Origin of the sequence: Arthrobacter sp. NPDC058288 (genome assembly GCF_042880995.1) — a bacterium.
Lineage (GTDB): Bacteria > Actinomycetota > Actinomycetes > Actinomycetales > Micrococcaceae > Arthrobacter.
In genome coordinates, this window is sequence record NZ_JBHVYH010000009.1 from 108,878 (window position 1) to 164,361 (window position 55,484).

Here is a 55,484-nt window from a genome sequence, read left to right on the forward strand (position 1 = left end):
TATCCTGAGCACGCCCTCACCGAACAGGGACGCTACGTACACGTCGCCATCGTCGTCCAGCGCCAGTCCGGTGGGGGACAAGACCTCATCGGCGAAGAGCCGGACCCGGCCGTTGTCGGGGTTGACCCGGTATACAGCTCCGCGGGCACCCAGTGCGGGGTTCTCCGGTCCGCCCGGGAGCACTGACACGTACAGCCAGCCGTCCGGTCCGACTGCCACGTCGGTGGGAACGGGTTCAAAGTTATAAGTGAGGCCCACAACGCAGCCCGGGAGATTTAGCGTCGAAGCCACGTCGGCAGTGATGACGAAGGGGCGCGGCGGCAGGACAGCCAGTGTTTCAGTGTCTCCGGAGTAGGCGTCGACGGTCACGATGCTGTTGGCTCCGGCGTCGGCCACATAGACGGTGTTACCGGAAAGGGCGATGCCGTACGGGTGGGAGTCAACAGCCCCGGTGTACGAAGCGGGTACGTCAGGCGGAAGCTGCGCCGCGCACCCGTCCGGCAGGTCCTCAAACCCGTACGTGACATGGCCGTCGGCGTTCTTTTCGTTCTCCAAGGCTGCCAAATCGCCGAACGTCTTCTGGGTTCCGTCGGCAGCGATGGTCCGGACGTGACCGGCCAGCTGGCGGGGATCCATGGGGCCGGCTCCCTGGCTCTCGACGAAGTAGATGGTGCCCCGTCGCTGCGCGCTGCCGGCGACGTCCCATTCCGCATCGGAATACAGGACGGTCTTGGTGCCGTCGGAAGCCACCCGGGTCAGGCGGCTGGCGAATTCCTCGCTCACAATCACCGAGCCGTCACGGCCCGCGCTGACGTGCAGCGGGCCTACGAGCCCGCCGGCAACGGTGACGGGCTCGGTCGTCGGCGGCGGGGCGGCGACCGCAGGGCCGGATGACAGGACGACTGCGGCGGTGACAGCAGCAGCGGCAAGCGAAACGTGCTTTCTCATGGTGGTCTCCAAATGCCCAAAGATGATTACCAGGATTCATTGAGACCACTGATTCGGCTGGCGGGAAACACCGCCGCCCCCACTGCGCACATTCTATTTCTTCGCCTTCGGCAACGTCGATGTCTTCCGCAAACCACGGCGACGCAGTTCCCGGGGAAGCCGGGTGTACTGGCTATGATCGGAGCATGGATGCCGCACCCTCAGCCGCTGAAATCCAGGAGTTCCTGGGCCAGGCCATCAACCTCGCCGTTCAGAATGTGGCCGACGGCGGTGGCCCCTTCGGGGCGCTGGTGGTCACCGCGGACGGGGCACGCCATTTCGGCGTCAACAGGGTAACGCGGGACAACGACCCCACCGCGCATGCGGAGGTTGTGGCCATCCGGACGGCGGCGGCGGGATCCGCCAATTTCGATCTCAGCGGTTCCGTGCTCTATGCAAGCTGTGAGCCGTGTCCTTTGTGCCTGGCCGCCGCGTTGTGGGCGCGGATCGACCGCGTGTACTTTGCCGCAGACAGGCACGGTGCTGCGGCCGCCGGGTTCGACGACGCCCTGTTCTACGAATATTTTGAGGGAACCCGGCCGGAACTCATGCCGGTCAGCCAAACCGATGTCACGACGTCGAACGTCCCGTTCGAAGCATGGCGCGACAACCCGGACCGCACCGAATACTGACCTTCGCTCCGGCCCCGGCATCGGGCAGCATCGGCCGCCGGAGCGGGCGGGACCTTCGACTCTATCCGGCTCCGGCCGGCAGGCGTCCGATTAAGCCATGACTTCAGGGGCTGCGGGAAGGCAGCGCGGGGCAGTGGGACCGAGGCTCATCAGGTGCCCCGGCTGCGGGAAGACCAACAGGATCCCGGCAGCTGCTCCCGGCCGTCCCCGCTGCGGTAATTGCAGCCATGACCTGCCGTGGATCGTCGACGCCGGAGACTCGGACTTCACGCACATCGCCGAGGAATCAACGGTGCCTGCACTGATCGACTTCTGGGCGGAATGGTGCGGCCCCTGCCGCATGGTCAGTCCGGTCCTGGACCAGCTGGCAACCGAGAAAGCGGGACGGATCAAACTGGTCAAGGTGGACGTGGACCGCGCTCCAGGACTCTCGGCGCGGTTTGCGGTTCAGGCGATCCCCACACTGATGGTGATCGTCGGCGGAATGGTGATTGCCCGGCAGGCGGGGGCCGCGCCGGCGGCGACCCTGCGGACGTGGCTGGAACACGCGCTTTCCTCCACCATGAGCTAACCAATCCCAGACTGCGCCCGGAGGAGTCAATTCGGCATACGTTCGGCACAGTTCGGCATACGGAGGAAAGCATGACAGAGATACTGCGCTACGAAGTGGGATCCGGTGTTGTCCTGGTTGAAGCCGAGGAGAGCAGCTTCGGAGTGGAACACCCCTCGCGGGACGAGCAGGGGATCCAGGACACGGGCCGCCGGCTTGAAGATGCACTGGCCTCCGTGCGGCCGGCCGCCAAAGCCGCGGCGGAAGTCCTGGGGGACCTTGCACCGGAACACCTGGAAATTCAGTTTGGCGTGAAGTTGGCTGGCGCAGCGGGGGCCATCATCGCCAGGAACGTTACTGAAGCCCACTTCATCGTCAAGATGTCATGGTCGCCCGAACAGCCGCCACCGGAGGAAGAGATCGTACCCTAGCGGGACGTGCACCTGCGCTGCCGGCGTCAGCTCCGGGACCGCCGGCCGCCGCGCGCGCCCAGGCCGCCGAGCAGCGGCGATCCCATGCCCAGCAGGAAACCGAAGTCGTACCAGTTACCGGCCCGTGCGGTGTTGTAGAAGGGGAACTCAGCCCAGGCGCCGAACACGTGCGCGATGAGCACGATCCATGCCGTAATGCCGTTCCAGAAGCCCCACAGCAGGTCCTGCCACCACATGTTGTTCCTCTCCCGGAGCCGCCCCTGTGGACAGGTTAGGGCCCGGCCGGGTGCTGCACTAGAGGCTCAGTGCCCGGCTTGGGCGTCGTTCCGTCACGCCCGTGCGGCGTCACGCCCGTGCGGGCAGGCGGCCCAGCCCCTCCACAAGTTCCGTCTGGCGGCCGCAGAGCGCAATCCGGATCCAGCCTTCGCCGATTGACCCGAAGGCGGTGCCCGGCGCGAAAGAGACCCCGGCGTCAGCCAGGAACTTCCGGACCCAGGACCGTACATCGCCGCCGCTGACGTGGGATACATCGGCCCAGAGATAGAACGCCCCCTGCGCCGAAAGAAACGGAATGCCCTTGGACGCCAGCACCGCTGACGCAGCGTCCCGGTTGGCCCGGTAATGGGCGTGCGCGCGGCTGACGTAATCCTGCGGTCCCGTCAGCGCGGCGATGGCGGCGTACTGGGACGGCGACGCGACGCAGGAAACGATCGACTCCATCACGTTGTTCATCTTCCGCTCCAAGCCGGGCGGGCAGATCAAGGCCCCGATCCGGAGCCCCGTCAGTCCGTACGTCTTGGACAGGGTCAGCGACGTGAAGACCCTGGCTTCCCCGGGAACATCGCTGTCGAACCGGGCCGCGCTGACGTGGGGCACATCGTAGGTGAAGGCCTCGTAGCATTCGTCGGAGATGATCCAGAGGTCATGTCGCCGGGCCAGGTCAACGAGGCCGCGGGTGACGTCGCCGCCCAGGACCGCACCCAGCGGATTGGACGGCGAATTCAGCATCAGCACCCTGGTCTGCGACGTGATGAGGGCCTCGATGTCCTCGATCCGTGGCTGGAAGTCGTGTTCCGGGTACAGCGGGTACCGTACGGGCTTTGCGTGCAGCAGTTGGCTGGTCATCGCAAACGTCGGGTAGCCCGGGTTGGGAATCAGGGTTTCGTCCCCGGGGGAGAGCAAGAGGCTCATGGCGAAATGCAGGCCCTGTTGGGCGCCGTCCACCACATAAACCCGCTCGGCTCCGACGTCAACGCCATTGTGCTCGCGGAACCTGGCTGCGAAGGCCTCGCGGAGGGCGGGGATTCCGGCATTCGGTGTGTAGTTGGTTTCGTCGCGGTCAAGGCAAGCCATACCGGCCTCGAGGACGTGGCGGGGGAGTTCGAAGCCTGGTTCGCCGATGCTCAACACAATGGCACCGGGGGTGCCCCACGCCGCTTCGGTGATCTCACGGATCTGGTTGACGGGGAAGTCGTGGATGTGTGCGGCAAGCTCGGGCATGTCTGCCATCCTAACCGCCCGCCGTCGGACGCCCGCCGTGGCACCGCCCGCCGTCGGACTGGCCGCACGCCGTCGGTGGAAAGTCGAGGGAAATAGGAGAACCGCAGGCGCGGATATACTGGGAGGCGTGCTTTCTGGACTGGTAATAGTGGACAAGCCGCAAGGATGGACCAGCCACGATGTGGTTGGACGGATGCGGCGGCTGGCCGGCACCCGGAAAGTGGGGCATGCCGGCACGCTGGACCCCATGGCCACCGGTGTCCTCGTCCTCGGCATTAACAAGGCCACCCGCCTGCTGACGTATATCGTCGGAACATCCAAGACGTACACCGCCACCATCCGCCTCGGCGAGTCCACCGTGACGGACGACGCCGAAGGCGAGGTGGTGAGCAGCCACTCAGCCGCTGGAGTCACCGAGGAAGCCATCAGGGCCGGTGTAGCAGCACTCACAGGCGACATACAGCAGGTCCCCAGCAGCGTGAGCGCCATCAAGGTCAACGGCGAACGGGCTTATGCCCGCGTCCGTTCCGGCGAAGACGTGAAGCTTGCCGCTCGGCCGGTCACCATCCACCGGTTTGACGTCCATGCGGTCCGACCCGAGCGTGACGGCGCAGTCATCGACGTGGACGTCACCGTGGAATGCTCGTCCGGTACGTATATCCGCGCCCTGGCGCGTGACCTTGGTGAAGCCCTCGGGACCGGGGGCCACCTGACAGCGCTGCGAAGGACGCAGGTTGGGCCCTACACCCTTGAACAGGCCCGGACGCTGGAGCAGCTGGCCGAGGAACTGAAAGTGCTGGAGATGTCCCAGGCGGCGCGCGCGCTCATGCCGAACCGTGAACTCAGCGAGGACGAGGCCACTGAAATCTCGTTCGGCCGGCGCATAGCCGCAGGCGCGGGAGCCGGAACACGGGAAGGTGCCACCGCAGACAACCCCGCCGCGGCCTTTGCGCCTGACGGCTCGCTGGTGGCCCTGCTGGCAGACGCCGGCGGCTACGCGAAGCCGGTACTGGTCTTCGCCCCCAGCAATGAACATCAGGCCAAATAGCGTGGACGCTTACTTCTACATCATTCTGGCCGTCGGGCTGCTTTCCACGATCATCTGCGCCGTCGCGGGGATCATGAAGAAAGCTCCGAACGATGCCACCATCCTGTCGGTGGCCGCCGTCGAACTGGCACTCCTGGTCTACCTTGTGGGCTCGATCGTCCGCGTGTCCTCTGGCGAAAAGATGGCCGGGGAACCCTGGGAGTTCTGGGGCTACCTGATCACTGCCCTGATCCTGCCGGTTGGCGCCGTGTATTGGTCCATCCTGGAGCGCACCCGGTGGAGCAACTTTGTCCTGGCCGCCGTGGGCGTCACCGCCCTTGTGATGGCCGCACGCATGAACCAGATCTGGTACTGAGTGGAAGAAGCACAAGACGTGACTCCGCAAACCCCCGTCAACAAGTCCGACGCGGCACCAAAGACCAAGTCCACGGACACCCGGAACACCGGCCCCGGGCGGCTATTGATCGCGGTCTACGCAGTGTTCGCCATCTCCGCCACGGCCCGGGCCGGCTATCAGATCCTCACCAAGTTCTCCGAAGCGCCGCTGGCTTACCTGCTTTCGGCGTTCGCGGCACTCGTCTACGTCGTAGCCACTGTCTCCCTGGCGAAGGCCGGACGGACCTGGTTCAAGGTGTCCGTGGCTGCCGTCCTGGTGGAACTCGTGGGCGTGGTGGTGGTTGGGGCGCTCAGCATTTTCGACTCCGTCAGCTTCCCGCATGAAACTGTCTGGTCCCTCTTCGGCCGGGGCTATGCCTTTATCCCGCTGCTGCTTCCCATCCTTGGACTCGTGTGGCTGTACAGGCGAAGGCCTGCACCAAAGGCATAGTCGTTCTGACCCGGCGGCCCTAGTCCCCGTCGGGTCTCAGTCACCGAGGCCTTTAGCGTTCGACGGCGGCGGGTCCGGTGATCTCACCCGGATCCTTGAGCTGCTGGTTGCTTTGCGGTCGACGGCGGTTGCCGACGTCGGGGTGATGGGCTTTCGGGAGGCAGCTGCCGCTGCTGCGCGGGCTGGCTCTGGTTCCGGGGTTGGTTCGAGTGACCCTGCCGTGGTCAGCCCGCGCACCCCAGTGAATAGTGGTCTCGCCAGACTGAGTTCCGGCGCCTGATTCGGCTGAGTGCTATCGTGGCAAATCGCGGTGCGCCGGAGTTCGGGGGAGGGCCGGACCGCCGAGCAAGAAGGGGAGCAGAGCATGAAACCCATCCCGGTCAACCCGTCCCGGGTGCTCTTTTACGGAGTGACGGGAAGCGGCAAATCCTCGGCGGCCCGCGCGTATGCGGCAGCATCGGGGCTTCCCGAGTTTTCGGCCGACGACGACATCGGGTGGCTTCCCGGCTGGCAGCAGCGCATCGTCGAGGAGCAACGGCAGCTCGCAGCGGATCTCGCAGCCCGTCAACGCTGGGTCCTGGACAGCGCCTACGGTGTGTGGCGCGACACTGTTGTACCTCGGGCAGAGCTGATCGTCGCTTTGGATTATCCCCGCTGGCTGTCTCTGTTCAGGCTGGTGCGCCGTTCCCTCCGCCGAGTCATCACCAGGCAGCCCGTCTGCAACGGAAACGTCGAAACGCTCGCGAGGCTTTTTGCGAGGGATTCGATTTTCTACTGGCACTTCAACTCATTTACCCGGAAGAAACATGTTGTCAGAGAATGGCAGACCAGCCCGGACATGCCGCCTGTGCTGGCGTTTCGCAGGCCAAAGGACCTTGCGAACTGGCTGGCGGGGGTCGCAACGGCCGCTTCACGTCCCGGCTGCGATGCCGCAGATTCCCGCAGCCCCTGACGCCACCTCCGAAATGTCCGGGCGCTATTTCTTGCCGAAGAGCCCGCCCAACAGCCCGCCCAAGCCGCCGCCGTCGATCTTTTTCTCGACGGGGCGGTCCTCCGAACCGTTTCCGGCACTTTCGCCGGGGAGGTCGACGTCGACCACCTCCCCGGGAACGGGCGCACCCCCCTGCGGCATCGGCTGACCGAGCGGTCCGGTCGGGACTTGCGGCGCCCGTTCGTTCCTGGGCTCCGGGACAACTGCCCCGGGGGACTGCTGCCCGCCCCCACCGAACATGCCGCCGAGGATCTCTCCCAAACCCCCTTGCGTGCCGGGGGCGCCCTGCGAGCCGCCGCCAAGAATGCCTCCAAGGATGCTGCCGAGATCGATTCCGGCCGGGCCGCCGGCCGAATTGCCCCCATCTCCGCCTTCCGACTGTGCATTCCGTCCGCCAAGGATCTTGTTGGCGAGATAGGACATCACGATGGGCGCCAGGATTGGCAGAAGCTTCCGGACGAGGTCGCCGCCGACTCCGCCCAGCCTGGCTGTGCCGGCGAGCTGTTGTGCCACCTGGTCCTGTTGGCCGCCGAAAACATGGCTGACAATCTTCTCGCCGTCGGCGGTATCCACCTGGGCGGCGTCCACGCCGCCGTCCACGAGCCCGTTCTGGTGTTGGGCCAGCGCTGATTCGAGGGACGCTGCCCCATCGGGCGCCTGCGCGTTGCTCTGCATGCCGGCGAGGAGGGTGGGAACCGCAGCCTCGATAGCGGCCCGGGCGGACTCCCTGTCGGTGCCCAGCAGACCCGCAACCTGGTCAACGGGTATCTGTTCCAAAATCTCGCGGAGGTCAGTCATAGCGCTCTCCTTCAGCCCGACGCACGGCCTCGGGCATCGTTGGCTGCGGCACGCAACTGCGTCGCCGGATGCTGCCCTTGCATCCTAGCCGGGCACCCCGGACCGCGGTAGGCCGGAAGCCGGGACCGGCCGCGGTGTCGGTCGCCGCAGGGTGATTTCGGGTAATTTCCAGAGGCAATTGCGGGTAATCTTAGAGAGTTCCGGGGCCCGGCGCGGTTTCGGACGAGTCAATGGCAGGCAGCAAAAGGCGAGGTTGATGGTCCACATCTGGAACGATCCGTCCGAGGTCCCCGCGGACTTCGGCCCTACCGTTGTCACGTTTGGCAATTTCGACGGCGTACACCGCGGGCACCAGCAGGTGCTGTCCCAGCTCATCCGCACAGCACGCCTCAACGGCGCGCGGGCGGTAGCGGTGACGTTTGATCCCCACCCCGCGCAGGTGCACCGGCCCGAGTCCGCGCCGGAGCTCATTATGGGCCTGGAGGACAAGCTCGTGGCCCTGGGGGAGCTGGGCCTGGACGCGATCCTGGTCATGAAGTACTCCCTGGAGCTTGCCAGCCTGACGCCGGAAGAATTTGTCGCCGGTGTCCTCGTCGGCAGCCTCAAGGCCAGCCACGTGGTGATCGGCCACGATGCCCGCTTTGGCCGCGGCAACTCCGGTGACCTCTCCACCATGCAGGAACTGGGGGAGAAGTTCGGCTTCACCGTGCAGGTCATCAGTGAATTCGGATCCGAAGGCTTCCCCATCCACGACGACGGCGGCACGGACCGCCGTTGTTCCTCCACCTGGGTGCGTGAGGCTTTGCGGGACGGTGACGTCAGCACTGCCGCTGCCGTGCTGGGCCGCCCGCACCGGATGCGCGGCGAGGTGGTGCACGGCGCCGCCCGCGGCCGTGCCCTCGGATTCCCCACGGCCAATCTGGCCTCCGAAGCGAGCGGCTACATCCCCGCCGACGGCATCTACGCCGGATGGCTCGTGGACCAATCCGGCACCAGATGGCCGGCGGCCATTTCCGTCGGGTCCAACCCCACTTTCGACGGCGTCAGCCGGCAGGTTGAAGCGCACGTTATTGACCGCCCGGAAGAGCCGGTTGAAAACTTCGATCTGTACGGCCAGACAGTAGTTGTGGAATTCGTGGCACGCCTGCGGGGCATGGTGGCGTACCGTGGGCCGGAAGCGCTCGTCGAACAGATGCGCCTGGACGTCGTCCAGGCCCATGACATCCTGTTCCGGCGCTGACCCCAGTCACTGGCAAGGAAGGCACCGCTGTGTCCGTTGAGAAGAACACGAGGAAACTGGAGAAGGACATTGTCCGGGACTTCAGTTCGCGGATGAGCTACGCGTCATACCTGCAGCTGCCTACGCTGCTCAGCGCCCAACAACCGGTCAGCGAACCTGAGCACCACGACGAACTGCTGTTCATCATCCAGCACCAGACCACCGAGCTGTGGCTGAAGCTGGTCCTCCACGAGCTGCGCAGCGCCGCGGCATGGCTCCGCAGCGACGACCTCGGTTCCGCTTTGAAAGCGATCGCGCGTGTCAAGCACATCCAGAAGACCCTGACCGAGCAATGGTCGGTGCTGGCCACGCTGACGCCCACCGAGTATTCCCAGTTCCGTGGCTTCCTCGGCAACTCCTCGGGATTCCAGTCCAGCCAGTACCGGGCCGTGGAGTTCGTCCTGGGCAACAAGAACCGCAAGATGCTTCCGGTGTTCGAATCCGACCCCGAGGCGTACCAACAGCTGAGCAACGTCCTCGAGGCGCCCAGCATCTACGACGAATTCCTCGCTTACCTCAACCGGCAGGGGTTTGATATTCCTGCATCCCTGCTGGAACGCGACGTCACCAAGGCGCACCAGTTCTGCCCGGAACTGGTGCCTGTGTTCAAGCACATTTACGAAAACGCTGCGGACAACTGGGGCGCCTACGAGGCATGCGAGGAACTCGTGGACCTGGAGGACAACTTCCAGCTGTGGCGCTTCCGGCACCTGCGGACGGTGCAGCGGACCATCGGCATGAAGGCCGGCACCGGCGGATCCAGCGGGGCCGCGTTCCTGCAGAAGGCCCTGGAGCTGACCTTCTTTCCCGAACTTTTCGCCGTCCGGACGGAGATCGGCCAATGAGCACGGCTCACCACACCCAAGACGCCCTGCGCCAGCGCGCCGTCGAACTCGACGCCGCAGACCCGCTGGCAGGGTACCGCGACCACTTCATCGGAACAGACACCGACCTGTCCTATCTGGACGGGAACTCACTGGGCCGTCCGCTCAAACGTTCAGCTATGGACATCAGCAGCTTCATCCAGCACAGCTGGGGCGGCAGGCTCATCCGCGGCTGGGACGAGGAATGGCTCCAACTGCCGGAAGCCATCGGGGACCAGCTGGGCCGGGCAGTCCTCGGCGCCGCACCCGGGCAGACCATCATTGCCGACTCCACCACGGTTGTCCTGTACAAGCTGATCCGTGCAGCCCTCGCGGCAGTCAGGGATCCCGCCAGGACCGAAATCGTGCTGGACACGGACAACTTCCCCACGGACCGTTACCTCCTTGAAGGCATCGCCCGTGAAGAGGGGCTGACGCTGCGATGGATCGAGTCCGATCCCGCCGCCGGGGTGACCGTTGACCAGGTGCGCGAAACGACTGGGCCGGACACCGCCGTCGTGGTCCTCAGCCAGATCGCCTACCGCTCCGGCTATCTCGCCGACTTGCCGGCGATCACCGCCGCAGTGCACGACGCCGGCGCGCTGGTGGTATGGGACCTGTGCCATTCAGCCGGTTCGGTAGAGATCGACCTGGACGCCGCCGGCGTGGACTTCGCTGCGGGCTGCACCTACAAGTACCTCAACGGGGGACCTGGCTCGCCCGCCTTCGCCTACATCAACTCCCGGCACCTCCCGGGGCTCAGCCAGCCGATCTGGGGCTGGATGGGGCGTAAAGACGCCTTCGAAATGGGACCCGGCTACGAACCGGCTCCCGGGATCCGGGGCTTCCTCAGCGGAACGCCGGCAATTTTCGGCATGATAGCCATGCAGGGCACGCTGGACCTGATCGAAGAAGCAGGCATGCCCGCGCTTCGCGAAAAATCGAGGAAGCTCACGGCATTCGCGCTTGAACTGCATGATGCGTGGCTGGCTCCGGCCGGCGTCGTCCTGGCAACGCCGCGGGATCCGGAACGCCGGGGGAGCCACATCACCGTGGACCATCCGGACTTCCGGCAGATGACGGCGCAGCTCTGGGCACAGGACGTCATCCCCGATTTCCGGGCGCCGCACGGCATCCGGATCGGGCTTTCGCCGCTCAGCACCTCATTCATGGAGGTCTACCGCGGTGTTGCCGCCGTCCGCGATCTGCTGGCGCGCCACTAGCCGGCCCGCCCGCAACGGTCGCGCTGCACGGCGTGTTTCGACAAGATTGCGGCCGGGCCGGTAAACTAAACGTTGGATCCGGCTGCAGTCCGTGGCGGCTGGCTCTTGTTATGTGCAGGACTTCCCGGGTTACCGCGGATTTCAGGCACTGGCACACCCGGCAGTGAGTTACTGATTCGGGCCTCACGGCACATCTCTAGGAGTTATTGTGGCACTTGACGCCGCTGTAAAGCAGTCCATCATCAAGGATTTCGCAACGTCCGAAGGCGACACCGGTTCACCGGAGGTCCAGGTTGCAGTCCTCACTCAGCGGATCAAGGATCTCACTGAGCACATGAAGGAGCACAAGCACGACTTCCACACCCAGCGCGGTCTGCTGGCCATGGTTGGTCGTCGCAAGCGTATGCTCACCTACCTCAAGAACACTGACATCAACCGCTACCGTGCGCTCATCGAGCGCCTCGGCCTGCGCCGCTAGTCAGACCTGAGGGCGGCCCCTTCCGTGACGGAAAGGGCCGCCTTCTTCAAACAAAACTAAACAGGAGGATCAACCGCATCACGCATTCGCGGTCCTCGGTAGTGATTCCCGGGAACGGCTTCGAAGAATGAAGCCCGGCCCGTGGGTCTCGATCGATGACCGGGTGCAGTGCAGGCCAGTAGACAGATGCTGGACTGGGTTGATGCGGCTGGACTTCCGTTAACCAAGAAACGGAGGTGACTCTCTTGGAGGGTCCCGAAATCCAGTTCTCAGAAGCCGTCATTGACAATGGCCGCTTCGGCAAGCGTGTAATCCGCTTCGAAACCGGCCGCCTTGCCAAGCAGGCAGCCGGCGCAGCCATGGTGTACATCGACGAAGACACCGCGCTGCTCTCCGCAACCACCGCCGGCAAGCACCCGCGTGAAGGCTTTGACTTCTTCCCGCTGACCGTTGACGTCGAAGAGCGTATGTACGCCGCCGGCCGCATCCCGGGCTCGTTCTTCCGCCGCGAAGGCCGCCCGTCCACCGAAGCCATCCTGGCTTGCCGCCTCATGGACCGCCCGCTGCGCCCGGCCTTCATCAAGGGCCTGCGCAACGAGGTCCAGATCGTCGTCACCGTCCTGGCGATCAACCCGGACGAGCTCTACGACGTCGTGGCCATCAACGCCTCCTCGATGTCCACCCAGCTCTCCGGCCTGCCGTTCTCCGGACCGATCGGCGGCGTCCGCGTTGCCCTCGTTGCCGACGAGCACGGTTCGCAGTGGGTTGCGTTCCCGAAGCACTCCCAGCTCGAGAACTCCGTGTTCAACATGGTCGTCGCCGGCCGCGTTGCCGGTGACGACGTCGCCATCATGATGGTTGAAGCCGAAGCTACGGACAACTCCTGGAACCTCATCAAGGAACAGGGCGCCACCGCTCCGACCGAAGAGGTTGTTTCCGAAGGCCTCGAGGCCGCCAAGCCGTTCATCAAGGCCCTTTGCGACGCACAGGCTGACCTTGCCGCCCGCGCCGCCAAGCCGACCGTCGAATTCCCGGTCTTCCTGGACTACGAAGATGACGCCTACGCCGCTGTTGAAGCCGCTGCCGCTGAGAAGCTGGCTGCTGTCTTCCAGATTGCCGACAAGCAGGAGCGCGACACCGCTTCGGACCAGCTCAAGGACGACGTCACTTCCTCGCTCGCCGGCCAGTTCGAGGGCCGCGAGAAGGAACTGTCCGCAGCTTTCCGCTCGGTGACCAAGCACGTTGTGCGCCAGCGCATCCTGAAGGACCAGATCCGCATCGACGGCCGTGGCCTGACGGATATCCGCCAGCTCACCGCCGAGGTTGAAGTTCTGCCCCGCGTCCACGGTTCGGCCATCTTCGAACGCGGCGAGACCCAGATCATGGGTGTCACCACGCTGAACATGCTGAAGATGGAACAGCAGATCGACTCGCTGTCGCCGGTAACGCGCAAGCGCTACATGCACAACTACAACTTCCCGCCGTACTCCACCGGTGAAACCGGCCGCGTGGGCTCGCCCAAGCGCCGCGAAATCGGTCACGGCGCCCTGGCCGAGCGGGCACTCGTGCCCGTCCTGCCGTCCCGCGAGGAATTCCCCTACGCCATCCGCCAGGTGTCTGAGGCCCTCAGCTCCAACGGTTCGACGTCGATGGGTTCCGTCTGCGCCTCCACCCTGTCGATGCTCAACGCAGGCGTGCCGCTGAAGGCGGCCGTTGCAGGTATCGCCATGGGCCTGGTGTCCGACCAGGTTGACGGCCAGACCCGCTACGCAGCACTGACCGATATCCTCGGCGCCGAAGATGCCTTCGGCGACATGGACTTCAAGGTCGCCGGTACTTCCGAGTTCGTCACGGCCATCCAGCTGGACACCAAGCTCGACGGCATCCCGGCCTCGGTCCTGGCCGCCGCTTTGAAGCAGGCCCGCGAAGCACGCCTGCACATCCTCGAGGTCATCAACTCCGCGATCGACACCCCGGACGAGCTCTCCGAGTTCGCTCCGCGCGTCATCGCGGTCAAGATCCCCGTGGACAAGATCGGCGAGGTCATCGGGCCCAAGGGCAAGATGATCAACCAGATCCAGGAAGACACCGGCGCGGACATCTCCATCGAGGACGACGGCACCGTTTACATCGGCGCCACCAACGGCCCGTCCGCCGACGCCGCACGCTCCGCGATCAACGCCATCGCCAACCCGCAGGTTCCGGAAATCGGAGAGCGCTACCTGGGAACGGTCGTCAAGACCACCACCTTCGGCGCCTTCATTTCCCTCACCCCGGGCAAGGACGGCCTGCTGCACATTTCCGAGCTGCGCAAGATCGCCGGCGGCAAGCGCGTTGACAACGTCGAGGACGTCGTCTCCGTGGGCCAGAAGATCCAGGTCGAGATCACCAAGATCGACGACCGTGGAAAGCTGTCCCTCTCCCCGGTCATCGCCGAGGAAGAAGGCGCTGAAAGCGCAGAGGTCGCCGAAGCAACAGCAGAGTAGTCTGCAGCGCACTTCGTAGGACCAGCATCACGGCGGGGCCGGTGGATTTTCCACCGGCCCCGCCGCTGTTAAGCCGCCCGATTGAATTGCCCTTTCCGCGGGCATGGCGGCAGCGGTCCGCTGGTACGATGGCAGGCAGATTTGGCACCGTTTTCCTGAAAGGCCTTGATGACTGTCGTACCCCTGCCGCTCGTGCAGAACCACCCCGGAGACACCCTGATCCACGGAGCCGACGGCGGGTCCGTGGTCCGCCGCTCCGTGCTCCCCGGAGGCGTGCGCGTACTGACGGAGGCCATGCCGGGCCAGCGGTCGGCGACCATCGGCTTCTGGGTTGGCGTGGGTTCACGGGACGAAGCCCACGGGCAGCACGGGTCCACCCATTTCCTGGAGCACCTCCTGTTCAAGGGCACCAAGCGGCGCACCGCGCTGGAAATCGCGTCGGCCTTCGACGAGGTCGGCGGGGAGTCCAACGCGGCCACTGCCAAGGAAAGCACCTGCTACTTCGCCCGGGTCCTGGACACGGACCTTCCAATGGCCATCGACGTCATCGCGGACATGATCACCGGCGCGGTCCTGGACCCGCAGGAGATGGAGCAGGAACGCGACGTCATCCTGGAGGAAATCGCGATGGACAGCGATGACCCCACGGACGTCGCCCACGAGCACTTTGTTGCCGCGGTGCTGGGAACGCATCCGCTGGGACGCCCGATCGGCGGAACACCGGAGGCCATCCGGGCCGTTGCCCGTGATTCGGTCTGGGACCACTACCGGCGGTACTACCGCCCGGACGAGCTCGTCATTACCGCCGCCGGCGGACTGGACCACGACGTCGTCTGCGGACTGGTGGTGGACGCGCTCCGCCAGGCCGGCTGGGCGCTGGAGCCCGGTGCGGCACCCGTGGAGCGGCGCTCCACGGAACGGGCCCACATCAGCGGAACCGCCGGACTCCATGTGGTCAAGCGGCCCGTCGAGCAGGCAAACATCATCATGGGGTGCCCCACGATCGTCGCCACGGACGGGCGCCGCTACGTCATGAGCGTGCTTAACGCCGTGCTGGGCGGCGGCATGTCCTCGCGCCTGTTCCAGGAGGTGCGGGAAAAGCGCGGCCTGGTGTACTCCACTTATTCCTTCGCCTCGTCCTATGCCGACGCGGGTTATTTCGGCATGTACGCGGGGTGCACCCCCTCCAAGGTCCGGCAGGTCGTTGAGCTGCTGGGCGCCGAACTGGACAAGCTGGCGGCTCACGGTATCTCCGAGGACGAACTGCGGAAGGCCGTCGGCCAGCTGTGCGGCGGGATCGTGTTGGCGCTCGAAGACACCGGATCGCGGATGTCGCGGCTGGGACGGGCCGAACTGGTGTCCGGCGAATACCAGGACATCGAGGAGACGCTCCGGCAGATCAAGAGCGTCACCGTGGAGCAGGTGCGGGAGCTGGCCCTGGAGCTCGCGGCGGCACCGCGCACGGTGACGGTGGTGGGTCCGTTCGAGGAACGCGAAACCTTCGGCCTCTGACCCCGGGACCCTTCGCTGGACAACTCCACGCTGGACATCCCAACGCTGGACAACTCCATCCGTGGGGCGTGATGATGAACCCGGGGCCACACTGGAGGAGCAATGGACCGTCCGCACCCGGGCACTGCGCAGGAAGAGCTGGAAGTTTTCCTCGGGCACTGGACGGGGACGACCCATATCGAGGCCACCCTCCGGCGGCCTGCCAGGACTGCAGCGGCGGAGGTGACCTTCGCCAAGGCCGCCGGCGGGTACGCGGTGCTACAGAGCTACCGCCACACGGAAGCTGAGGGGATCCGTTTTGAGCGGCATGGCATGTTCACTATGGACCCTGACCACGCGGACACTGTCTGGTACCACGTGGACAGTGTGGGCCTGCCGCGGGAAGCTCCGATCCGGTGCAGCCTGCATGGCGGAGTGCTCATCGTGGAACGCCGCAACGGCCGTGACACGTCCCGGCACACTTTCCGGGTGGACGACGGAGTGCTGACGCACACGTCCGAGGTCCGCCTGGCCGACGCCACAGCCTTCGTGCCCTTCATGACCTCCGTCTGCCGCCGTACCTGACAGCGCGAACGGACACTTGGGGCCCGTCGGAGACAATCAGCCTGCTGATTCCAGGATCCGCGTTTTCGGTGCTCCCTCCAGGGCCGGAGCCGCGGCCGGCGAATTCCATACCTGCTGGCGAAGCTTGGCCAGGAGTTCCTCGGCCTGTCCCCGGCGCGCGAGGTCGAGTTCCACCACCACATAGTGCGGGTCGTCCACTGGCCGGCTGATGCGATGGGCCAGCACGCCTGAGGCTGTCCGGTTGACGGGGTCCCGGTCGAAGGCGTCCTTCCACATCGCGAAGTCCTTAATGCCGTGCTCAATCTGAAGCGTGTACATGTCACTGCCTTTCTTTCAGGTTCTCCGCACAGTTCACGGTAGGCGCCGCCACGCGGGAGCCGCTATCCCAGAAATCTGGGAGGGGGCAAGTGGATCCAGGGGAGGCCTGTGGACCCCAGATTCGGTAACTTCGGGGGCCATACTGTTTTCATGACCACGAAGTGGGCGGCGAGCCGAAGCATGGAACGGATCGGTGAGCTTTGCGGTTCGCCGCTGGAGGACCATGAACTGCGTGCAGCCCTGTTGGCAGAACTCGCAGGCGTTGTTCCGTTTGATTGGTTCGTGTGGCCCCTGACCGACCCCGGGACGTGCACCGGTATTTCACCGATGGCCCGTATTCCCTGCCCGCAGGAACTGCCAGCCCTGATCAGGTTGAAGTACGTGACATTGCCCGGCCGGTGGACGTCGCTCATCGACGGCGGCATGCCCGCGGTGACGCTGCAGACGGCAACCGGGGGAGACCCTGCCCGAAGCCCGCTCTGGAACGGTGTCCTCCGGCGGTATGGGGTGGCGGATGTCCTCTCCACGGTGTTCGCGGACAGCTACGGTTGCTGGGGCTGGCTTGACCTATGGCGGACTTCGAACCAAGAGCAGTTCACGCAACGCGAAGCGAAGCACCTGGCGGCTGCGGCGCCCGTCATAGCGGCCGGCTTGCGGCGAAGCAGGGCAGCCAGGATGAGGCTGGATGCGCGGCCGCGCCGCGACGTGCTGCACGCGGCGGGGCTGCCTCAACAAGCAGTGCTGACGCTGGACCCGGAGCTGGAAGTAACGAGCCGGAGCGCCTCGGCGGCCGACTGGCTCGGCCTGCTGCAGCCGGGGCCCCGGCCGTTTGAGGCCGTCCCGGCCGAGGTGTTAAACGTGGCCGCGCAACTCCTGGCACGGGAGGCCGGAGTGGACTCCCACCCGGCGTCTGCCCGGGTGAGCATCGGCAGCGGCCGGTGGGCTGTGCTCAGGTCCTTCCGGCTGGACACGCGAGAGAGCGGGATGGCGAGGCTTGCAGTGACTATCCAGGAATGCCCTGCCGGGGAGCGCCTCGACGTTTTCGCCCGGTGCTTCGGGCTGACACGGAGGCAGCGCAGTCTGCTGGAACTTGCCGCGGGGGGACTGGACACCGAGGCGCTGGCGGCGGCCCTCCGGATCAGCCCTTACACCGTGCAGGACCAGTTCAAGCTGGTTTTTGCTGCCTGTGGCGTCAGGAGCAGGAACTCGCTGCTGGCTTTGGCCCTCGGGATGGAGCAGGGCGCCCCGCAGTCGTAGGGACTGGTCCGATCCTTAACCGCCGGCAAACGGCGGCAGGACGTCCACGACGTCATCCGGCCCCAGCAACACTGACCGGTCGCGCACAGCCACTTCGTTGAGCAGGAAGCTGGACCGGGACAGGATGCGGGCCAGCGGCGGGGTGCCGGCCGGCGGCTCCGGGCGTTCGACGGCGAGTATCGCCTCGACCAGATCGGACAGGCTGGCGCCGTCGGCCAGTTCGAACTTTTCCTCTTCCATTCCGGCGGCAGCGCGCGCGGCAGCGAAGTAGCGTACGTTCACGGTGTCTCAGCCTCCGATGGCACTCATGCTGCGGTCCGGCTGGACGAAGTCCGGAGCATCCAAACCGACATGGTCCATGCCGTGGGCTTTCGGCTTGATCCACATGGCGTCCTGCCAGCGCTCTGCGAGCTGCTCATCCGTGGCGCCTTCGCGCAGCAGCCCCAGGAGATCGACTTCCTCGCGTGAGAACAGGCAGCTCATGATCTTGCCCTCAGCCGTGATCCGGGTGCGGCGGCAATCCGAGCAGAAGGGTTCGGTGACGGAGGCGATGATCCCCACTGTTCCCAGCACGGGTCCGGTGGCCTCGGCCGAACCCGGGGTCCGGCGTCGTACTTCGAAGCGTTCGGCCGGTGCGCCGTCACGGTCCCTCGGATCGGCGCTAAGCACGTAGTCGACGGACAGGAGTTCGCGGATTTCGGCTGCCGTGATCATGTTCCGGCGGGTCCAGCCGTGGTCGGCGTCCAGCGGCATCTGCTCGATGAATCGGAGTTCGTAGCCGCGGTCCAAGGCCCACGCCAGGAGCGACGGGGACTCGGCGTCGTTGATTCCGCGCATCAGGACGGCGTTGAGCTTCACGGGACCTAGCCCGGCGGCCCACGCGGCGTCCACGCCGGCCAGGACCTTGTCCAGGAAAGGTCTCCGGGTCAGCTTGGTGAACGTCTCCTCGTGCAGGGAATCGAGCGAAACGTTGATCCGGGAAAGGCCCGCAGCCTTCAATCCGGCCGCCTTCTTATCCAGCCCCACTGCGTTGGTGGTCATGGAGATGGGCAACTCGGGGTGAGCCTGGCGCAAGGCGGAGATAATGTCCAGGAGGTCGGCCCGCACCAGTGGTTCGCCGCCAGTGAGGCGCAGTTCGCGCACCCCCAGCATGTCGACGCCGATGCGAACTATCCGTACGATTTCTTCGGCGGACATCACGGCCTGCTTGGCCAGCCATTCGAGGCCTTCGGCCGGCATGCAGTATGTGCAGCGCAGGTTGCACTTGTCCGTCAGGGACAACCTCATGTCCGTGGCGCGGCGTCCATAGCGGTCCATCAATCCCGGGGGCATGCCTGCCGGGCGCGACGGCACTTGCGGGTCGGAACCCGCCCCGTCCCGGGGTTGCGGCATGCCAAGCTGAACACTCATAAATTCAGGCTACGCCACCTTGGGGTCAACCATCACTCCTTTGACAGCCGGGGATCTTACGGAATCGCTACGGATCGCCACAGCGGGCGGCAAAGCCCCGCCACACGCCGGCCCCGAACCTATGCTGGAGGAGTGAACAAGTCCCAGCCGGCGCCGGCCCAAGGCACAGTCGGAAACCGGCGGATACTCCTCGTCGAAGACGAGCAGACCATCGCCGGCGTGGTCCGTGACTACCTGGTGCAGGCCGGCTTCCAGGTGGATCTGGCCGCCGACGGGTTCACCGCCCTCCGCCTGGCCGCGGAGCGGCACCCCGACCTGATCCTGCTCGACCGCATGCTGCCCGGCCTGGACGGCGTGGAAGTGTGCCGCAGGCTTCGCCGGACGATGAGCGTCCCCGTCATTATGCTGACGGCACTGGGGACGGAGGATGACAGAATCCTGGGGCTGGAGGTCGGCGCTGACGATTACATCACCAAGCCCTTCTCACCCCGCGAACTGGTCCTGAGGGTGCGCTCTGTCCTGCGGCGCAGCGTGCAGGAGTTCAGCCCCGAACCGGCGGTGGAAGTTGCCGGGTTCGAGCTCAATCCGGCAGCCCGGACCGTGACCCACCACGGGACTCCGCTGGCGCTGACCATCCGGGAGTTCGACCTTCTGGCCTTTCTCCTGCGCCGCCCCCACCAGGTGTTCAGCCGCGAGGAGCTGATCAAGGCCGTGTGGGGCTGGGATTTCGGGGACCTCTCCACGGTCACCGTCCACGTCCGGCGGCTCCGCGAAAAGATCGAGGCTGATCCCACCCGGCCGGCCCTCCTGAAGACGGTGTGGGGCGTGGGCTACCGGCTGGACACCCCGGACGGGGCTGACGGTGCAAACAGCTGAACTTCTCGCCATCGTCGCCTGGGCGCTGGTCTGGGCCGTGGTCATCGGAGCGACGTCGCTGCTGCTGCTCAAACCCCTTCGCAGGACGTCCATCGCCGTCCAGATCTGCGTGGTGGTGCTGTCCACCGTAGGGGTCCTGACCGCAGGTATGGTGAGCGCCTTCAATGCAATGGTGATTTCGGCCCGGGACCTTGAGGTCATGTGGTACGTTCTGGCGATCGCGTCCGCGGTGGCCGTAGCCATCTCACTGGTCCTCGGTGCGCGGGTTTCGCGCAACGCAAAACTTCTCGCAGCCGCCGCACGGAGCATCGGGCGCGGCCAGCCCCCGGGCCTGCCCGCACCGCTCATGAGCTCCGAGCTGTCCGAACTGGCGGATGAACTGGAGCGCAGCAGCCGCATGCTGGCCGAATCCCGCGAGCGGGAGGCCGCCGTCGAGAATTCCCGACGGGAACTCGTCAGCTGGATTTCGCATGACCTTCGCACACCACTGGCCAGCATGCGCGCGATGGCCGAAGCGCTTGAAGACGGAATGGCCAGCGACGTTAACGGCTACTACCGAAAGATCATCAGCCAGACAGACCAGATGGCCCTCATGGTCAACGATCTCCTGGAGCTCTCCAAGATCCAGGCGGGCACCCTGCGACTTAGGGCCGAACCGCTGGATCTCTACGACCTTGCCAGCGACGCGATCGCGGATCTGGCCCCCCTGGCCGCCCGGCGGCAGATGACGCTCGACGGCGGCGGGGTCCGTGAGTGCCTGGCCCTCGCGGACGGCCCTTCCCTGGGGCGGGCGGTCCGCAACGTGGTGTTGAACGCCATCCTGTACAGCAGGCCCGGCTCCGGCGTGACGGTTGAAGTCGGCAGGGACGGGGAAGATGCGGTGGTTTCGGTGATGGACGGCTGCGGCGGAATCGCACCGGAGGACATCCCGCACCTCTTCGAGACGGGATGGCAGAAGAATCCTTCACGTGGCAGCTCCGGCGGGACGGGCCCTTCCGGAACGGAGCCGGAACCCGCAGGCTTCAGCGGGGCCGGGATCGGGCTCAGCATGGTGGCAGGAATCGTCCGTGCCCACGGCGGCAGCGTGACAGTGGAAAATGTCGCCGGCGGCTGCCGGTTCTCCCTGCGCCTGCCCGCCCGGGACCCGGCGCGTCCGTCGGAAGCCCCGCAACGGAGTGCACGCACAAGCCGGAACGTGGCAGATGGGAAGGTACCCCGTGGACACTAATCCGCCGGGAAAGGCATCCGCGGAAATGCCTCCCGCCGGCGTTCCCTCCGCTGAAGCCGGCCCCGCCGTTGCTGCCGGTCGGTGGGCAGTGGCAGCAGGCGTGGTTTCCGTGGCCGTCGGTCTGGTGGCTGGCGAGCTCGCCGCGGCCCTCGTGAGCCCTGCGCTTTCGCCCATGACTGGCGTTGGCAGCGCCGTGATCGATGCTGTTCCGCCAGCTGTCAAGGACTGGGCGGTCGCAGTGTTCGGCACCGCTGACAAGTTGGCGCTGCTCCTCGGCATGGGACTGGCCATTGCCGCTCTCGCTGCGCTTGCCGGGCGCCTGGAGTGGCGGCGCCGCTTCGCCGGATTTGCGGTGATCGCCATATTTGGCGTGGCGGGCATGGTGGCGGTCGCCGGCCGGGCCCAGTCCACCGGCAACGCCATTGTGCTGCCCCTGCTTTCGGCCGGTACCGGCGTTCTGGTACTGCGCTGGCTCATTGCACGCCTCCGGGACGGCGGCCCGGCATACGTCTCGCCGGCCCCGGGACCCTCCGGCGATCCGGCCCCGGCACCCGCCCCGCTGGCCGGAGCAGGCCGGCGCCGGTTCCTGCAGGCACTCGGCGGCTCCGCCGTCGTCGCGACCCTTGGAGGCGCGCTTGCTGTTGCCCTGCGCGGCGCCGCTGCCGGCGTCAGCGAATTCCGCAGCAAGCTTGCCCTGCCGTCCCCGGCGTCCCCGGTCCCGCCGGTACCCGCAGGTGCTGAGCTCCGGCTTGACGGCATCAGTCCGCTGGTGACGCCCAACCGGAACTTCTACCGGATCGACACGGCCCTCACCGTTCCGGCGGTGGATCCGGACAGCTGGGTCCTTAAGGTCACAGGCATGGTGGAACGGGACATCGAGCTCGACTTCGCCACGCTGCTTTCGAAGCCGATGACCGAACGCCACATCACCATCGCCTGCGTCTCCAATGAAGTGGGCGGGGACCTCATCGGCAACGCGCTGTGGCTGGGCTGGCCGGTCCGGGAGCTGCTGGCCATGGCCGGGCCGCAGGGCGGTGCGGACATGGTGCTGTCCCGCAGCAGTGACGGCTGGACGGCCGGCACACCCCTGGAAGCGTTGACGGACACACGGGACGCCCTGCTCGCCGTCGGCATGAACGGCGAACCGTTGCCGCTGGAGCACGGCTTCCCGGTGCGGCTCATTGTGCCCGGCCTGTACGGCTATGTTTCCGCCACCAAATGGCTTACGGAACTCAAGGTGACCCGGTTCGCGGAGGACTCCGGCTACTGGACGCCCCGCGGCTGGAGCGAGCGCGGACCCATCAAGACGTCGTCGCGTATCGACGTCCCGCGCAGTGGCCGTCCGGTGCGTGCCGGCTCGGTGGCGTTCGGCGGCGTCGCGTGGGCCCAGCACACCGGAATCGGCACAGTGGAACTCCGCGTAAACCGCGGCGCCTGGCAGCCGGCGGAACTTGCACCAGGCATTTCCCGGGACACGTGGTACCAGTGGCAGCTCTCACTGTCCCTGACGCCCGGGCAGTATGAGATCCAGGTCCGGGCCACGGACCTCAATGGTGTGCCGCAGATCGAAGAGCCGTCACGGGTAGCCCCTGACGGTGCCACCGGATTCCACACCATTAGAGTTGACGTGACGCCGTAGCGGGCCGGCGGGCCCAGTATGCCCGGCATCCCAGCACGCCAGGACCCAGGTAAGGAACGCATGCACCGCACCGACAACAGCCATGGTCACACCGCCACAGGGCACGGACACCATGCCCGCACCGTAGAGGCCCACCGCGAGGCGGTACGCGCGCTCCTGGCCGGCTCCCGCGGTCCCGGACGTACCGAAGAGTTACCGCTCCAGGCGGCGCTGGGACGCGGGCTCGCGGCGGATATCCCGGCTCCCGTGGACCTGCCGCCGTTCGCAAACTCCCAAATGGACGGCTTCGCCATCCGCAGCCAGGACATTCCCGACGACGGGACGGACCTGACAGTGGTGGCGCCCATCCCGGCCGGCGCCACCCCGGCGGCACTGGAACCGGGCACGGCCGCGCCGATCATGACCGGAGCCATGATTCCTGCCGGAGCGGACGCCGTCGTACCCGTTGAAAAGGCCGTTCCGGACTCCTTCCCCGAACCCGGAGCGGCGGCCACTGTCCGGGTGCCGGCAACAGCGGCAGGAACCTACGTACGGCACGCAGGCAGCGATATCCGGAGCGGCGAGCTGGCGCTCGCGGCAGGAACGTTCCTCGGCCCGGGCCAGCTGGGGCTCCTTGCGGCCTTGGGCATCACCCGGGTCACGGTGCACCGGAAACTGACAGTGCTCCTCGCCACCACAGGGGACGAGGTGGTGGAGCCCGGCAGTCCGCTGGAACCGGGCAAGATCTACGACGCCAACGGCACGCTCCTCGAAGCCGCCATGCGCCAGGCCGGGCTGGATGTCCTGCGCGCTGCGATTTCAACGGACAGCCCGGACGAGCTGACAGCCATGCTGCGGGAGCATGCCCCGCAGGTGGACCTGATCGTCACCACGGGCGGTGTCAGCAAAGGAGCCTACGAGGTGGTCAGGCAGGCCGCCGCGGGACAGGACGTGGAATTCCTGCACGTGGCCATGCAGCCCGGCGGACCCCAGGGGATCGGACGGTTCGACGGTGTCCCGTTCGTGGGCTTCCCCGGTAACCCGGTCAGCTGCCTGGTCTCCTTCGAGATGTTCCTGCGCCCTGTCCTCAGCTCGTTGTTCGGCGCACCGGCTCCGCGGCCGGCAATCCTGGCCAGGCTGGCGGCACCGCTGGAATCACCCGAGGGGAAGCACCAGCTCCGGCGCGGCACCCTCCTTCCGGACGGCACGGTCCGGCTCGAAGGCGGCGCCGGCTCGCACCTGGTCCACGCCCTGGCCAATTCCAACGCCCTGATCCATGTCCCCCTGGGGACTTCTGCGCTCGCCGCGGGCGCAGAAGTGGAAGTATGGACGCTGTGAACAATGAAGACAACGCTGCCGGGCTGACGCATCTGCGCCGGGACGGGACAGCGCAGATGGTTGATGTTTCCGGTAAAGCCGAAACCACGCGGGAGGCCACAGCCACCGCCACGGTCCGCACCACGGCGGAGGTTCTCGCCCTCTTAGGCGCAGGGGACCTGCCGAAGGGCGACGCCCTGGCGGTGGCCCGTGTTGCCGGGATCATGGCGGCGAAGAAGACCCCCGAACTCATCCCGCTGTGCCACCCGCTGCCGATCTCCAAAGTCACTGTCGACTTCGAACTGGGCCTGGATGCCGTTGCGGTCCTGGCGACCGTCAAGACCCGCGGCGTGACCGGCGTCGAAATGGAAGCGCTCACCGCCGCGTCAGTTGCGGCCCTCAGTGTGTACGACATGATCAAGGCAGTCGACAAGCATGCGGTGTTGACCGACATCAGGGTGCTGGCCAAAAGCGGCGGCAAGAGCGGGGACTGGACAGCATGAGCACCTTCGGACAGCAGCCCGAACCACACCGGCACGGCGAGGCCACCGGCCGGAAGGCCGGCGTCGTGATTGCCTCCAACCGGGCGGCGGCGGGCATCTACCGCGACGAAACCGGACCGGTCATCACCGATTGGCTGACCGAACACGGCTTCGAGACGTTCCCGGCCATGGTGGTGCCCGACGGCGAACCCGTGGGCGCCGCGCTGCGCGCCCTCCTGACGCAGAATCCTGCCGTGATCATCACCAGCGGCGGCACCGGCCTGAGCCCGGATGACCTGACCCCGGAGATGACGGTTCCGCTGCTGGACCGCGAAATACCGGGGATCATGGAAGGAATCAGGCAGGCCGGACTGGCCAAGACTCCCATGGCCATGCTGAGCCGCGGACACGCAGGCGCGGCCGGACGCACTTTCATTGTCAATCTTCCCGGATCACCCAAGGGCGTCATGGACGGCCTGAGCGTGCTGGATCCGGTCATCAGCCACCTTTGCGACCAGTTGGAAGGCAGCCATGAGCACTGACAAGGCCACTCAATCCGGATTCGAGATCGTGAATGCCGTGCTGAGCGCGGAGCCCATCTCCGTGGCGCAGGCTATCGCCGCTGTGGAATCCGACACGGCCGGCGCCGTGGTCAGCTTCAGCGGCGTGGTCAGGAACCACGACGGCGGCAAGCCCGTTGAGCGGCTTAGCTACAGCGCACATCCCACCGCCCACCAGGTGATGGCCGACGTCGTCGCCCGGCTCGTTGCCGAACATGCGGGCGACGGCGGCGAAACAGTGCGGATCTGGGCCGCGCACCGGGTGGGAATGCTGGAAATCGGCGACCCCGCCCTGGTCTGCGCCGTGTCCGCCTCGCACCGCGGCCAGGCCTTCGAAGTGTGCTCGGAGCTCGTTGACCGGATCAAGGCCCAGGTGCCCATCTGGAAGGAACAGTTCTTCAGCGACGGGACCGTCGAATGGGTCGGGGCCGGAGCCTGAAGAAAGGGGCCGGAGCCTGGTAACCTCCCGTCCCGGTTCATCCGCGCAGCCGGCCCGACGGTAGGGTTAAGTCCATGACCGAACAACTTGCCGTCGCCGTCCTGGGCGCGAACGGGCGCATGGGCGCCGAGGCCGTGAAAGCCGTTGAAGCGGCCCCCGACATGAAGCTTGTAGCGGCCCTCGGACGCGGTGACTCCCTCGACGAGCTGGTCAGCGCCGGAGCCCGGTTCGTGGTGGACCTGACCGTCCCCGAAAGCACCGAAGCGAACGTGCGCTTCGCCGTCGAACACGGCATGCACGCCGTCGTCGGCACTACCGGCTGGGACGCCTCCAGGCTCGGCGCGCTTGAGGACCTGCTGGGCCGGAATGCCGGGGTGGGCGTCCTCATTGCCCCGAACTTCGCGCTCGGCTCCGTCCTGGCGTCCGCTTTTGCCGCCAAGGCCGCCAAGTACTTCGAGTCCGTTGAGGTCATCGAACTGCACCACCCGGACAAAGTTGACGCACCCTCCGGCACCGCCGTCCGCACCGCACAGTTGATCGCGGCCGAACGCGCCGCCGCCGGCGTCGGCGCCAGCCCGGACGCCACCACCAGTGAACTCGCCGGCGCCCGCGGCTGCGATGTGGACGGTATCCGCGTGCACAGCGTGCGCCTCAGGGGCCTGGTGGCCCACCAGGAAGTACTGCTCGGCGGACCGGGGGAGCAGCTGACCCTGCGCCACGACTCCTTCGACCGGGCTTCCTTCATGCCGGGCGTGCTGCTGGGAGTGCGGAACGTAGCAGGCCACCCCGGGCTGACCGTGGGCCTGGACGGCTACCTTGACCTCGGAGTCTGACGGCCATGGGCAACGTCCTCGCCGGCTTTAAGAAGAACCGCACCAAGATCTGGGTCGGCGCGGTGACGCTGCTGCTGGTTTTCTACCTGGTGGTGTCGTTCCAGCGATCCGTCCTGCTCCTCGCGGACCCCAACCCCGTGGCCAAGGCCATCGGCGCCGCCTACCTGGTCCTGCCGGTCATTGGAGCCTGGGCGCTGCTCCGTGAACTGCTGTTCGGTGCCCGGACGGAACAGATGGCCAAGGTCCTCGAAGCCGAGGGCGGCCTGCCGGTTGACAACCTGCAGCGCACACCCGCCGGGCGGATCGTGCGGGAATCGGCCGACGCCGAGTTTGAAAAGTTCCGGACCGAGGCCGAGGAAGCGCCGGACGACTGGCGCTCATGGTTCCGGCTGAGCTGCGCCTACGACGCCGCGGGCGACCGCAAGCGCGCCAGGGCCTCCATGCGCGATGCCGTGAAGTTGTTCCGCGAGGGCAACAAGCCCGCCTAGCGGATTCCCGCCCGCCGGTACCGGCCCACTTCGCTGGCGGCGTGCGCCACCCACTCCAGCGGCCCCCGCCAGTTGAGGGCCGCGAAGGAGCCTCCGATGAGGATGGCCGTCAGCGCCTGCGCTGCATACACTCCTTCGCGGGTCCATCCGGCAGGCAACGGCTGCAGGTACGTAGCGGCGACCAGGCACACGTGGCCAGTGTAGAGACTGAGGGTCATGGCGCCGGCACCCCGCAGCGGCAGCAGCAGGTCCAGGCTGAGCCAGTCGCCCAGTCTTCCGAGCAGCAGGCAGGCGCCCACCACCGCCGCGGCCACGGCCGAAGTGTGGAGCAGGTCCAGCGTTGTGCCCGAATGCGGGGCGCTGCTTGCCAGCCACCACCAGGAGCCCGATTGCTCCACGCCGGCGAGGTTCACCTGCAGGAGGCTGTCCAGCGGGTAGCGGGGGTCCGCCAGGTGGGCCCGCAGCGCTTCCTTGCCGCCCCACTCATCCATCATCAGCCCGCCCAGCCATTTGGCCAGCACGGCCACCACGGCCCCGCCGGCCAGCAGCAGCACCTGGACGGACGTCTTCGTTAGCGCCAGCCGCCCGATCACCAGCCCGATCAGCAGGTAGCTCAGCCACTGAAGGACGGGGTAGTACCCGGTCAGGAAAATGTCGCCCAGCAGGCGGCCCGGCGTGGTGAGATCATCCCAGTTGGGGTTGTGGCCCAGCTGCAGCTGCAGCGGCGGCGAAGGCGCCAGGAGCCACGGTCGCAGCAGGTAGGCCAGCACCGGCGAGCCCAGTACCCAGCCGGCAGCCAGTGCACAGAGCGGTTTGATGCCGAGCCCAATGAACGGGAGCACACACAGGAACAACACGGCGTAGTGAACCAGGATCACCGCGACATTGACGTCCAGCCCGCCCAGGAAGAGCCCGACGACGGCGATCACCAGGGCGCGGAGCGCTATGCCGCGGCGTGCGGCGCTCAGCTCCTGGCCCTGTGGCGGACGCTGTTTTCCGGTGGACAGGGCGAGTCCGATCCCGGCAAGGACGGCAAAGAGCGCGGCTGCGCGCCCCGAGAAGGCCAGCCCGATCCACGTTGGCGTCAGCTGCGCGTCTGCTTCGAACGTGGGGAGCAGGTGGGTGGCCATCATGCCAAGCAGTGCCAGCCCCCTGGCCGCGTCGACTCCGGTGAGCCTCGTTGTCGTGCCGGTGCCTTTGGCAGTCCGCGAGGGGGAAGCAGTGCCACGGGAGGTCATGAGCCGATCGTCTCATATCCGGCCCGCGGGACTCTTGTATTCGAATATATGTTCGAATAGCATCGGGGTATGAACGATGCACCGGAACGCCGACTTCAAGAACGTCGCCTCAAAGAACGCCGACTTCAAGAACGCCGCCCCAAAGAACGCGAGACGTCCCCGGGCCCGCTCAAGGCGATGAGCCCCGGAGTGGTGGACTATCTCTTCCGGCAGCTGGTTGCCGGAAATCCGGCCGAGGATATCCAGTGGGGGAGGGAGGGTGTGGCCCTGTCCGCCCAGCCGCCCGGCGCCGAGTTGGCGCGGCGGCTCTCTGAATGCGACCTGGAGGCCCTCACGCCGACAGAGCTGTTCCACTACGTCCGTGCCGCCCAGCGGCTGGCCTCGTGGGCGGAGTCACTGCGGGAAGATGCTGTAGCCCGCTACTGCGGTGCACCCGGCCGGGAATCGGCAGGTCGCGAACCGGCGGAGCCTGGACCGGCCCGCGGCATTGACAAGTGACGTCCGCGGCGTGAATTTGACGATGATCACGCGGCCGCCATTGTCCTAACAAGGCGGGGACAGGGTAACGTTTTTCCTATGGCTGACACTTCCGCGAATAACCCTGCTTTTGGCACCCTCCTGACCGCCATGGTCACGCCGTTCACTGAGGACGGCAAAGTGGACTACCAGCAGGCGGCGGAATTGGCCGTAAAGCTTGTCGACGACGGCTGCGACGGTCTGGTCGTCACAGGCACCACGGGCGAAACTTCCACCCTCACCGACGAGGAGAACGTGGGCATGTTCCGTGCGGTCAAGGAAGCCGTCGGCGGCCGCGCGGCCATCATCGCCGGCACCGGAACGAACGACACTGCGCACTCCGTGCACCTTTCCAAGCAGGCAGCCGAGGTTGGTGTTGACGGTCTGTTGATCGTCACGCCGTACTACAACAAGCCCAGCCAGGCCGGGGTGCGCGCCCACTTTGAGACCATTGCCTCCTCCACCGACGTTCCCGTGATGCTTTACGACATCCCCGGCCGTTCCTCAATTCAGATTGCTCCCGAGACCATGATCCGTCTCGCCGAGCACCCGAACATCGTTGCGGTCAAAGACGCCAAGGCCGATTTCGCCGCCGCCACGCGGGTCATGTCCCAGACCGACCTCCTGTTCTACTCCGGAGACGACGGACTAACCCTGCAGTGGATGGCGATGGGTGCCGTAGGACTCGTGGGCGTCACCACCCACGTCGCCACCCGCAGGTTCCGCGAACTGATCGACGCCGTGAACGCGAACGATCTCGGCACCGCCCGGAAGATCAATTTTGAACTCGAACCTGTCATCCGGGCCACGATGACCCGCGTTCAGGGGGCCGTTGCGGCCAAGCAGATTCTTAAATGGCAGGGAGTCCTGCCCAACTCGGTTGTCCGTTTGCCCCTCGTGGAGCCGGACGAAGCTGAGATCGCAATCATCCGCGAGGATTTGGCGGAAGCAGGCATGGTCTTTTCCTGATCGGCAAAGACCATTCCTGTTCCGCCCGGAAAGTAGTGCACTATGACCCAAACCGCCCTTCCCGGCCTTGTCACGCCACCGAAACTTCTCAAGGACACCCTGCGGATCGTTCCGCTCGGCGGCCTGGGGGAGATCGGCCGGAACATGACCGTTTTCGAAATCGACGGCAAGCTGCTGATCGTAGACTGCGGCGTCCTCTTCCCGGAGGAGACCCAGCCAGGCGTCGACCTGATCCTGCCCGATTTCTCCTACATCGAGAAACGCCTCGATGACATCGTGGCCGTCGTCCTGACGCACGGCCACGAGGACCACATCGGTGCCGTTCCGTACCTGCTGCGCCTGCGCGCCGACATTCCCCTGGTTGGTTCCCAGCTGACGCTCGCCCTTATCGAGGCGAAGCTGCAGGAACACCGGATCAAGCCGATCACCCAGACCGTCACCGAGGGACAGGTGCAGAAGTTCGGCCCGTTCGAATGCGAATTCGTGGCCGTCAACCACTCCATCCCTGACGCCCTCGCTGTGTTCCTCCGTACCTCCGGCGGCACCGTGCTGCACACCGGTGACTTCAAGATGGACCAGCTGCCGCTGGACGGCCGCATCACTGACCTCCGCCATTTCGCCAAGCTGGGCGAAGAGGGCGTGGACCTGTTCATGTCGGACTCCACGAACGCCGACGTGCCGGGCTTCACCACCGCCGAGAAGGAAATCGGCCCCACCCTTGACCGTCTCTTCGGCCAGGCGTCCAAGCGTCTGATCGTTGCGTCCTTCTCCTCGCACGTGCACCGGGTCCAGCAGGTCCTCGACGCGGCGGCCAACCACAACCGCAAGGTTGCCTTCGTGGGCCGCTCGATGGTCCGCAACATGGCTATCGCCGAGAAGCTCGGCTACCTCGACGTGCCCCCGGGCATCCTGGTCGACATCAAGAACATTGACAACCTGCCGGACAACCGCGTAGTGCTGATGTCCACCGGTTCCCAGGGCGAGCCGATGGCAGCCCTGTCCCGCATGGCCAACGGTGACCACCGCGTCGTCGTCGGCCAGGGCGACACCGTGATCCTGGCCTCCAGCCTGATCCCGGGCAACGAGAACGCGGTGTTCCGCATCATCAACGGCCTGCTCAAGCTCGGCGCCGATGTCATCCACAAGGGCAACGCCAAGGTCCACGTGTCCGGCCACGCCGCGGCCGGGGAACTGCTGTACTGCTACAACATCCTCGAACCGCTGAACGCGATGCCGGTGCACGGCGAGACGCGGCACCTGATTGCCAACGGCAAAATCGCCCTCGAGTCCGGCGTGCCGGATGAGAGCATCCTGCTGGCGGACAACGGCACCGTGATCGATCTCCGGGACCACCAGGCCGACGTCGTGGGCCAGGTCGAGGTGGGCTACGTCTACGTTGACGGTTCCAGCGTCGGCGAAGTCACGGAAGCTGACCTGAAGGACCGCCAGACCCTCGGCGATGAAGGCTTCATCTCCATCATCACGGTGATCCACCGTGCCACCGGCAAGGTGGTCTCCGGACCGGAAATCCACGCCCGCGGCGTGGCTGAAGACGATTCCGTTTTCGACGAAATCATTCCCAAAATCAATGCTGCGCTGGAAGAGGCCGTGCTCAACCACACGGACCACACAACGCACCAGCTCCAACAGGTTGTCCGCCGCGTTGTCGGCACCTGGGTCAACCGCAAGCTTCGCCGCAAGCCCATGATCATTCCGGTGGTGCTCGAGGCGTAAGCCCGGAATTGTCAGACGGGGCCCTCCCCGCAGGAAAGCACCCCTTCGGGGCGCTGCCTGCGGGGAGGGCCCCGCGCGTTAAACCGGCCGAAGCCTCCGGAAACGCCATGCTCGCGCCGTTTCGTCCGCAACATGCATCCCGGAACGCCCCGGAAATCCGGGGTTTTTGGCCGGGCTTCGGGTACCGTGGCGGGTATGGCGACACGTACCTCCTCCGCGCCTAGAGGCAACTCAAGCGGCAAATCAGGCAGCTCAGCGGGCAGGGGCTCCGGCTCCGCTGCGTCCAAATCGAGCCGGACCGGAGGATCATCGGGCACCGCACGCACCCGCCAGATGGCTGCCGTCGAACCCCGGCAGCCGTGGCTCGTGCGGGTGGCCGCAGGCGCGTGGCTGGGAATAGGGCACGTTGTCGGCGGCGGCGTCCGCCGGATCGGCCACGACGTCAGCGACCTTGCCCCCGAGGACCGCCGCGACGGTGCCGCACTCTTCAACCTGGCCCTGGGCGTGTTTGTTGCAACCTTCGCATGGTGGGGTTTCAAGGGATGGTTCCCCGACACTGTGTTCGCGATTGTCAACGGCACGTTTGGCTGGATGTCGCTGTTGCTACCACTCATGCTTTTCGTCTGTGCCTTCCGGCTGTTCCGGCAGCCGTCTGACGGGCGGGGCAACAACAGGATCGGCATTGGCTTCCTCATCATGACGTTTGCCGGCTGCGGCCTGGCACACGTCATCGGCGGCCAGCCCACCGTAACGGACGGCTTCGACGGACTGCGGCAGGCCGGCGGAATGCTCGGCTTCCTGGCCGCCTCGCCGCTGGCTGCCCTGCATACCGCGGTGCCTGTGGCCGTATACGGCCTGCTGGCCTTCACGTCCCTCCTGATTGTGACCGCTACGCCCTTCGGCGCGATTCCCCGCCGGATCAGGGATGCCTACGAGCACCTCATGGGCATCGACCTGCAGGAACCCGGCGACGTTCACGACCGCAGCTACCTCTACGAGAGCGCTGTCAAGGACGCGCCTAAGAAGAAGAGGCGCAGCAGGCTGTTCGGCAAGGACCAGGAGGCAGATCCCCGCCTCGAAGGATATGTGGGCGACGAGGCCTTCGAACATGCCGTCATCGACGACGACGAAGCAGCCGACAGCGCCAACGGCACCAAGTCAGCCGGCAAAGGCCCGCGGCCGGCGCCTGGTGTGCGCCGGCCCACCCAGGCCGAAATCGCCGTCGAGAAGATCAAGGCAGCCCAGGGGCTGGGCACCCAGGGGCGGGACGCCGCCGGTGAAAATGCCACCGAAGCCATCCCGCTGGTGACGCCGGGGATGGTCGCTGCCGGATCACTCAATCCCGCGGCCGGTGCTGCCGCCGTTGCTTCAGCCGCGCAAGTGCCGTCGCGCCCCGTGGCCCCGGCCCCGCCGCCCACGCCGATCCCGCAGCGCACGGAGCAACTCTCGCTCGCGGGCGACGTCACGTACACCCTGCCGTCGTCGGACGTGCTGACCCCGGGCTCCATTCCGAAGGAGCGTACGGAGGCCAACGACGCGATCGTGGCTTCACTGACCGAAACGCTCAACCAGTTCAACGTGGATGCCCAGGTCACCGGTTTCAGCCGCGGCCCGACGGTCACCCGCTATGAAATCGAACTCTCCCCAGGCACCAAGGTTGAACGCGTCACGGCGCTGTCCAAGAACATCTCCTACGCGGTCGCCTCCAGTGACGTCCGCATCCTCAGCCCGATCCCCGGCAAGTCCGCCATCGGCATCGAGATCCCCAACACGGACCGCGAGACCGTCTCGCTCGGCGATGTGCTCCGCAGCCAGAACGCCCGCCGCACTGACCACCCGATGGTCATGGGCGTCGGCAAGGACGTCGAGGGCGGCTACGTGGTGGCGAACCTCGCCAAGATGCCCCACCTGCTCGTCGCGGGTGCCACCGGCGCCGGTAAGTCCTCGTTCGTGAACTCCATGATCACCTCGATCCTGATGCGCGCCACGCCGGACGAGGTCCGTATGGTCATGGTGGACCCCAAACGCGTGGAACTCACGGCGTACGAGGGTGTCCCGCACCTCATCACCCCCATCATCACCAACCCCAAGAAGGCCGCCGAGGCCCTGCAATGGGTGGTCCGCGAAATGGACGCCCGCTACGACGACCTCGCCAACTACGGTTTCAAGCACATCGACGACTTCAACAAGGCGGTCCGGGCCGGCAAGGTCCATCCGCCGGTCGATTCCAAGCGCGTCATCCGCCCCTACCCGTACCTGCTGGTGATCGTGGACGAACTCGCCGACCTCATGATGGTGGCCCCGCGCGACGTCGAAGATTCCATCGTCCGCATCACCCAGCTGGCCCGGGCCGCCGGCATCCACCTGGTCCTGGCAACCCAGCGCCCGTCAGTCGACGTCGTCACCGGGCTGATCAAGGCCAACGTCCCGTCCCGCATGGCGTTCGCCACGTCGTCCGTGACCGACTCCCGCGTGGTCCTGGACCAGCCCGGCGCGGAAAAGCTCATCGGCCAGGGCGACGCGCTCTTCCTGCCGATGGGCGCGTCCAAGGCCATGCGCGTCCAGGGCGCCTGGGTTACGGAATCGGAAATCCACAAGGTCGTTGAGCACGTCAAGGGCCAGCTGAAGGCTGTGTACCGTGACGACGTTGCCCCCGAGGCGCAGAAGAAGCAGATCGACGACGACATCGGGGACGACCTCGAAGTGCTGCTGCAGGCCACCGAGCTTGTGGTCACCACCCAGTTCGGTTCAACGTCCATGCTGCAGCGCAAGCTGCGTGTCGGCTTCGCCAAGGCGGGCCGGCTGATGGACCTGCTCGAATCCAGGGGAGTGGTGGGGCCCTCAGAGGGTTCCAAGGCCCGCGACGTGCTGGTGAAGCCGGATGACCTCGCCGCCGTCCTCGCCGCCATGAAGGGCCAGGATGCCCCGGCTTCGCCGGATTCGCAGACCGCGGCCCTCAGCGACAACGCCAACGCGAACATCGCCCAGGGCGGTTATGCCGAGGACCTCGTGGCGGCGGACCTGGACAACCGCACCCAGAAAGTTGAGTACTACGACGGCGCCGACGGCAGCACGGGAGGCTACGGTGACGACGAAGACGGCGCCGAAGACGCCTGGTCGCTCACCGGACGGTAGCCTAGGAGAGTGACTAGCACTGAAGCCAACAGCTCAGGCTCCGCCTCCGGGATCTGGAACCTTCCGAACATCCTGACGATGCTGCGGATTGTCCTGGTGCCGTTCTTCGTCTGGTTCCTGATCGCGGACGCGCCGGGGCTCGACAGCCAGAACGGCCTCTGGCGCTGGGCCGCGGCCCTGACGTTCGCGGTTGCCATCTACACGGACAAGCTCGACGGCGACATCGCCCGCAGCCGGGGCCTGATCACCGATTTCGGCAAGATCGCCGATCCGATCGCGGATAAGCTGCTCACCGGCTCTGCCCTCGTTATGCTCTCGCTGCTGGGCGAACTGCCATGGTGGATCACCGTTCTGATCCTGGTCCGCGAATGGGGGATCACGGCACTCCGGTTCTTCGTGATCCGCTACGGCGTCATCCCGGCATCCCGGGGCGGCAAGCTGAAGACCGTGGTGCAGACCGTCGCGATCCTGCTGTATGTGGTCCCGCTCGCCTCATTGGCAGCCTGGCTGGGTGTGGTGGCCTTCCTGGTGATGCTGGCCGCTGTGGCGATCACCGTCTGGACCGGTGGACAATATGTCGTAGAGGCGCTGAAGCTTCGGGCGAACGGTCGGCGCGCTGCCAGCCGTCGGGTACAGGAAGAACTGCCATGAGCAATCTGCACCGCATCGCCGAACAGGCTGTCAACCGCGCCATCTCCCGCGGATTGACGGTTGCCACCGCCGAATCGCTGACTGCCGGCATGGTGGCGGCGGTGCTCGCAGACACCCCCGGCGCCTCCGGCATGCTGCAGGGCGGCGTGGTGTCCTACCAGAATTCCGTCAAGGCGGAAGTCCTGGGCGTGCCCGGCGAACTCCTGGACGCCGTGGGATCCGTTGACGGTGACGTGGCCAAAGCGATGGCTGAGGGAGCGCGAAGGGTCTGCGGGGCAGACATCGGAGTGTCCACCACGGGAGTCGCCGGACCGGAACCGCATGGCGGGAAAGCCGTGGGAACAGTTTTCGTCGGCGTTGCCACAGCGGAGGGTTCGACGTCGTTCGGTTACGTTTTCGAGGGGAACCGCGCGGACGTCCGCGGCCAGGCCTGCGCGGCCGCTTTGGAGCGGCTTCTTGAGGCCCTATCTTCCGAGGCTTACCCGGCGTAAAGTTGCCGGGAACAAAATTTGATTCCTAATAGTTGTTACATTGTGTCGCTTCCGCATAAGGGAGGCGCCTAGGATGAATAAATAATTACGGTTCGCCTGACGAGGGCGGACCTGACGTACGAGGGAGCAAGGCGATACAGATGGTAAAGCAGCCCGTATCCGTGAACGGCGTTGTCCGCTGGAAGGATGTGGGCCTCGCCGATCAGGCAAAGAGCGAACAGAAGGAGCGCAAGATGGTTGTACTTCGTCACGAAATCGGTGATGTTCTGCGCGACGTTCGCCAGCGTCAGGGCCGGACCCTCCGCGAAGTGTCACACAGTGCCCGGGTTTCCCTGGGCTATCTCAGTGAAGTGGAGCGCGGCCAGAAGGAAGCCTCTTCGGAGCTGCTGTCTTCGATCTGCTCGGCCCTGGACGTACCGTTGTCCAGCATGCTCCGCGAAGTCAGCGACCGCGTTGCCGTCGCTGAGGGCGTTGCAGTTCCGGACACCGTTCCGCAGGAATTTTCGCAGCGTTACCTTGACCGCGAACTCAATACTGAACTGTCTGACGAACTGGCCAAGGGTCTGCTCTCGGGCGCCCGCTGACCCGCACACAAAGATCTTCGTTTTGACATGAGGGGCCTCCGGCAAAGCCGGAGGCCCCTCATCGTGTGCTGTTTCCCCGGCCGGAATGACGGCGCCAGGCGGCGGGCGGTCTGCCCTCTATTTAGCCTCGTCCCTGGGGAAGCCGTCCCGCTCATAAGTCGCGTTGAGCTTTGCCATGTAGGCGGCGAGCGTCTGCAGGTCCTCGACGGGCCATTCCCCAAGCCGTTCACGGAAAACCTCGCGTCGGGCATCCTGCACCTGGTGCATCTTCTCCTCACCCTTGGGCGTCAGCCGGATGGTCTGCGCCCGGCCGTCGAGGGGATCAGCTTCCTTGGCCACGAGGCCGATGCTCTCCAGGAACGCGATCTGCCGGCTGACCGAGGGTTTGCCCACTCCGATACAGGAAGCGAGTTCCGTAAGCCTGATGGGACCTTCCCGGCGGATGACCGTGAGTAGGCCATAGGCCGCCGGCTCCATGTCCGGGTGGACCTGCCGGGAAAGCTGTTGGGAGAGGGAACGTCCACGCCGCCAGAAAAGGCTGATCTGGTCCTCCACGGTTCGCAATGCCGCGTCGACGCTGTTTTCGGTGGCCCCGGAAGCATCGGGTTCCACGGCTGGGTTGCTCATGGCAACCATTCTATTGGCCGGAGGCGTGAGAGACTTTATCCGTGCGAATCAGCGACTTTTGGCGGCTCATGGACGACGAGTTCGGCGCCGGTTATTCCCGTGTCCTCAGCAGTTCGCTGGTGCTTGCGGGCGTTGGCGGGCGGACAGCGGATCAGGCACTGGCGGCGGGAGTTCCCCCTCGGCAGGTCTGGCTCGCGATGTGCGATGTGCAGGATGTCCCGGCTGAGCGCCGTCTCGGGAGGGACATTAAGCCGTCCAGGAACTGAGTATCCGCAGCCTGACACGCCGACGGATTGTTCGAATATCTGTTCGGGTCGGGCTATGCTTTTTCCAGACCGTTTTCCACATACGCGATGTCATCCGGCAACAATGTCGGTGGGTGCCGTTAGCGTCAGTGATGACAGATAAAGGGCCGCTCAGGCCACTCCACAGCGAGAAAACTAGAGGTGTGAACCATGGCGGCAGCCCCGGATCGTCAGAAGGCGCTCGACGCAGCGCTGGCCCAGATCGACAAGCAGTTCGGCAAAGGCTCCGTCATGAGGCTGGGCGATGAAGTACGTGCTCCCATCGAAGTAATCCCCACTGGCTCCATTGCTCTGGATGTCGCGCTCGGAATCGGCGGCCTGCCGCGCGGCCGCGTCGTGGAAATCTACGGCCCGGAATCCTCGGGTAAGACCACAGTGGCCCTGCATGCTGTCGCAAATGCCCAGCGCCAGGGCGGCATTGCCGCCTTCATCGATGCCGAGCACGCCTTGGATCCGGAATACGCCGCCAAACTGGGTGTCGACACCGACGCCCTGCTGGTCTCGCAGCCGGACACTGGTGAGCAGGCCCTGGAAATCATGGACATGCTGATCGGTTCGGGGTCCCTCGATGTCATCGTCATCGACTCCGTGGCGGCCCTCGTGCCCCGCGCGGAAATCGAAGGGGACATGGGCGACAGCCACGTTGGCCTCCAGGCCCGCCTGATGAGCCAGGCTCTCCGTAAGATCACCGGGCGGTTGAGCCAGACCAAGACCACCGCGATCTTCATCAACCAGCTGCGCGAGAAGATCGGTGTGTTCTTCGGATCACCCGAGACCACCACGGGCGGTAAGGCACTGAAGTTCTACGCCTCCATCCGCATCGATGTCCGCCGCATCCAGACGCTGAAGGAAGGCGCCGACTCGGTGGGCAACCGAACCAAGGCGAAAATCGTCAAGAACAAGATGGCCCCGCCTTTTAAGATCGCCGAATTCGACATCATCTACGGCCAGGGCATCTCCCGCGAGGGCGGCATCATTGACATGGGCGTGGAGCACGGCCTGATTAAGAAATCGGGTTCCTGGTTCACCTATGACGGCGACCAGTTGGGCCAGGGCATGGAGAACTCCCGGCGCTTCCTGCGGGACAATCCGGAACTTGCCGCTGAACTGGAGCGGCTCATCAAGGAGAAGCTGGGTGTTGGGGTGAAGCCTGCAGCGGCTGAAACTGAAGCGTCGCCGAAGCTCAAGGCCGTTGACGGTTTCTAGGGGAAACCGCGGCGGCGCCGGATTCTCCGGGGCGCCGCAGACTGAACAGGATGCGGAACCGGACCCCGCCTCGGTGGCGCGTGCTATCGTGCTGCGGCAGCTCACAAGTTCGCCCAAGAGTCGGCTGCAACTGGCGCGCAAGCTCGCCGAACGCAACGTCCCGGAGGATGTGGCTGAGGCTGTGCTGGACCGGTTTGAAGAAGTCCGGCTCGTGGATGACGCGGAGTTTGCCGACATGTGGGTCCGAAGCAGGTCCCAGACCCGGAAGCTTGCCAAGGGGGCGCTGCGGCGTGAGCTCGCGGACAAGGGGATCGAACCGGACATTGCTGCCCGGGCCCTGGAGCAGCTCAGCGACGAAGCGGAGGAGTCGGCTGCGCGCCAACTGGTCGAACGCAAGCTGAAAGCCTCAGCGGACCTCACGGACCGGGCTGAACGGGACAAAGTCACGCGCCGGCTGGCCTCCATGCTGGCGCGCAAGGGATACCAGCCCTCACAGGCCTTCCGGATTGTGGGGGAGGTCCTCGACTCCGCCGGTGACCGGGCGCCGACGGAATTCCTGTGAACCGGTACCCTTAACAGGTGAGTTTGACCATTCCCTCCCCAGCGTCCGGCACTGGCACTTCCGCCACCATCGATACAGCACCCGCAGCTGGCCAGCCGCGCACATACCAGGTGCGCACATTTGGCTGTCAGATGAACGTGCACGACTCCGAGCGGATGGCAGGCATGCTGGAAGATGCCGGCTACGTGCCGGCATCCGGGGAACACGCGGACGTGGTGGTGTTCAACACCTGTGCTGTCCGTGAGAACGCCGACAACAAGCTGTACGGCAATCTGGGGATGCTCGCGCCGGTCAAGGCGGCCAACCCCGGCATGCAGATCGCTGTGGGCGGCTGCCTGGCCCAGAAGGACCGCGAAACAATCCTGAGGAAGGCTCCGTGGGTCGACGCTGTCTTCGGCACCCACAACGTCGGAGCGCTGCCCGCGCTCCTGGACCGCGCCCGGCACAACAACGAAGCCCAGCTGGAGATCCTGGAGTCACTGGACGTGTTCCCGTCCACCCTCCCCACCAAGCGTGACTCTGTGTACTCGGGCTGGGTCTCGATTTCCGTGGGATGCAACAACACCTGCACGTTCTGCATCGTCCCGGCCCTGCGCGGCAAGGAAAAGGACCGCCGTCCCGGCGACATCCTCGCCGAGATCCAGGCACTGGTGGACGACGGCGCCATCGAAGTCACGCTTCTGGGCCAGAACGTGAACTCCTACGGAGTGGAATTCGGCGACCGGCAGGCCTTTTCCAAACTGCTCCGCGCCTGCGGCGAAATCGAAGGGCTGGAGCGCGTCCGGTTCACCAGTCCGCACCCCGCGGCGTTTACTGACGACGTCATTGACGCCATGGCCGAAACGCCCAACGTCATGCCGCAGCTCCACATGCCGCTGCAGTCAGGCTCTGACAAGGTACTCAAGGACATGAAGCGTTCCTACCGCTCCACCAAGTTCCTCGGCATCCTGGACAAGGTCCGGGAGCGGATTCCGCATGCGGCCATCTCCACGGACATCATCGTCGGCTTCCCCGGGGAAACTGAAGAGGACTTCCAAGCCACCCTCGACGTCGTCGAGAAATCCCGCTTTGCCACGGCGTTCACTTTCCAGTACTCCAAGCGCCCCGGCACACCCGCAGCAGACCTGCCGGACCAGCTACCCAAGGCCGTGGTCCAGGAGCGCTTCGAACGCCTGACCGCCCTGCAGGACAGGATCGCCGCAGAGGAGAACGCCCGCCAGCTGGGCCGCCGGGTGGAAGTCATGGTCACGGCACAATCGGGCCGCAAGGCGGAGGAAACACACCGCCTGTCGGGCCGGTCGCAGGATCAGCGCCTGGTGCACTTCTCAGTCCCGGAGGGTGCGGAGAAGCCCCGTCCCGGCGATCTTGTCACGGTCACCATCACCGAGGCCGCGGCATTCCATCTGGTGGCTGATCCCGCATCGCCGGCGGACTACTCCCTGCGCCGCTCGCGTGCGGGTGACGCCTGGGACAGATCGCAGGCGGATTCCTGCGGTGCGCCGGCGGCCGGCGGCGTTTCCGGTGCCGGCGGCGGCAAGGGCGGGGTGTCCCTCGGTATGCCGGCGCTCCCCGTCCGCCGCAGCTAGGCGATGGACACTTCACAAGAGCACGGCAACCCGGCCAGGGATCCCCAGGGAGTACCTCCCGTTATCGCGGTGGTCGGCCCGACCGGATCCGGCAAATCGGACCTCGCAGTGGCGCTGGCGCTGGAACTCGACGGCGAAGTCATCAATGCGGACGCCATGCAGTTCTACCGCGGAATGGACATCGGCACCGCCAAAATCACGGCGGAGGAGCGCAGGGGAGTCCCGCACCACCTGCTCGACACCCTGGACGTCACCGAAGAGGCCAGCGTCTCCGACTTCCAGCGGGAGGCGCGCGCAACTATCGCGGAGATCCACGGGCGCGGGAAGCGGGCGATCCTGGCAGGCGGATCCGGCCTGTACGTGCGGGCTGCCCTGGACGTCCTTGAGTTTCCCGGCACGGACCCGGGCATCCGGCGCCGGCTGGAAGCCGAGCTCGACGACGCCGGCCTGGCCCCGCTGCGACGCAGGCTGGAAGCGGTCGATCCCGTCTCCGCCGCCCGCCTGGGCGACGCCCGCAGGGTTGTCCGCGCCCTCGAGGTCTTCGAACTGACAGGGCGCCCTTTCAGCTCCTTCATGCCCGTCCGGGAGTACTACCAGCCGGCCGTCCAAATCGGGCTCGAGGTGGACCGGGAACTGCTGAAGGACAGGCTGGCGCAACGCGTTCACGGCATGGTCGCCAACGGACTCCAGGCCGAGGTGCAACGGTTGGACGCCGCCGGTCTGAGGCAGGGCAAAACCGCCCCCCGCGCGCTGGGCTACTCGCAATTCCTGAAAGTGCTCGACGGCGAGTGGGATGCCGGGCAGGCCACTGAGGACACCATCGTGGCCACGCGGAAATTCGCCCGCAGGCAACTGACCTGGTTCAGGGCTGACCCCCGCATCCGATGGTTCGATTGGCAGGACCCGGACCTGGTGGCGAAGGCCCTGGCTGTCTGCCGCTGACCATTGAGTGCGCTGTGCCAAGGGACCGCGGTGATTCGGGCCGCACGGTTTTCCGGCCCGTCCCGCCGTGACGGTAACCTTGGACCATGGACGAAACCCTTGCACCCGCCCCTGACCGCACACTCCAGGGGCTGAGCGGCCTGGCCTTCTCCAAGGGCCACGGCACCGGCAACGATTTCGTGCTCGTCGCGGACCCCGAAGCTACCTGGCCTATAGCTCCGGAGCAGGTCGCCGAGCTCTGCGACCGCCACCGCGGCATCGGCGGCGACGGGCTGATCCGTGCCGTGCCGTCGCGCTTCCTACCCGAAGGGCGTGAGCTGCAGGCGGTCCACCCGGATGCCGAGTGGTTCATGGACTACCGCAACGGCGATGGATCCCTGTCCGAAATGTGCGGCAACGGCGTGCGCGTCTTCGTGCATTTCCTTATCGCCCAGGGCCTCGTCAGCCTGGAAACCGGCGAGGCCCTGACCATCGGAACGCGGGCGGGCGCCAAAACTGTGGTGCGGACGGCCGACGGCTACGCCGTGGACATGGGCCCGTGGGAATTCATTTTTCCGGGTGAGGCCACAGCGCGGGCCATGGACTCGCTCGTGACAGCCGACGGCCTGGAAGTGCCGCGTCCGGCCCTGTCCGTCAGCATGGGGAACCCGCACACTGTGGTGGCCCTCGCGGAACTCAGTGAGCTCGAGGCCACCCAGCTTTTCAAGGCACCGCACGTGGATCCGAAGCCGGCCAACGGCACCAACGTCGAGTTTGTCGTCCCGTCCGAGCCGTTGGTCCACGACGGCGTCGGGACAATCACCATGCGCGTTCACGAGCGCGGCGTGGGGGAGACGCAGTCCTGCGGAACCGGCGCCTGCGCGGCGGCCGTGGCCATCCGCCACTGGGCCGGGCAGGGCGCTCCGGACGCCTGGAACGTCAAGGTTCCTGGCGGCGTCGTCGGCGTTAAGTTCTTTGCCGGGCCGGAAGGCCACGAACATGTGGAACTCAGCGGTCCGGCAGTGATCGTCGCTAGCGGGACGCTTTCCTGACCCGAAGGATCCTGAAGGACTTTGAGGTGCTTTCCCGGGTGACGGTGAAGCTGCTGTCCAGTTCGGCGCCCAACCAGCGCTGCAGCGAATCCGAGCCCAGATTCTTCTGGACCACCAGCCAGGCTGATCCGCCCGGGGCCAGCCGGGGAAGCCATAGCAGCAGCAGGGAGTGGAGCTCGTCCTTGCCGATCCGGATGGGGGGATTGGACCAGATCGTGTCGAAGCGGAGGTCCGGATCAACATCTTCAGGCAGGCTCGCGGTCACATTGTTCAGGCCCAGCAGACCGGCATTTTCCTTCGTCAGCGCCACGCAGCGCTCGTTCACGTCTACGGCGTAGACCTGCGAATGGGGTGCCCGGAGGGCCATGGTCAGTGCGATCGGGCCCCAGCCGCAGCCAATGTCCAGCAAATTGCCCTGGGGTGATGGGGCCGGTACGTCGGCCAGCAGTACGGCTGTTCCTTTGTCGATCCCGTCGGGGCTGAAAATGCCGCCGGACGTCTGCAGCCTGCGGGTTTCACCGGCAAGTTCCACGGTGAGCGGCTTGCGGGTGAACGGCCCGGAAGGTTGGGCGCTGAAATAGTGTGCAGACTCCATAACTCGCCAGATTAGTTGGCGAGCGCGCCGATGGGAAACGGGGCCGGGAACGGAGCACGGGCGGGGGTCTGCTAATGTTTAATCCATGTTCTTGATCTTTGAGTAGCCGGCACGGGCCACAGCCCGTCCCGCAGCGACGCAGGTATTCACCTTCCGCTCAGTGCGCCGTCCTGCCGTGATTCTCCGGCCTGACGTTCCGCCCGTACTACTTGGAGTCCAGCAATGCTGATCATCTGACCACGCGCATTCCCTCAGGACAGGCGCATCCTCCGCAACGTCGCCTGCCGCCCAGGCGTCCGCCTCCGTTACCGCCCGAACCGCCGCCCGCTGCCCCGCAGCCGCCGGCACTCCAGGAGCCCGAATGACCCATAGTCGTCAGCCCAGCGCGAATACCGCCCCGCACACGAACAATCAGCATTATTCTGAAAGTGTCGAATCTTCAAAGGAGAACATGACCAACCAGCCCAATACCGGATCAGATTCAGCCTCCCAGGACATGAGTCCTGAGGAAATCCAGGCTGTCATCGACCGGATTCTGTCCAAGGATGTCCCGGCCCGTGCCGCCGGCTCCGCACCGGAAAAGCCGCGCGGTGTCCTGGGTTCGGCCCAGGCGATTTCCCGCCAGGACAGCGAACACAGCATCTTCGACGGGGACCAGCAGGACCTCGAGGAACGCCGGGCCCTGCGCCGCACGGCCGGCCTTTCCACCGAACTCGAAGACGTCACCGAAGTTGAGTACCGGCAGCTTCGCCTCGAACGTGTGGTGCTGGCCGGCCTCTGGACCGAAGGCACTCTCGCAGACGCGGAAAATTCGCTCCGCGAGCTCGCTGCCCTGGCCGAAACCGCCGGCTCGGAAGTCCTCGACGGCATTGTCCAGCGCCGCGCCAAGCCCGACCCCGGGACCTTCCTCGGCTCCGGCAAGGCCCAGGAGCTGAAGGACATCGTGATGTCCACCGGCGCCGACACCGTGGTGGTGGATGCCGAGCTGGCACCTTCACAGCGCCGCGGACTCGAGGACATCGTGAAGGTCAAGGTCATCGACCGAACGGCCCTGATCCTGGACATCTTCGCCCAGCACGCCAAGAGCCGCGAAGGCAAGGCCCAGGTGGAGCTGGCGCAGCTCGAATACCTGCTCCCGCGCCTGCGCGGCTGGGGCGAATCCATGTCCCGCCAGGCCGGTGGCCAGGTGGGCGGCGCAGGTGCCGGCATGGGCTCCCGCGGTCCCGGTGAGACGAAGATCGAACTGGACCGTCGTCGGATCCGCACCAGGATGGCCAAGCTGCGGCGCGAAATCGCCGCGATGAAGCCGGCACGGGAAACCAAGCGGGCCAACCGCCGTCGTAATTCGGTGCCGTCCGTGGCGATCGCAGGGTATACGAACGCCGGAAAGTCCTCGCTCCTTAACCGGCTGACCGACGCGGGCGTGCTGGTGGAGAATGCGCTGTTCGCCACGCTGGATCCGACCGTCCGTAAGGCGGAAACAGCCGACGGCCTGGGCTACACCCTGGCGGACACCGTGGGCTTCGTCCGCTCCCTCCCCACGCAACTGGTGGAAGCGTTCCGCTCCACCCTGGAGGAAGTGGCCGATTCGGATCTCATCCTGCACGTGGTGGACGTCTCGCATCCCGATCCGGAGGGCCAGATCGCCGCGGTCCGGGCTGTGTTCAGTGAAGTGGACGCACGCAAGGTCCCGGAGATCATTGTGCTGAACAAGGCCGACGCCGCGGATCCGTTCGTGGTGGAACGCCTGAAGCAGCGCGAACCCCGCCACGTGGTGGTGTCCGCGCGCACCGGGCAGGGCATCGCGGAGCTCCTGAAGACGATCAGCGAATCCATTCCGCGGCCGAGCGTCAAGATGGAGCTGCTGATTCCCTACAACCGCGGGGACCTGATCAGCAAACTCCACGAAACGGACGCCGAAATCCTTCGCCTGGATCATGAGGAGGAGGGCACCCGCGCCCTTGTTATGGTGCGCGAGGGGCTCGCCGCTGAACTGGAATCCTTCATCAGCAATGTCTGATCCCGAAGCTGGAGGAACCAGCGGCTCGCCGGGCGAGCAGTTCGTTATTGAACTGCTCGACCGGGCAGTCTCCGGCATGGGCGGACAGAGCCGCAGCGGCCAGCACGAGATGGCCCGGCAGGTGGCACGCGCTATCGACAGCGGCGACCACCTGCTGGTCCAGGCCGGCACGGGCACCGGCAAGTCCCTGGCCTACCTGATTCCGCTGATCGCCCACTCACAGGTGAGCGATAAGCCCACCCTGGTGTCCACAGCTACCCTGGCCCTGCAGACCCAGATTGTAGGCAGGGACCTTCCCCGGCTGCTGGAAACCATCACTCCTGCGCTGGAGCGCCCCGTCAAGGTTGCCCTGGTCAAGGGCCGGGCAAACTACGTCTGCCGGCACAAGCTCGACGGCGGGTTCCCCTCCGAGGAGCCCTCAGAGGGGCAGCTCTTCTCACTCGGCGAGGACACCAGCGTTCCGCACTTCGCAGCCTCGCTGGGCGGTCCTGCGTCGCAGCTGGGCAAGGAGGTGGTCCGGCTCCGGGAGTGGGCTGAGAAGACAGCCACCGGGGACCGGGATGAATTGATGCCGGGAGTGACGGACCGTGCCTGGCGGCAGGTGTCCGTCACGTCGATGGAGTGCTTGGGGGCGCAGAAATGTCCCATGGCTGCCGAGTGCTTCAGCGAACTGGCCCGCCAGGACGCCGCCGAGGCCGACGTCGTGGTCACGAACCATGCCATGCTGGCCGTCAGCGCCTTCGAGGGTCTGGCAGTGCTGCCGGAGTACGACGTTGTGGTGGTGGACGAGGCGCACGAGCTGCAGGACCGGGTAACGGGAGCTGTCTCCGGCCAGCTGTCCGTGGCCATGGTCCACGCCGCTGCTTCCGGTGCCCGGAAAAATACCGGAATCACGGTGGATGCGCTCAACAACGCTGCCGCGAACCTTGAACTGGCCATCGCAGGAGTCCCCAGCGGCCTCCTGCCCCATGGCCTCAACGACGAACAGCTCGACTGCGTGGACCAGCTGCGGGAGGCCTGCCGTGCGGCCCTTTCGGATTCGAAAGGTGACAGTGCCAACACGGCCGACGGCGGTCGCCAGCTGGCGCGCTCACGCCTGATGGTCATCCTCGAGCTTTGTGAACGCCTGATCGCCGCCCGGGAAAACCGCGAAGTGGTCTGGTTCTCGCGCAACAGCACCTTTGACCCGCAACAAGGCTATGCGCAGCCGGACGACGACGCACCGGCCTTGATCAACATTGCCCCGTTGAGCGTGGCAGGGAAGCTGCGCGACGGGCTCTTTGCCGGCCACACAGTGGTCCTCACCTCAGCCACCCTCGCGATCGGATCGGCCTTCGAACCAGCGGCGGGAGGACTTGGGCTGGTGGGACCGGGTGCACCCAGCTGGACCGGCGTGGACGTTGGATCCCCGTTCGACTACCCCAAGCAGGGGATTCTCTACGTTGCCAGCCATCTGCCGAAGCCCGGCCGGGGGACATCGCCTGAAGCGCTGGATGAGCTGGAGAAGCTGATCAGGGCTTCCGGCGGCGGGGCTCTATGCCTTTTTTCGTCGCGGCGGGCCGCAGAGGAAGCCGCGGACGCGATGCGCCCGCGCCTGGATGTCAGCATCCTGTGCCAGGGCGAATCAACCATGACCGCCCTGGTGCGGCAGTTTGCGGACGAGCCGGACACCTGCCTCTTCGGCACCATGTCCCTTTGGCAGGGCGTCGACGTCCCCGGCGGTTCGTGCCGGCTGGTGGTCATCGACCGGATTCCGTTCCCGCGGCCGGATGATCCGCTGATGACGGCGCGCTCTCGTGCGGTGGCCCAGGCAGGGGGCAACGGCTTTATGTCGGTGTCGGCCACACACGCGGCGATCCGGCTCGCCCAGGGGGCCGGCCGGTTGATCCGTTCTACGGGCGACAAAGGCGTTGTGGCTGTCCTTGACTCCAGGCTGTCGACGGAACGCTACGGGGGCTTCCTGAGGGCCGCACTGCCCCCGTTCTGGGCCACCACCGATCCTGCGATCGCCGTGGCTGCCCTGAGCCGGCTGGCTAAGGCTCCGGCGGAGGTTTCCGCCGGTTGACACGGTTGCCGCCGCCGAAGGGCATTGGCAGCGGCGGGTGGCGGACGGCAGGTATTCGGTAGGCCGGCTCGAAGCGGGCCGGCCACCGACTACAGCGAGCGGAGAACCGAGACAACCTTGCCCATGATGTGGGCGTGGTCGCCGAGGATGGGCTCATACTGCGTGTTCTGCGGCAACAGCCAGGTGTGGCCGTCCCGCTGGCGGAACGTCTTGACTGTGGCTTCGTCATCGAGCAGGGCGGCCACGATGTCGCCATTGACCGCGTCACTCTGCCTGCGGACCACCACCCAGTCGCCGTCGCAGATTGCTGCGTCGATCATGGAGTCGCCGGTCACCTTCAACATAAAGAGCTCGCCGTGGCCAACCAACTGCCTCGGCAGCGGCATCAGATCCTCCACCACCTGGTCGGCCAGGATGGGGCCGCCTGCGGCGATCCGCCCGACCAGCGGGACCATGGCCGTATCCGTCGCGGTGGCCAGCTCAGAGACAGCCAGGCCGCCTACCGTGCGCAGCCGCGCAGGCTTCTCCACGCCGGAGATCTTGGCGGTTCCTTCATCCAGGGTCAGGGGCATCAGGACTTCCATGGCGCGCGGCCGCTTAGGATCCCGGCGGAGGTAGCCCAGCTTCTCGAGCTGCGAGAGCTGGTGGGTGACGCTCGAGAGGCTGGCCAGGCCCACGGTGTCACCGATTTCACGCATCGACGGGGGATAGCCATTGTCGTTGACGGACCGCTGGATAGTTTCCAGAATCTTCTTCTGCCTCACCGTGAGGCCTTTCGGCTTCGCTGGGGACTGCTGGCTCCGCTGCGTAGCCCTGCCGCCGGTGGCTTGTGCTGCCATGTTCGCCAACGCCTTTCCGTTCCACCCGGCCTCCGTGGCTGCAGCTGCCGGGAACTTCCGGCCTGAAAATGTCAGACCCTGCTGATCAACTGCAGAAGTGGTTGTTCTGTAGCTCAAACGTAGGGCAGCCTCACAGCTTTTTCAAACATTTGTTCTAGTGAGTCTCGACAATGTTCGTTAATAAGTGCTAGAACAGAACCAGCAAAGTTCGAATATGTGTTCTAGTCTGAAGCTCCGTTCGGCCTTATGTTCGAAGAACGGGCGAATGGCAGCTTCAGGAACATGCCGGGCAGCACAGTCAGGTCCAGGAGGGCTCAGTTCATGTCAGCAACAAACGCTATTCATGGTTCGCGTTATGAAGCACCGGCCGGCGGGGGAGCCGGGGCCTCGGGAATTCAGGGCTTCAACTGGGAGGAGCGGCCCGCGGCGAAAGCCGTAAAGGTGGCGAAGGTGCGCTCCATACAGCCGCCACTCCGCCTGACGCGCAGGGGGCGCATCGTCTTGGTGGGCGTGCCGCTGATCCTGTTGACGGTGCTGGTGATCTCGCTGGCCGGCTTCCTGAATTCACCGGCGAAGGCGGCGGATTCCGCATCCGAGCTGTCCGTGACGCCCACCGTGTCCGTGACGGTGCAGCCGGGCCAGTCCTTGTGGGAGATCGCCGGAACCGTGGCGCCGGAACGCGACACCCGGGACGTTGTTGCCGATATCGTTCAGCTCAACAACCTCGACGGCGGCGGGGTCATGCCCGGCCAGCAGATCTTTGTCCCCTCAAGCTGACGCGCAGGCGCTGACGCCCCGGAGCCGGCGGCTCGGCAGCCCCGGCGGCGGGCCGGAAGCGTCACAGTTTCGGCGGCCCGGCCACCCTCACTTAAACTGTTGAAGTGACTGACCAGCTAGAGCGCCTGAACCGACTTCCCCTCCGGACCAACCTGCGTGGCCTCACCCCGTACGGTGCGCCGCAGCTGGACGTTCCCATCCTGCTCAACGTCAACGAAAACACCCATGGTGTTCCGGCCGATGTCCTCGTGGCTATTTCCGAGGCCGTGACCGCAGCTGCTGCAGGACTAAACCGCTATCCGGACCGTGAGTTCACCGAGCTCCGGGAGCGCCTGGCAGAGTACCTTGGCCATGGCCTGGGTGCCGAGAACATCTGGGCCGCCAACGGGTCCAATGAAGTGCTGCAGCAGATTCTGCAGGCATTCGGAGGCCCTGGACGTACAGCACTTGGTTTCCCGCCCACGTACTCCATGTATCCCCTCCTGGCCAGCGGGACCGACACCGAATACATCGTTGGCCGGCGTGCGGACGACTACGGCCTCAGCGCCGAATCGGCTGCGCGGCAGGTCCGGGAACTACAGCCGAACATCGTCTTCCTGTGTTCACCAAACAACCCCACCGGCACGGGGCTGGGACTGGATGTAGTGGAGGCCGTGTATGCCGCCGGCGAGGCCAGCCAGACTGTCGTCATCGTCGATGAGGCTTACCACGAATTTGCCCACGACGGCACACCCAGCGCACTGACCCTTCTTCCCGGCCGTGAGCGGCTGATCGTCTCCCGCACCATGAGCAAGGCGTTTGCGCTGGCCGGAGCACGCCTCGGCTACATGGCGGCTGCGCCCGAGGTTGCGGATGCCCTGCGGCTGGTACGGCTGCCCTATCACCTGTCCGCCATCACCCAGGCCACCGCCCTGGCCGCCCTGACCCACCGCGAGGCACTGATGGCCGACGTCGAAGACATCAAGCGGCAGCGCGACCGGATTGTCACGGAGCTGACCCGGATGGGCCTCAAACCTGCCGCATCCGACTCCAACTACGTCTTCTTTGGCGGCCTGGAGAATCCGCACGAAGTCTGGCAGGGGCTGCTGGACCGCGGCGTCCTGATCCGGGACGTGGGGATCCCCGGTCACTTGCGCGTCACGGCAGGCACTGAGACGGAAACCACAGCCTTCCTGGAGGCCCTGGAACTGATCCTGACCGGGCAGCCAGGCGTCACGGCCTAAACTGGAGTCAGACCCCCTGTTCCCAGCGGAACCAGTCCCGCGACCCCGTACCCAGACGTTATTTCTCCTTACATCCAAAGGACACAACACATGAGCACCACCGGATCCATTGCTGCCGAGGCCCGGACCGCACGCCTGGAGCGATCCACGAGCGAATCGTCCGTGCTCGTCGAAATCAACCTCGACGGCACGGGCGTCTCGGACATCAGCACCTCGGTTCCGTTCTACGACCACATGCTGACCGCATTGTGCAAGCACTCGCTCATCGACATGACGGTCAAAGCGACCGGGGACATCCACATTGACGTCCACCACACGGTGGAGGATGTTGCCATCACCTTTGGCGAGGTCCTTCGTACTGCGTTGGGCAACAAGGCCGGCATCCGCCGCTTCGGCGAGGCCACCGTGCCCCTCGATGAAGCCCTGGCCCACGCCGTGGTTGACGTCTCCGGGCGCCCCTACCTGGTGCACGGCGGAGAGCCTGCGGGCCAGGAATACCACCTGATCGGCGGGCATTTCACGGGCTCACTGACCCGTCACGTGTTCGAGGCCATCACCCTGCACGCCGGCATCTGCCTTCACATGAACGTCATCGCGGGCCGGGACCCGCACCACATTGTCGAGGCACAGTTCAAGGCGTTTGCCCGGGCCCTGCGCGCCGCTGTGGAGCCTGATCCCCGCGTGGAGGGCATCCCCTCCACGAAGGGCGCACTGTGACCGGGCCGGTCCTTCGCGACGGGGCCATATTTGATCCTGCCGCTAATGCGAAGCCTGCTTCACCCGAGGGCAAGCCCACCGTCACTGTCCTTGACTACGGCTCCGGGAACGTGCGCTCGGCCGTGCGCGCCCTGGAGCGTGCCGGCGCCGAAGTCATCCTCAGTGCCAAGCCGGAGGACGTCCTGAATGCTGACGGACTGGTCGTGCCGGGGGTCGGGGCCTTTGAAACCGTCATGCGCGAGCTCAAGGCAGTGGACGCCATCCGGATGATCGGTCGGCGCGTTGCCGGCGGCCGTCCCGTCCTGGCCATCTGCGTTGGTCTTCAGGTGCTTTTCGAAGCCGGAGTTGAGCACGGCACCGAAGCGGAGGGCATGGGGGAGTGGCCCGGCAAAGTGGAATTGCTGCCTGCCGAAGTAGTGCCCCACATGGGCTGGAACACCGTGAAGGTTCCGGAAGGATCCAGGCTCTTCGAAGGCGTCGAAAGCGAACGCTTCTACTTCGTCCACTCCTACGGTGTGCAGCACTGGGACTTTGACGTCATCCAGCCGCGCATGGCGGCACCGCTCGTCACCTGGTCCGAGCACGGTGCGCCGTTCATCGCCGCCGTGGAGAACGGGCCGCTGTGCGCCACCCAGTTCCACCCGGAAAAGTCCGGCGACGCCGGCGCCCGGCTGCTCCGCAACTGGGTCAACAGCCTGGGCCGCGGCCAGGGCGGCGCCAGCGGAGCCACCCCTGCCAGTGCCGGGCCGGCTGCCTAGATGTGGTCAATTGTCCTGACGGGCATCGCCGGCCTGCTGGTTGGCGGGGCACTGTCCTTCAGGCAGCAGCACAAGCCGCTGTGGACCCAGATCGCCTTCTACGTTCTGGCCGGAATGGCACTGCTGGCCGCCTACCTGCTTACCTTGCCTGCCGGCTAACCGAGCCCGCACCGCCCGATCAACGCAGCTTCACAACAACCTGAGGACTTGAAGATGACCACCGAAACGCCGCTGCCCGTACTGGAACTGCTGCCCGCCGTCGACGTCGTAAACGGCCAGGCGGTCCGCCTGGTCCAGGGCGAAGCCGGCAGCGAGACTAGCTACGGCACGCCGCTGGAAGCTGCGCTCAACTGGCAGGAACAAGGCGCCGAGTGGGTACACCTGGTGGACCTCGATGCCGCCTTCGGCCGCGGCTCGAACGCGGAGCTGCTCCGGGAAGTAGTGGGCCGGCTGGACATCAAGGTGGAACTCTCCGGCGGCCTGCGCGACGACGAATCGCTCGAAAAGGCCCTGGACCTGGGCGTTGCCCGCGTGAACCTGGGCACCGCTGCGCTTGAAAACCCGGAATGGACGGCGCGTGCCATCGACCGCTTCGGCGACAAGATCGCCGTCGGCCTCGACGTGCGCGGAACCACCCTGGCAGGCCGCGGCTGGACCAAGGAAGGCGGCGACCTCTGGGATGTGCTGGCACGTCTCGAAGAAGCCGGCTGCGCCCGGTACGTGGTCACCGACGTCACCAAGGACGGCACCCTGCAGGGCCCCAACGTTGAGCTGCTCCGCCAGATGGTGGAGAAGACCGGCAAACCGGTGGTGGCCTCCGGCGGCATCTCGAGCCTGGAAGACCTCAAGGTCCTGCGCTCACTCGTTCCCCTCGGCGTCGAAGGCGCCATCGTTGGCAAGGCGCTCTACGCCGGTGCATTCACGCTGCCGGAAGCGCTGGATGTAGCAGGCCGCCGCTAGGCAGGCAGCCATCATGGAACAGCGACCTCCGGCACGCGAACTGCCCGGGCACATCGCAGCCGCACTGGCCGGCTCCGGGGGCGCCACGGATTCGGCCGGGCAGCCCTGGGCGGGCCGCAGCCTCGCCGGCGAGGATGCGAAGATCCACAACTTCGAGGACGACGACGGCACGGCCGACGCCGGCTACCTCGCCGCGGTTGCGGCCCTGCGGTCGGCCGCAGGCGACGAAGCTGCCGTGGTGGCATCGCTGGCCACTGCCCGGGTGTTCGTTCCGATCGTTGCCCGGCTGGCCGAAGAGAGCGTTCATGAGACGCCACGTAGCAGCCCGCATGGTGGCGGGGCGGATGGCGACGACGTCCACGGTGAGCAGCTGCACGGGGACAAGCAGGCCGATATGGCGCTGGTAACGCTGAAAGCGCCGGACGGGCGCACAGCGATGCCGGTCTTCACCTCGGCAGCAGCGTTAGCCGCCTGGCATCCGCAGGCCCGGCCGGTGGCAGTGTATGCCGCGCGGGCGGCGCTGTCCGCGGTGTCCGAAGGCGCTGAACTCCTGGTGCTGGACCCCGGGTCCGAGTACACGTTCGTTGTCCGCCGGCCTGCCGTCTGGGCCCTTGCCCGGCAGCAGGATTGGCTGCCGTCCTACGCGGATCCGGCGGTTGCAGACGCCATGGCTGAGGCAACGGCCGGCTACCGCCCCGTGCGGCGTGTCGAACTCGAAGCGGGAGGCGGAGTCGCCTCGGCAACAGCAGGCGGCGCAGTCGTCCCCGGCGGCGGTCCCGGCCCGGAGCTCCGGGTGGTGCTGTACCTGGCAGACGGCCTGGATGCGGCAGGAGTCCAGGCGGTCGTGGCAGGACTCAACGCCGAGTGGTCCCGGAATTCAGTCTTCGCTGAGCGGGTTGACTCTATCGAGGTAAAGTTGCAGCGCGCAGCAGAGTAGCTGGCGGCAGGCGGGACAACCCCGGTCCTGCCTCCGGCAGGATGAAGGACGTAGCCCGTGAATTTCGCTCTTTACAAGGAGCTCTTGGCAGTCAGGCCCATCAGGCGCCTGCTGACCGTCGGAATGATAGCCCGCATACCGCACTCCGCGGCCGGCGTACTCCTGACGCTGCACATCGTCCTGACTCTGGGCGAGGGTTATGCCGCCGCCGGTGCCGCTGCGGCGGTGATGACCATCGGCATCGCCCTGGGCGCACCGTGGCGAGGGCGCCGGGTGGATACGGTAGGCCTTCGCAAGGCGCTGATTCCCTCCGTGGTCTCGGAAACCGTCATCTGGTCTGTGGTGCCGCATGTTTCCTACCAGTGGCTGCTGGCACTGGTCTTCGTCGGCGGACTCCTCACGCTGCCCATCTTCAGCGTGGTGCGCCAGTCGCTGGGTGTGCTGGCAACCGGTGAGCAGCGGCGGACGGCCTTCGCGCTGGATGCGATCGCCACGGAGCTGGTCTTTATGCTCGGCCCTGCCGCCGGAGCCATTGTGGCCACGTCCGGTTACTCGGTTGTCGGACTGACCGTGGTGGGCGTGTGCACGTCTGTGGCCGGACTCTTCCTGATGTGGTTCAACCCTCCCACCCGAAGTGCGGTGCCGGATGAAGGGTACGAAACGGACCAGCAGGAGGGTGCGGAAGTGGCAGTCGTCGCGGCGGCTCCGGCGCACCTGCAGGAAGCTGCGGCGGAACTCGCTCCCGTAGCGGCCGGTGAGCTCCGTCGCTCAGGGCTGCGGCACAGGGTGGCACACAACTTTGCCTGGTTTACCGCAGCAGTGGCGGCGGTCTTCGCCGTGGCCGCAGGGGCCGGCATGGTGCTCAGCGGCACGGACGTGGGGATCGTTGCCGCTTTGGAGTCCGGCGGGCATCAGGCTGAGATCGGGCTGGTCTTTGTGTTCTGGTGTGCGGCTTCCGTGGTCGGCGGCCTCCTCTACGGCGCAATGCACCGGCCGGTTTCGCCGATTCTCCTCTTGCTCGGCATGGCCGCCCTCACCATCCCGATGGGCTTCGCCCGCGACACGTTGACACTGTGCCTGCTCTCGTTGCTGCCCGGCCTGCTGTGTGCGCCGGTCCTGTCCGCAGCGTCCGAAAAAGTGGCCGAACTGGTGGAGGAAGCGCGCCGGGGTGAGGCGATGGGCTGGTACGGGTCCGCGCTCACCGCCGGAGTGGCCCTTGGCGCTCCCTTGGCCGGTGTGTTCATTGACGGGATCGGGCCGTCCGCCGGGTTTGTTGCGGTGGGCGCAGCCGGTGTCGTGCTCTGCCTGTTCGGCATGGTCCTGCAGCACCGGCGGCGCCGGCGCAGCGCGATCGCCTAGGCCGGCCGCCCAGAGTTTTTGTCCAGATACCGGGGCTTCCGGGGTGCGTAAGTCCCTGTATCTGGACAAAAACTCATGGAATGACGACGGCGGCGGGCTGACCCGCTTGGTCCGCCCGCCGCCGTCGATATATGCCGTTGAATTGCCTAGTTGACCGGTCCGGTGAACTTTTCCCCAGGGCCCTTGCCCGGGGCGTCCGGAATAATCGACTCTTCGCGGAACGCCAACTGCAGGGAGCGCAGTCCGTCGCGCAACGGACCGGCATGCTGGGAACCGATCTCCGGTGCTGCGGCGGTCACGAGTCCGGCAAGTGCGGTAATCAGCTTGCGGGCTTCATCCAAGTCCTTGAGCTCCTCGGCATTTTCCTCGGCGGCAAGGCCGAGCTTGACGGCTGACGCGCTCATGAGGTGCACAGCGGCGGTGGTGATGACCTCGATGGCGGGGACTTCGGAGATATCGCGGATCTGCTGCGACACCTGCTCCTGGCCATCCCGCTGGCCGGCGACGGGCTCGAAAACGTGTGAATTACTGTCTGAAGTGCTCATACTGGTAAGCTTGTCACAGACCGACTGAATGTCGTTATTTTGCTATGTGGAACCCGCTACTGCCAATGTGCAGTATCCGGGGTTCTGTCTGTAGAATTGACTTTCAGTTTGCAAGCGG

At 66.0% G+C, this 55,484-nt stretch carries 59 protein-coding genes (1 of these 59 cut by a window edge); 47 read left to right on the top strand and 12 right to left on the bottom strand.

Annotated elements, in window-relative coordinates; all coding sequences use genetic code 11:
- A protein-coding gene (locus ACFVWT_RS20025; protein ID WP_390250932.1) for a ScyD/ScyE family protein crosses the window boundary here: on the bottom strand, window positions 1–948 show its 5' portion. The gene continues 165 nt to the left of window position 1, outside the view; only the first 948 of its 1,113 coding nucleotides appear in the window; its start codon is at window positions 946–948; its stop codon lies off the left edge, out of view.
- A gap of 185 nt (window positions 949–1,133) precedes the next feature.
- On the opposite strand from ACFVWT_RS20025, the gene ACFVWT_RS20030 reads away from it, so the two are divergent.
- From ACFVWT_RS20030 to ACFVWT_RS20040, 3 genes are all read left to right on the top strand, one after another.
- A complete protein-coding gene (locus ACFVWT_RS20030; protein ID WP_390250934.1) occupies window positions 1,134–1,619 on the top strand; it encodes a nucleoside deaminase in 486 nt (161 codons plus the stop codon).
- Between the two features lie 97 nt (window positions 1,620–1,716).
- Complete coding sequence (gene trxA, locus ACFVWT_RS20035; RefSeq protein ID WP_390250936.1) at window positions 1,717–2,190, top strand: thioredoxin; 474 nt, start codon at window positions 1,717–1,719, stop codon at window positions 2,188–2,190.
- 71 nt (window positions 2,191–2,261) lie between these two features.
- Window positions 2,262–2,600: a CU044_2847 family protein gene (locus tag ACFVWT_RS20040; RefSeq protein WP_390250938.1), complete on the top strand. Its 339-nt coding sequence runs from the start codon at window positions 2,262–2,264 to the stop codon at window positions 2,598–2,600.
- A 26-nt stretch (window positions 2,601–2,626) separates the two neighbouring features.
- Here the strand turns inward: ACFVWT_RS20040 and ACFVWT_RS20045 are convergent, their stop codons facing one another.
- Window positions 2,627–2,836 (bottom strand): hypothetical protein, encoded by a 210-nt coding sequence (locus ACFVWT_RS20045; RefSeq protein WP_390250941.1) that lies wholly within the window; start codon window positions 2,834–2,836, stop codon window positions 2,627–2,629.
- 109 nt (window positions 2,837–2,945) lie between these two features.
- Window positions 2,946–4,100 (bottom strand): pyridoxal phosphate-dependent aminotransferase, encoded by a 1,155-nt coding sequence (locus ACFVWT_RS20050; RefSeq protein ID WP_390250943.1) that lies wholly within the window; start codon window positions 4,098–4,100, stop codon window positions 2,946–2,948.
- A gap of 127 nt (window positions 4,101–4,227) precedes the next feature.
- Between ACFVWT_RS20050 and truB the strand changes: the two genes are divergently transcribed.
- The 4 genes from truB to ACFVWT_RS20070 all read left to right on the top strand — a co-directional run bounded on the left by truB (window position 4,228) and on the right by ACFVWT_RS20070 (window position 6,926).
- The gene (gene truB / locus ACFVWT_RS20055; protein WP_390250945.1) at window positions 4,228–5,148 is read left to right on the top strand and encodes a tRNA pseudouridine(55) synthase TruB; all 921 of its coding nucleotides are present in this window, start codon (window positions 4,228–4,230) and stop codon (window positions 5,146–5,148) included.
- Between the two features lies 1 nt (window position 5,149).
- Window positions 5,150–5,503 (top strand): hypothetical protein, encoded by a 354-nt coding sequence (locus ACFVWT_RS20060; protein WP_390250947.1) that lies wholly within the window; start codon window positions 5,150–5,152, stop codon window positions 5,501–5,503.
- Window positions 5,504–5,521: 18 nt separating this feature from the next.
- Window positions 5,522–5,974 carry a hypothetical protein gene (locus ACFVWT_RS20065; RefSeq protein ID WP_390250949.1) on the top strand — a complete coding sequence of 151 codons (453 nt, stop codon included), beginning with the start codon at window positions 5,522–5,524 and terminating at the stop codon, window positions 5,972–5,974.
- 364 nt (window positions 5,975–6,338) lie between these two features.
- Window positions 6,339–6,926, top strand: coding sequence for an adenylate kinase (locus ACFVWT_RS20070; RefSeq protein ID WP_390250951.1), 588 nt, complete (start codon window positions 6,339–6,341; stop codon window positions 6,924–6,926).
- A 24-nt stretch (window positions 6,927–6,950) separates the two neighbouring features.
- Here ACFVWT_RS20070 and ACFVWT_RS20075 read toward each other — a convergent pair whose 3' ends face one another.
- Window positions 6,951–7,763 (bottom strand): DUF937 domain-containing protein, encoded by an 813-nt coding sequence (locus ACFVWT_RS20075; protein ID WP_390250953.1) that lies wholly within the window; start codon window positions 7,761–7,763, stop codon window positions 6,951–6,953.
- A 256-nt stretch (window positions 7,764–8,019) separates the two neighbouring features.
- Here ACFVWT_RS20075 and ACFVWT_RS20080 point away from each other — a divergent pair, with 256 nt between their 5' ends.
- From ACFVWT_RS20080 to ACFVWT_RS20110, 7 genes are all read left to right on the top strand, one after another.
- On the top strand, window positions 8,020–9,003 hold the full coding sequence (locus ACFVWT_RS20080) for a bifunctional riboflavin kinase/FAD synthetase (RefSeq protein WP_390250955.1): 984 nt from the start codon (window positions 8,020–8,022) through the stop codon (window positions 9,001–9,003).
- A gap of 29 nt (window positions 9,004–9,032) precedes the next feature.
- On the top strand, window positions 9,033–9,887 hold the full coding sequence (gene kynA, locus ACFVWT_RS20085) for a tryptophan 2,3-dioxygenase (RefSeq protein WP_390250957.1): 855 nt from the start codon (window positions 9,033–9,035) through the stop codon (window positions 9,885–9,887).
- Window positions 9,884–11,128: a kynureninase gene (gene kynU / locus ACFVWT_RS20090; protein WP_390250959.1), complete on the top strand. Its 1,245-nt coding sequence runs from the start codon at window positions 9,884–9,886 to the stop codon at window positions 11,126–11,128. The genes kynA and kynU overlap by 4 nt, the downstream gene beginning before the upstream one ends.
- Before the next feature lie 208 nt (window positions 11,129–11,336).
- Complete coding sequence (gene rpsO / locus ACFVWT_RS20095; protein ID WP_011691294.1) at window positions 11,337–11,606, top strand: 30S ribosomal protein S15; 270 nt, start codon at window positions 11,337–11,339, stop codon at window positions 11,604–11,606.
- Between the two features lie 245 nt (window positions 11,607–11,851).
- Complete coding sequence (locus tag ACFVWT_RS20100; RefSeq protein WP_390251111.1) at window positions 11,852–14,092, top strand: polyribonucleotide nucleotidyltransferase; 2,241 nt, start codon at window positions 11,852–11,854, stop codon at window positions 14,090–14,092.
- Window positions 14,093–14,260: 168 nt separating this feature from the next.
- Window positions 14,261–15,604 carry a M16 family metallopeptidase gene (locus tag ACFVWT_RS20105; RefSeq protein ID WP_390250961.1) on the top strand — a complete coding sequence of 448 codons (1,344 nt, stop codon included), beginning with the start codon at window positions 14,261–14,263 and terminating at the stop codon, window positions 15,602–15,604.
- 102 nt (window positions 15,605–15,706) lie between these two features.
- Complete coding sequence (locus ACFVWT_RS20110; protein ID WP_390250963.1) at window positions 15,707–16,168, top strand: DUF1579 domain-containing protein; 462 nt, start codon at window positions 15,707–15,709, stop codon at window positions 16,166–16,168.
- 36 nt (window positions 16,169–16,204) lie between these two features.
- On the opposite strand, the gene ACFVWT_RS20115 is transcribed toward ACFVWT_RS20110, so the two are convergent.
- Window positions 16,205–16,486, bottom strand: a complete 282-nt coding sequence (locus ACFVWT_RS20115; protein WP_390250965.1) for a hypothetical protein — start codon at window positions 16,484–16,486, stop codon at window positions 16,205–16,207.
- 150 nt (window positions 16,487–16,636) lie between these two features.
- On the opposite strand from ACFVWT_RS20115, the gene ACFVWT_RS20120 reads away from it, so the two are divergent.
- Complete coding sequence (locus ACFVWT_RS20120; protein ID WP_390250967.1) at window positions 16,637–17,743, top strand: helix-turn-helix transcriptional regulator; 1,107 nt, start codon at window positions 16,637–16,639, stop codon at window positions 17,741–17,743.
- Between the two features lie 15 nt (window positions 17,744–17,758).
- Here the strand turns inward: ACFVWT_RS20120 and ACFVWT_RS20125 are convergent, their stop codons facing one another.
- On the bottom strand, window positions 17,759–18,025 hold the full coding sequence (locus ACFVWT_RS20125) for a MoaD/ThiS family protein (protein WP_390250969.1): 267 nt from the start codon (window positions 18,023–18,025) through the stop codon (window positions 17,759–17,761).
- Window positions 18,026–18,031: 6 nt separating this feature from the next.
- Window positions 18,032–19,153, bottom strand: coding sequence for a GTP 3',8-cyclase MoaA (gene moaA, locus ACFVWT_RS20130; RefSeq protein ID WP_390250971.1), 1,122 nt, complete (start codon window positions 19,151–19,153; stop codon window positions 18,032–18,034).
- 132 nt (window positions 19,154–19,285) lie between these two features.
- Between moaA and ACFVWT_RS20135 the strand changes: the two genes are divergently transcribed.
- The 9 genes from ACFVWT_RS20135 (at window position 19,286) to ACFVWT_RS20175 (ending at window position 26,994) form a co-directional block, all read left to right on the top strand.
- Window positions 19,286–20,029: a response regulator transcription factor gene (locus ACFVWT_RS20135; RefSeq protein ID WP_390250973.1), complete on the top strand. Its 744-nt coding sequence runs from the start codon at window positions 19,286–19,288 to the stop codon at window positions 20,027–20,029.
- Window positions 20,016–21,257 (top strand): sensor histidine kinase, encoded by a 1,242-nt coding sequence (locus ACFVWT_RS20140; RefSeq protein ID WP_390250975.1) that lies wholly within the window; start codon window positions 20,016–20,018, stop codon window positions 21,255–21,257. The genes ACFVWT_RS20135 and ACFVWT_RS20140 overlap by 14 nt, the downstream gene beginning before the upstream one ends.
- Window positions 21,258–21,282: 25 nt before the next feature.
- Window positions 21,283–22,896: a molybdopterin-dependent oxidoreductase gene (locus ACFVWT_RS20145; RefSeq protein WP_390251114.1), complete on the top strand. Its 1,614-nt coding sequence runs from the start codon at window positions 21,283–21,285 to the stop codon at window positions 22,894–22,896.
- A gap of 60 nt (window positions 22,897–22,956) precedes the next feature.
- Window positions 22,957–24,213, top strand: coding sequence for a gephyrin-like molybdotransferase Glp (gene glp, locus ACFVWT_RS20150; protein WP_390250977.1), 1,257 nt, complete (start codon window positions 22,957–22,959; stop codon window positions 24,211–24,213).
- On the top strand, window positions 24,201–24,695 hold the full coding sequence (gene moaC, locus ACFVWT_RS20155; protein WP_390250979.1) for a cyclic pyranopterin monophosphate synthase MoaC: 495 nt from the start codon (window positions 24,201–24,203) through the stop codon (window positions 24,693–24,695). The genes glp and moaC overlap by 13 nt, the downstream gene beginning before the upstream one ends.
- A complete protein-coding gene (locus ACFVWT_RS20160) occupies window positions 24,692–25,216 on the top strand; it encodes a MogA/MoaB family molybdenum cofactor biosynthesis protein (RefSeq protein WP_390250981.1) in 525 nt (174 codons plus the stop codon). The genes moaC and ACFVWT_RS20160 overlap by 4 nt, the downstream gene beginning before the upstream one ends.
- Window positions 25,206–25,673, top strand: coding sequence for a molybdenum cofactor biosynthesis protein MoaE (locus ACFVWT_RS20165; protein ID WP_390250983.1), 468 nt, complete (start codon window positions 25,206–25,208; stop codon window positions 25,671–25,673). Before ACFVWT_RS20160 ends, ACFVWT_RS20165 begins: the two co-directional genes overlap by 11 nt.
- A gap of 74 nt (window positions 25,674–25,747) precedes the next feature.
- Window positions 25,748–26,506 carry a 4-hydroxy-tetrahydrodipicolinate reductase gene (dapB, locus tag ACFVWT_RS20170; protein ID WP_390250985.1) on the top strand — a complete coding sequence of 253 codons (759 nt, stop codon included), beginning with the start codon at window positions 25,748–25,750 and terminating at the stop codon, window positions 26,504–26,506.
- Between the two features lie 5 nt (window positions 26,507–26,511).
- The gene (locus ACFVWT_RS20175; protein WP_390250987.1) at window positions 26,512–26,994 is read left to right on the top strand and encodes a hypothetical protein; all 483 of its coding nucleotides are present in this window, start codon (window positions 26,512–26,514) and stop codon (window positions 26,992–26,994) included.
- On the opposite strand, the gene ACFVWT_RS20180 is transcribed toward ACFVWT_RS20175, so the two are convergent.
- Window positions 26,991–28,232, bottom strand: a complete 1,242-nt coding sequence (locus ACFVWT_RS20180) for a heparan-alpha-glucosaminide N-acetyltransferase domain-containing protein (RefSeq protein ID WP_390250989.1) — start codon at window positions 28,230–28,232, stop codon at window positions 26,991–26,993. The two genes, ACFVWT_RS20175 and ACFVWT_RS20180, sit on opposite strands and share 4 nt — an antisense overlap.
- A 69-nt stretch (window positions 28,233–28,301) precedes the next feature.
- Here ACFVWT_RS20180 and ACFVWT_RS20185 point away from each other — a divergent pair, with 69 nt between their 5' ends.
- The 7 genes from ACFVWT_RS20185 to ACFVWT_RS20215 all read left to right on the top strand — a co-directional run bounded on the left by ACFVWT_RS20185 (window position 28,302) and on the right by ACFVWT_RS20215 (window position 36,312).
- The gene (locus ACFVWT_RS20185; RefSeq protein ID WP_390250991.1) at window positions 28,302–28,730 is read left to right on the top strand and encodes a hypothetical protein; all 429 of its coding nucleotides are present in this window, start codon (window positions 28,302–28,304) and stop codon (window positions 28,728–28,730) included.
- Window positions 28,731–28,808: 78 nt separating this feature from the next.
- The gene (dapA, locus tag ACFVWT_RS20190) at window positions 28,809–29,717 is read left to right on the top strand and encodes a 4-hydroxy-tetrahydrodipicolinate synthase (RefSeq protein WP_390250993.1); all 909 of its coding nucleotides are present in this window, start codon (window positions 28,809–28,811) and stop codon (window positions 29,715–29,717) included.
- Window positions 29,718–29,759: 42 nt separating this feature from the next.
- Window positions 29,760–31,451, top strand: a complete 1,692-nt coding sequence (locus ACFVWT_RS20195; RefSeq protein WP_011691314.1) for a ribonuclease J — start codon at window positions 29,760–29,762, stop codon at window positions 31,449–31,451.
- A gap of 195 nt (window positions 31,452–31,646) precedes the next feature.
- On the top strand, window positions 31,647–34,586 hold the full coding sequence (locus tag ACFVWT_RS20200) for a DNA translocase FtsK (protein ID WP_390250995.1): 2,940 nt from the start codon (window positions 31,647–31,649) through the stop codon (window positions 34,584–34,586).
- A 9-nt stretch (window positions 34,587–34,595) separates the two neighbouring features.
- Window positions 34,596–35,237 (top strand): CDP-diacylglycerol--glycerol-3-phosphate 3-phosphatidyltransferase, encoded by a 642-nt coding sequence (gene pgsA / locus ACFVWT_RS20205; protein WP_390250997.1) that lies wholly within the window; start codon window positions 34,596–34,598, stop codon window positions 35,235–35,237.
- Entirely contained in the window at window positions 35,234–35,728 is a 495-nt protein-coding gene (locus ACFVWT_RS20210) for a CinA family protein (protein ID WP_390250999.1), read from the top strand. The genes pgsA and ACFVWT_RS20210 overlap by 4 nt, the downstream gene beginning before the upstream one ends.
- Before the next feature lie 140 nt (window positions 35,729–35,868).
- On the top strand, window positions 35,869–36,312 hold the full coding sequence (locus ACFVWT_RS20215; protein WP_043429615.1) for a helix-turn-helix domain-containing protein: 444 nt from the start codon (window positions 35,869–35,871) through the stop codon (window positions 36,310–36,312).
- Window positions 36,313–36,429: 117 nt separating this feature from the next.
- Here the strand turns inward: ACFVWT_RS20215 and ACFVWT_RS20220 are convergent, their stop codons facing one another.
- A complete protein-coding gene (locus tag ACFVWT_RS20220; protein ID WP_390251001.1) occupies window positions 36,430–36,939 on the bottom strand; it encodes a MarR family winged helix-turn-helix transcriptional regulator in 510 nt (169 codons plus the stop codon).
- A gap of 41 nt (window positions 36,940–36,980) precedes the next feature.
- Here ACFVWT_RS20220 and ACFVWT_RS20225 point away from each other — a divergent pair, with 41 nt between their 5' ends.
- From ACFVWT_RS20225 to dapF, 6 genes are all read left to right on the top strand, one after another.
- Complete coding sequence (locus tag ACFVWT_RS20225; RefSeq protein ID WP_390251003.1) at window positions 36,981–37,205, top strand: DUF3046 domain-containing protein; 225 nt, start codon at window positions 36,981–36,983, stop codon at window positions 37,203–37,205.
- 189 nt (window positions 37,206–37,394) lie between these two features.
- A complete protein-coding gene (gene recA / locus ACFVWT_RS20230) occupies window positions 37,395–38,450 on the top strand; it encodes a recombinase RecA (protein WP_390251005.1) in 1,056 nt (351 codons plus the stop codon).
- A gap of 73 nt (window positions 38,451–38,523) precedes the next feature.
- Window positions 38,524–39,012 (top strand): regulatory protein RecX, encoded by a 489-nt coding sequence (locus tag ACFVWT_RS20235; RefSeq protein WP_390251115.1) that lies wholly within the window; start codon window positions 38,524–38,526, stop codon window positions 39,010–39,012.
- A 17-nt stretch (window positions 39,013–39,029) separates the two neighbouring features.
- On the top strand, window positions 39,030–40,598 hold the full coding sequence (miaB, locus tag ACFVWT_RS20240; protein ID WP_390251007.1) for a tRNA (N6-isopentenyl adenosine(37)-C2)-methylthiotransferase MiaB: 1,569 nt from the start codon (window positions 39,030–39,032) through the stop codon (window positions 40,596–40,598).
- A 3-nt stretch (window positions 40,599–40,601) separates the two neighbouring features.
- Window positions 40,602–41,540, top strand: coding sequence for a tRNA (adenosine(37)-N6)-dimethylallyltransferase MiaA (miaA, locus tag ACFVWT_RS20245; protein ID WP_390251009.1), 939 nt, complete (start codon window positions 40,602–40,604; stop codon window positions 41,538–41,540).
- A gap of 86 nt (window positions 41,541–41,626) precedes the next feature.
- Window positions 41,627–42,571: a diaminopimelate epimerase gene (dapF, locus tag ACFVWT_RS20250; RefSeq protein WP_390251011.1), complete on the top strand. Its 945-nt coding sequence runs from the start codon at window positions 41,627–41,629 to the stop codon at window positions 42,569–42,571.
- Here dapF and ACFVWT_RS20255 read toward each other — a convergent pair.
- Window positions 42,552–43,166, bottom strand: a complete 615-nt coding sequence (locus ACFVWT_RS20255; RefSeq protein WP_390251013.1) for a class I SAM-dependent methyltransferase — start codon at window positions 43,164–43,166, stop codon at window positions 42,552–42,554. The two genes, dapF and ACFVWT_RS20255, sit on opposite strands and share 20 nt — an antisense overlap.
- 451 nt (window positions 43,167–43,617) lie before the next feature.
- Between ACFVWT_RS20255 and hflX the strand changes: the two genes are divergently transcribed.
- Window positions 43,618–45,186 carry a GTPase HflX gene (gene hflX / locus ACFVWT_RS20260; protein ID WP_390251015.1) on the top strand — a complete coding sequence of 523 codons (1,569 nt, stop codon included), beginning with the start codon at window positions 43,618–43,620 and terminating at the stop codon, window positions 45,184–45,186.
- Entirely contained in the window at window positions 45,179–47,251 is a 2,073-nt protein-coding gene (locus ACFVWT_RS20265) for an ATP-dependent DNA helicase (RefSeq protein WP_390251017.1), read from the top strand. Before hflX ends, ACFVWT_RS20265 begins: the two co-directional genes overlap by 8 nt.
- An 89-nt stretch (window positions 47,252–47,340) precedes the next feature.
- On the opposite strand, the gene lexA is transcribed toward ACFVWT_RS20265, so the two are convergent.
- Window positions 47,341–48,090, bottom strand: a complete 750-nt coding sequence (lexA, locus tag ACFVWT_RS20270) for a transcriptional repressor LexA (protein WP_390251019.1) — start codon at window positions 48,088–48,090, stop codon at window positions 47,341–47,343.
- Window positions 48,091–48,411: 321 nt separating this feature from the next.
- Here lexA and ACFVWT_RS20275 point away from each other — a divergent pair, with 321 nt between their 5' ends.
- The 8 genes from ACFVWT_RS20275 (at window position 48,412) to ACFVWT_RS20310 (ending at window position 54,821) form a co-directional block, all read left to right on the top strand.
- On the top strand, window positions 48,412–48,867 hold the full coding sequence (locus tag ACFVWT_RS20275; RefSeq protein ID WP_390251021.1) for a LysM peptidoglycan-binding domain-containing protein: 456 nt from the start codon (window positions 48,412–48,414) through the stop codon (window positions 48,865–48,867).
- Between the two features lie 104 nt (window positions 48,868–48,971).
- Window positions 48,972–50,090 carry a histidinol-phosphate transaminase gene (locus ACFVWT_RS20280; protein ID WP_390251023.1) on the top strand — a complete coding sequence of 373 codons (1,119 nt, stop codon included), beginning with the start codon at window positions 48,972–48,974 and terminating at the stop codon, window positions 50,088–50,090.
- A gap of 90 nt (window positions 50,091–50,180) precedes the next feature.
- Window positions 50,181–50,807 carry an imidazoleglycerol-phosphate dehydratase HisB gene (gene hisB, locus ACFVWT_RS20285; protein ID WP_390251025.1) on the top strand — a complete coding sequence of 209 codons (627 nt, stop codon included), beginning with the start codon at window positions 50,181–50,183 and terminating at the stop codon, window positions 50,805–50,807.
- Entirely contained in the window at window positions 50,804–51,565 is a 762-nt protein-coding gene (hisH, locus tag ACFVWT_RS20290) for an imidazole glycerol phosphate synthase subunit HisH (protein WP_390251027.1), read from the top strand. Before hisB ends, hisH begins: the two co-directional genes overlap by 4 nt.
- Window positions 51,566–51,724 (top strand): hypothetical protein, encoded by a 159-nt coding sequence (locus tag ACFVWT_RS20295; RefSeq protein WP_390251029.1) that lies wholly within the window; start codon window positions 51,566–51,568, stop codon window positions 51,722–51,724.
- A 54-nt stretch (window positions 51,725–51,778) separates the two neighbouring features.
- Window positions 51,779–52,525 carry a bifunctional 1-(5-phosphoribosyl)-5-((5-phosphoribosylamino)methylideneamino)imidazole-4-carboxamide isomerase/phosphoribosylanthranilate isomerase PriA gene (gene priA, locus ACFVWT_RS20300; protein ID WP_043480179.1) on the top strand — a complete coding sequence of 249 codons (747 nt, stop codon included), beginning with the start codon at window positions 51,779–51,781 and terminating at the stop codon, window positions 52,523–52,525.
- 13 nt (window positions 52,526–52,538) lie between these two features.
- Entirely contained in the window at window positions 52,539–53,462 is a 924-nt protein-coding gene (locus ACFVWT_RS20305) for an SseB family protein (protein WP_390251031.1), read from the top strand.
- A gap of 57 nt (window positions 53,463–53,519) precedes the next feature.
- A complete protein-coding gene (locus ACFVWT_RS20310) occupies window positions 53,520–54,821 on the top strand; it encodes an MFS transporter (protein WP_390251033.1) in 1,302 nt (433 codons plus the stop codon).
- Window positions 54,822–54,967: 146 nt separating this feature from the next.
- Here the strand turns inward: ACFVWT_RS20310 and ACFVWT_RS20315 are convergent, their stop codons facing one another.
- Window positions 54,968–55,366 carry a DUF1844 domain-containing protein gene (locus ACFVWT_RS20315; protein ID WP_390251035.1) on the bottom strand — a complete coding sequence of 133 codons (399 nt, stop codon included), beginning with the start codon at window positions 55,364–55,366 and terminating at the stop codon, window positions 54,968–54,970.
- Between the last annotated feature and the right edge of the window lie 118 nt (window positions 55,367–55,484).

Bases quoted from the DNA above. Each gene is read 5' to 3' on its own strand.
- ACFVWT_RS20145 (WP_390251114.1), top strand. From the start codon at position 21,283: ATGCCTCCCGCCGGCGTTCCCTCCGCTGAAGCCGGCCCCGCCGTTGCT.
- lexA (WP_390251019.1), bottom strand. From the start codon at position 48,090: ATGGCAGCACAAGCCACCGGCGGCAGGGCTACGCAGCGGAGCCAGCAG.
- ACFVWT_RS20120 (WP_390250967.1), top strand. From the start codon at position 16,637: ATGACCACGAAGTGGGCGGCGAGCCGAAGCATGGAACGGATCGGTGAG.
- ACFVWT_RS20185 (WP_390250991.1), top strand. From the start codon at position 28,302: ATGAACGATGCACCGGAACGCCGACTTCAAGAACGTCGCCTCAAAGAA.
- dapA (WP_390250993.1), top strand. From the start codon at position 28,809: ATGGCTGACACTTCCGCGAATAACCCTGCTTTTGGCACCCTCCTGACC.
- moaC (WP_390250979.1), top strand. From the start codon at position 24,201: ATGGACGCTGTGAACAATGAAGACAACGCTGCCGGGCTGACGCATCTG.
- ACFVWT_RS20220 (WP_390251001.1), bottom strand. From the start codon at position 36,939: ATGAGCAACCCAGCCGTGGAACCCGATGCTTCCGGGGCCACCGAAAAC.
- ACFVWT_RS20050 (WP_390250943.1), bottom strand. From the start codon at position 4,100: ATGCCCGAGCTTGCCGCACACATCCACGACTTCCCCGTCAACCAGATC.
- miaA (WP_390251009.1), top strand. From the start codon at position 40,602: ATGGACACTTCACAAGAGCACGGCAACCCGGCCAGGGATCCCCAGGGA.
- ACFVWT_RS20195 (WP_011691314.1), top strand. From the start codon at position 29,760: ATGACCCAAACCGCCCTTCCCGGCCTTGTCACGCCACCGAAACTTCTC.
- ACFVWT_RS20305 (WP_390251031.1), top strand. From the start codon at position 52,539: ATGGAACAGCGACCTCCGGCACGCGAACTGCCCGGGCACATCGCAGCC.
- ACFVWT_RS20275 (WP_390251021.1), top strand. From the start codon at position 48,412: ATGTCAGCAACAAACGCTATTCATGGTTCGCGTTATGAAGCACCGGCC.
- ACFVWT_RS20175 (WP_390250987.1), top strand. From the start codon at position 26,512: ATGGGCAACGTCCTCGCCGGCTTTAAGAAGAACCGCACCAAGATCTGG.
- ACFVWT_RS20295 (WP_390251029.1), top strand. From the start codon at position 51,566: ATGTGGTCAATTGTCCTGACGGGCATCGCCGGCCTGCTGGTTGGCGGG.
- hflX (WP_390251015.1), top strand. From the start codon at position 43,618: ATGACCAACCAGCCCAATACCGGATCAGATTCAGCCTCCCAGGACATG.
- kynU (WP_390250959.1), top strand. From the start codon at position 9,884: ATGAGCACGGCTCACCACACCCAAGACGCCCTGCGCCAGCGCGCCGTC.
- hisB (WP_390251025.1), top strand. From the start codon at position 50,181: ATGAGCACCACCGGATCCATTGCTGCCGAGGCCCGGACCGCACGCCTG.
- ACFVWT_RS20030 (WP_390250934.1), top strand. From the start codon at position 1,134: ATGGATGCCGCACCCTCAGCCGCTGAAATCCAGGAGTTCCTGGGCCAG.
- ACFVWT_RS20315 (WP_390251035.1), bottom strand. From the start codon at position 55,366: ATGAGCACTTCAGACAGTAATTCACACGTTTTCGAGCCCGTCGCCGGC.
- ACFVWT_RS20200 (WP_390250995.1), top strand. From the start codon at position 31,647: ATGGCGACACGTACCTCCTCCGCGCCTAGAGGCAACTCAAGCGGCAAA.
- ACFVWT_RS20075 (WP_390250953.1), bottom strand. From the start codon at position 7,763: ATGACTGACCTCCGCGAGATTTTGGAACAGATACCCGTTGACCAGGTT.
- dapB (WP_390250985.1), top strand. From the start codon at position 25,748: ATGACCGAACAACTTGCCGTCGCCGTCCTGGGCGCGAACGGGCGCATG.
- dapF (WP_390251011.1), top strand. From the start codon at position 41,627: ATGGACGAAACCCTTGCACCCGCCCCTGACCGCACACTCCAGGGGCTG.
- priA (WP_043480179.1), top strand. From the start codon at position 51,779: ATGACCACCGAAACGCCGCTGCCCGTACTGGAACTGCTGCCCGCCGTC.
- ACFVWT_RS20215 (WP_043429615.1), top strand. From the start codon at position 35,869: ATGGTAAAGCAGCCCGTATCCGTGAACGGCGTTGTCCGCTGGAAGGAT.
- ACFVWT_RS20255 (WP_390251013.1), bottom strand. From the start codon at position 43,166: ATGGAGTCTGCACACTATTTCAGCGCCCAACCTTCCGGGCCGTTCACC.
- ACFVWT_RS20045 (WP_390250941.1), bottom strand. From the start codon at position 2,836: ATGTGGTGGCAGGACCTGCTGTGGGGCTTCTGGAACGGCATTACGGCA.
- recA (WP_390251005.1), top strand. From the start codon at position 37,395: ATGGCGGCAGCCCCGGATCGTCAGAAGGCGCTCGACGCAGCGCTGGCC.
- glp (WP_390250977.1), top strand. From the start codon at position 22,957: ATGCACCGCACCGACAACAGCCATGGTCACACCGCCACAGGGCACGGA.
- ACFVWT_RS20165 (WP_390250983.1), top strand. From the start codon at position 25,206: ATGAGCACTGACAAGGCCACTCAATCCGGATTCGAGATCGTGAATGCC.
- ACFVWT_RS20115 (WP_390250965.1), bottom strand. From the start codon at position 16,486: ATGTACACGCTTCAGATTGAGCACGGCATTAAGGACTTCGCGATGTGG.
- trxA (WP_390250936.1), top strand. From the start codon at position 1,717: ATGACTTCAGGGGCTGCGGGAAGGCAGCGCGGGGCAGTGGGACCGAGG.
- ACFVWT_RS20105 (WP_390250961.1), top strand. From the start codon at position 14,261: ATGACTGTCGTACCCCTGCCGCTCGTGCAGAACCACCCCGGAGACACC.
- ACFVWT_RS20265 (WP_390251017.1), top strand. From the start codon at position 45,179: ATGTCTGATCCCGAAGCTGGAGGAACCAGCGGCTCGCCGGGCGAGCAG.
- moaA (WP_390250971.1), bottom strand. From the start codon at position 19,153: ATGAGTGTTCAGCTTGGCATGCCGCAACCCCGGGACGGGGCGGGTTCC.
- ACFVWT_RS20180 (WP_390250989.1), bottom strand. From the start codon at position 28,232: ATGACCTCCCGTGGCACTGCTTCCCCCTCGCGGACTGCCAAAGGCACC.
- ACFVWT_RS20080 (WP_390250955.1), top strand. From the start codon at position 8,020: ATGGTCCACATCTGGAACGATCCGTCCGAGGTCCCCGCGGACTTCGGC.
- ACFVWT_RS20040 (WP_390250938.1), top strand. From the start codon at position 2,262: ATGACAGAGATACTGCGCTACGAAGTGGGATCCGGTGTTGTCCTGGTT.
- ACFVWT_RS20160 (WP_390250981.1), top strand. From the start codon at position 24,692: ATGAGCACCTTCGGACAGCAGCCCGAACCACACCGGCACGGCGAGGCC.
- ACFVWT_RS20110 (WP_390250963.1), top strand. From the start codon at position 15,707: ATGGACCGTCCGCACCCGGGCACTGCGCAGGAAGAGCTGGAAGTTTTC.
- ACFVWT_RS20210 (WP_390250999.1), top strand. From the start codon at position 35,234: ATGAGCAATCTGCACCGCATCGCCGAACAGGCTGTCAACCGCGCCATC.
- ACFVWT_RS20070 (WP_390250951.1), top strand. From the start codon at position 6,339: ATGAAACCCATCCCGGTCAACCCGTCCCGGGTGCTCTTTTACGGAGTG.